Raw genomic sequence first — 45,177 nt, 5'->3', positions numbered from 1 at the left:
CCGGGGCTCGGCGACCCGCCCTCCATGCGCAAGATCCTGCGCCGCGGCGAGGGCGTACCGGATCGGATGACCGACGCCCGCACACGGGTGCTGGAGGTGCTGGACGACTACGGCAACCTGGCCTTCACCCCGCGCGAGCTGGCCGATATGGCGGATGTGACGCCCTCGGTGGTGAAGGGGTTGGTGAAACAGGGGGCCTTGCGCGAAGAAGAGGCGCCCCGCGATCTGCCGTATCCGCGGCTGGACCCGGAGCGGCCCGGCAAGGCCTTGACCGAAGATCAGGCCGCCGCCGCCGCCGCGCTGGCCGAAGGCGTGCAAAGCGGCCGCTATGGCACAACGCTGCTGAAGGGGGTCACCGGTTCCGGCAAGACAGAGGTTTATCTGGAGGCCGTCGCTGCCACCTTACGCGCCGGTCGGCAGGCGCTGGTGCTGCTGCCGGAGATCGCCCTGACGGCGGAATTCCTGACCCGGGTCGAGGCCCGGTTCGGTGCCAAACCGGCCGAGTGGCATTCGGGCGCCACCATGACCGAACGCCGCCGGGTGTGGAAAATGGTCGGGCAGGGGGCGGCGCAGCTGGTGATTGGCGCGCGCTCGGCGCTGTTCCTGCCATACCGCGATCTGGGCCTCATCATCGTGGATGAGGAACACGACACCTCCTATAAGCAGGAAGATGGCGTGCTGTACAACGCCCGCGACATGGCGGTGCTGCGCGCGGCCATGTGTTCGGCGCAGGTTGTGCTGGCCTCTGCCACGCCCAGCCTGGAAAGCTGGGCCAATGCCGAGGCAGGCAAGTACAAACGTCTGGACCTCACCTCACGCTTTGGCGCCTCGGTGCTGCCGGACATGCGCGCGGTGGACATGCGCGCGGAAGACCTGCTGCCGGCCACCTGGATTTCGCCGACCCTGAAACAGGCGATGAAGCTGCGGCTGGAGCGCGGCGAGCAGTCGCTTTTGTTCCTGAACCGCCGTGGCTTTGCCCCCGTCACCATCTGCCGGGCTTGCGGCGCGCAGGTGGCTTGTGATCATTGCGACGCGCGCATGGTCGAGCACCGTTTCATGAAGCGGCTGATGTGCCACCAGTGCGGCGAGACCAAGCCGGTGCCCGAGGTCTGCCCCTCCTGCGAAGTGGAGGGCAAGATGGCCCCCGTCGGCCCCGGCATCGAACGGCTGGCCGAGGAAGCCACCGCCCTGTTCCCGGAAGCGCGGATTGCGGTTCTCAGCTCTGACCTCTTCGGTTCCGCCCGTGCGCTGAAGCAACGGATCGAAGACATCGCCAAGGGCGAGGCCGACATAATCCTTGGCACCCAGCTGGTCGCCAAGGGGCACAACTTTCCAATGCTGACGCTGGTGGGGGTGATTGACGCCGATCTTGGACTGCAAGGGTCGGACCTGCGCGCGGCTGAGCGCACCTTTCAGCTGATGCGCCAGGTGGCGGGTCGGGCGGGGCGCGCCGAGCGACCGGGCGAGGCCTTGATGCAGACATTCCAGCCCGAACACCCGGTGATCCGGGCGATTCTGTCGGGGGATGAGGAGAACTTCTGGAAAGCCGAAGCCGCTGAGCGTCAGGCGGCGGGCGTGCCGCCTTATGGCCGCATGGCGGGGATCATCCTGTCGGGACCGGATCTGGCGGCGGTGTTTGATCTGGGCAACGCCATGGCGCGCAACGACGGGCCGCTACGCCAGATCGGGGCCCAGTTGTTCGGCCCCGCCCCGGCGCCGATCGCCCGCGTCCGGGGGCGCCACCGGGTGCGGCTGCTGGTCAAGGCCGCCAAGGGCGCACCGCTGCAAGACGCCATTGCCCGCTGGACCGCGCCGTTGCGCCTGAAAGGGGATCTGCGGCTGAGCATCGACATTGATCCACAAAGCTTTTTCTGACGCCGCCAGCGCTGCCGGGGGCTTTGCCCCCGCCGCCCTGACGGCCGGCTCCCCCAGGGTATTGCAAACCAGAAAGAGCCGGTTTTTCTTTTGTTCGACATACCCCGGCGCGCGAGGCAGAGACACGCATCTTCCGCCACCGCTGCACGCGCGCGGCTCTGCGCGCTGATGCGGAGCAGGATGTGCAGGTGTGCTTTCCCTCTCGCCAGACGGAGCGAAGCGGCGTAAACCCGAGCGCATGTTCAGACCCATGCCTCTTTCCGACGCCCAAGGCCTGCCGTTCTGGCGCCGTCCGGTGACGCTGTTGTTCCTGATGGCGCTGGCGATGCCCATTGCCTTCAACGCCTGGAGCGCGCTGCTCAACAACTTCGTGATCGAGGCCGCGCAGTTCGATGGGTCGGACATTGGCCTGCTGCACACGGTGCGCGAGATTCCCGGCTTTCTGGCGGTGGGGGTGATCGCTGTCATCCTGTTTGTGCGCGAGCAGGTTCTGGGGCTGATCTCCTTGGTGCTTCTGGGCGTGGCCACGGGGGTCACCGCGTGGTTTCCTTCGCTGGGCGGTATCCTGATGGTGACGCTGCTCAGCTCGATCGGGTTTCATTATTATGAAACGGTGAACCAGTCGCTGCAGCTACAGTGGCTTCCCAAGGACCGTGCACCGCAGACGCTGGGCTGGCTGGTGGCGGCGGGCTCGGCGGCGACGCTGGTGGTCTACGGCCTCATCGTGCTGACCTGGGATCGGTTTGATCTGGGCTACAACACCGTGTTCCTGGCCGCGGGCGGCGCTACCGCGCTGATCGCCTTGGTGGCCCTGTTTGCCTATCCGCAGTTTGATGCGCCACACCCGCAGATCAAGAAGCTGATCCTGCGCAAACGCTACTGGCTGTACTATGCGCTGCAATTCATGGCCGGCGCGCGGCGGCAGATCTTCGTGGTTTTTGCCGGGTTCATGATGGTCGAGAAGTTCGGGTTTGAAGTGCACGAACTCACCGGCCTCTACCTCATCAACCTTGTCATCAACATGACCGTGGCGCCGATGCTGGGCAAGGCCGTGGCCCTGTTCGGCGAGCGCCGTACGCTGATCGTTGAGTATGCAGGGTTGGCCATCGTCTTTGCCGCCTATGGCGGGATCTACTGGTTCGGCTGGGGCGTGGTGATTGCGGCCGTGCTCTATGTCATTGACCATGTGCTTTTTGCGCTGGCGCTGGCGCTGAAGACCTATTTCCAGAAAATCGCAGACCCCGGTGACATTGCGCCCACGGCGGCGGTGGCCTTTACCATCAACCACATCGCGGCGGTGTTCCTTCCGGTGCTGCTGGGATTGCTTTGGGTCTACTCTCCGGGGCTGGTGTTTGTGCTGGCGGCGGGCATGGCTCTGATCTCGCTGGGGCTGTCGCTGCTGATCCCGCGTCATCCGGAGCCGGGCAATGAGACCATCTTCAGCAAATACGCCCAGCCTGCTCCGGCGGAGTGAACCTGCGCGTCCCCCGCGGCCGCGGGGGCTAACGCTTGACGTGGGCGGCGTTGCGGCCTAGGCGCTGCACAACAGTTTCAGGAGCGCCGCCATGACCACCTTCACCGCCCTCACCACCCTGACCGCAAAAGCCCAGGCCGAGGCGCTGGGCGAGGCGATGGAGCGACTGAACCCGGAACCCACCGGCATTGGCGTGTTCGAGATGGAAGACGGCTCCGGCCTGTGGGAGGTTGGCGGCTATTTCACCGAAGCACCGGATGAGGCGGGCCTCGCGCTTCTGGCGGCCATGCATGAGGCCAAGCCCTTTGTGGTGTCCGAAATTCCCGAAACCGATTGGGTTGCCCACGTGCGGCGCGAACTGGCGCCGGTCGAGGCGGGACGTTTCTTTGTCTATGGCAGCCATGACGCCGACAAGCTGCCAGAAGGGCGCATCCCGCTGCTGATCGAGGCGGCGATGGCGTTCGGCACCGGCCACCACGGCACCACGCTGGGCTGTCTGCTGGCGCTGGATCACCTGCTGGATCAGGGGTTTGAGGGCGCCAAGGTTGCCGACATCGGCTGCGGCACCGCGGTGCTGGCCATGGCGGCGGCACGGGTCTGGGACGGAGCCATCCTCGCCAGCGACATTGATGAGGTAGCGGTAGAGGTCGCTGAGGCAAACCTCAAGGCCAATGGCATGGCTGGTCAGGTCACCTGCCTGGAGGCCGCGGGCTTTGACAATCCCGCCCTTCAGGCGCAGGCGCCTTTCGATCTGATCTTCGCCAATATTCTCAAAGGACCGCTGGTGGCGCTGTCGCCGGATCTGGCTGCCAATCTGCGCCCTGGGGGCTATGCGATTCTGTCGGGTATCCTCAATGAGCAGGCGGATGATGTCATTGCAGTTTATGCACAGAATGGCATCAATCTGACCCGCCGCGAAGAGATTGGTGAATGGACGACGCTGCTGTTGAAGAAGGCAGGCTAGGTCTTAGGGCTTTTAAGCGAATTTTAGGTATTCGCCGCATTTTTGCCTCATTTCGATCCAATGATCGGCCATCCGAAGGTGGTGGCCGTTTTGGAGGTTGGAAATGGGCGAACATCGCAATCAGTTTCAATCGCGTCTGAAGCAGATCAGTCGCAAGCACGCGGCCCTGTCTGCGGGCTACTCGGCGCGGATGCAGCCGGACGGCCTGCTGGTGGCCAGGCCACTGCGGACCCCGTCGCACAGTATCCGGCGCAAGGTCGTTTATATCCTGGCCGCATTTGTGATCTGCAAGGCGGCTCTGATCGCAGCGCTTGGGACCGGCAGCTATGACGCGCGTGTGCTGAAACTGTCGCAGGGCGATCAAGTTGAGCAGATCGGGGCGCTGGTGATGCAGCGCGATCCGCTCAGCATGTTTCTGGCTCAGACGGTTGCGCCGCTCTGGGGCTGACGTCCCGGTTTTAATGCGAAAACGCCGCGGGCTGTGAGGCGCCGCGGCGTTACGTTTTTATCCTGAGGGATCTCAGAGACGGGCTGTGATCGCAGGTCTCAGAAGATCGGCCTGCCGTCGGCGACGTCGTCGATGTCGCCGCGGCACAGGCCGATATCGGACAGCTCGCGGTCGGACAGCGCCGACAGTGCATTGCGTGTTGCGCGCGCGTCGTTCCAGGCGACAAGGGCGCCGGTCGCGGTGGCAATCAGGCCGCCGATACGGCCAAAAAGGCCGGTGGACCCATAAACGGTGCGGGTGGTGTCAAATGCGGCCATGTCCTTGTCCTCTGGTCTGCTGTTGTCAACTGTCGCCGAATTGCGATGGCCGGCATTTAGAGTGGAACTTGGCCTCCGGCAAGAGGTGGATTTGCATGCGTCCCATGCAAATTTCGCATGGCTTTGCGCTATAAAAACAAGGGCTATACGCCCGGTTGCCGAAACCGGAAAAAATGTCGTTTTGCCTATCTGAATGGGTCGGTTTCAGACCATTCCCGACGCCATCATACAACCTGAGGTTATGGCAAAGAAATTGGACATGTTCGCGTTTTGTGCTATTCAGGGGGAAAATATCTTACAACAAGCGGGCAGGCAGCGGGCACAACATGCGGATTTTGGGAATCGATCCGGGGCTGCGCACCCTTGGATGGGGGGTCATCGAATCGAATGGCTCCCGGCTTTCACATGTCGCCAACGGGCTGTGCCAGTCCGACGGCGATGACCTCGGAGAGCGGCTGTTGTCGCTGCATAACCAGGTGAGCGAGGTCATCGCGGCCTATGCGCCGGATCAGGCGGCGATTGAACAGACCTTCGTGAACAAGGATGGCGCCGGCACGCTGAAGCTCGGCCAGGCGCGCGGCGTGGCTTTGCTGACCCTGGCCAAGGCAGGCTTGCCCGTGGGGGAATACGCGCCCAACCGGGTCAAGAAGACCGTGGTCGGCGTCGGCCATGCGGCGAAGGAGCAGGTCATCCACATGGTCAAGCTGCAACTGCCCGGCTGCACGCCCAAGGGCGCGGACGCGGCGGATGCGCTGGCGATTGCCATCTGCCACGCGTATTACGGTGCCACAGGTCAGCGCCAGCTGAAGGAGAAACGCGCATGAACGGCAGGCACGCATGATAGGAAAACTGACAGGACGGCTGGACTATCGGACGCAGGACCACGTGCTGATCGACGTCCGCGGCGTGGGCTACATCGTCTATTGCTCCGACCGTACCCTGGCGGCATTGCCTGCGCCGGGCGATCCGGTGGCGCTTTATACCGACATGGTGGTGCGCGAGGATCTGATGCAGCTCTACGGCTTCACCTCGCTGGTCGAAAAGGAGTGGCACCGGCTGCTGACATCCGTTCAGGGGGTTGGCGCCAAAGTCTCTTTGGCAATCCTCGGTGCGCTGGGTCCGGATGGGGTCAGCCGGGCTATCGCCTTGGGGGATTGGGCTGCGGTCAAGGCGGCCAAGGGCGTCGGCCCCAAGACCGCACAGCGGATCGTGCTGGATCTCAAGGACAAGGCGCCCGGCGTGATGGCGATGGGCGGCACCGTGATGGATGCAATGGACGGGCCGGGCCCGGAGGTGTTCGAGGACGCCGAGGCGGCTGCAACTGCGAAACCGGTCCGCAAATCCGCCCCGAAGAAACCCAGCGGCGCGGCGGCGGCCTCCGCCGGGGCGCTGTCGGCGCTGGGGAATCTGGGATATGGTCCCTCGGATGCCGCCGCCGCGGTGGCGGAAGCCGCAGCAGCCAGCCCGGAAGCGGATGAGCCAGAATTGATCCGCGCCGCCTTGCGCCTGCTCGCACCAAAGGGATGAGAGAATTGGGCACACGCCGCCAGACCCCCGTCAGGCCGATAGGCCGGGCAGCACCCGATCGCCCCAAGAGCGGGCACTTCGTGCCGACCCACGGTCGGCCGCTGCCCGGCGCAAACCTATGCACGAACGCCATAGCAGGGTCTTACAATGATTGACGCCGACCCCGCCCTGCGCCCGGATCCGCTGCCCGAAGACAGCGCGGCGGAGAACGACCGCGCTCTGCGCCCGCAGGGGCTGGGCGAATTCATCGGCCAGGCCGAAGCCCGCGCCAACCTGCGCGTCTTTATCGAAAGTGCGCGCCGCCGGGGCGAGGCGATGGACCACACGCTGTTCCACGGCCCGCCCGGCCTCGGCAAGACCACGCTGGCCCAGATTGTGGCGCGCGAGCTGGGGGTCAACTTCCGCATGACCTCTGGCCCGGTGCTGGCCAAGGCCGGGGATCTGGCGGCGATCCTGACCAATCTCGAATCCCGCGACGTTCTGTTCATCGACGAGATCCACAGGCTGAATCCGGCGGTTGAGGAAGTGCTCTATCCGGCGATGGAGGATTTCGAGCTGGATCTGGTGATCGGCGAAGGCCCGGCGGCGCGCACGGTGCGGATCGAGTTGCAGCCGTTCACGCTGGTGGGGGCCACCACCCGCATGGGGCTGCTGACAACGCCGCTGCGCGACCGCTTTGGCATTCCGACCCGACTGCAGTTTTATACAACTGAGGAATTGTTCGAAATCGTCAGCCGCAACGCCCGCAAGCTGGGCGCGCCCGCGGAGGATGACGGCGCCCTTGAGATCGCCCGGCGCGCCCGTGGCACTCCCAGGATTGCAGGGCGGCTGTTGCGCCGCGTGGTGGACTTCGCCGTGGTCGAGGGCGATGGACGTATCACCCGCGCGCTGGCCGACGGTGCCTTGACCCGTCTGGGCGTGGACAAACTGGGGCTTGATGGCGCGGATCGGCGGTATCTCAAGCTGATTGCGGAGAACTACGGTGGTGGCCCGGTGGGGATCGAGACCCTCTCAGCCGCCCTGTCAGAGAGCCGGGACGCGCTGGAAGAGGTGATCGAACCCTACCTTTTGCAGCAGGGGTTGATCCAGCGCACGCCGCGCGGGCGGATGCTGGCACAGAAGGCCTGGACCCACATGGGGCTGACCCCGCCGCGCAACCAGACCGATTTGTTCGGCTGAAGGGCGGGCCTTATACTATAAGTTGTGTCAGCCCTGCTGCCCAATTGTTTCGCGTGCGAAACAATGCGTCAGTCTTGCTGTCCTATTGGCCGGGTAGCCCGTTTCAACGGCTGCACCTGTCGCCAAGTCGCGCTCCCGCCCGGCGCGGGCGCATCCTGGATGCGCATGCGCCCGTTGGGCCGGGCGCCACGCTAGCGCGTGGCGCGGCCTCCCGCGGGAGGCTTACGCGCACCCTTGCCCGACAACAGCGCAGGCGGCATAGACGGGACAAGAGTAAGGAGACGCCCATGACCGCCCAGCTGCCAAACCTGACGCCCGACCAGATCGAAGCCCTGTTCACCCGCCACGACGGCACCTATGCCTTCGCCCGCTGGGGGCGGCCGGTGGCGCCGATCGTGTTTGGGGTTGAGGACGAGACGCTGAAGATCATCAAGGGCGCCGTAGAGGCCGTGATGACGCTGGCGGGGCACCAGATGGCCGAAACAGACCCCGAACTGGGTTCGAACCTGATGTTCTTTTTCTTCCGCGATTGGGACGAATTGCTTGCGGTGCCGGATCTCGACCGAATGATCCCGGATCTGGCACCGCTGGTCGCGCGGCTGAAGCACGGTGATGCCAGCCAGTACCGTGCGTTCCGCTTTGACGACCAGGGCGGCATCCGGGCGGCCTTTGTCTTTCTGCGGATGGCAGGGGCGATGGCTCAGCTGCCGGCCGAGACGCTGGCGCTTACCCAGGCGGTGCAGGTGGCGCTGCTGTGGGGCGACCAGGCCTTTGCCGAGACGTCGCCGCTGGCGGTCCTGCCGGAAACCGGCGCCACCATTCTGCGGCCCGAGATCGCGGGTGTCATTGCCGCCGGCTATGATCGCATGATGCCGGTGGCCGCACAGGACAAATCCCACGCGCTGCGGTTGTTTGCGCGGCTACAGGCGCCGACGGAACCGCAGCAAAGCTGATGCGGGCTTTTGTCGGCCTGCCACTGCCCGATGCAGCCCTTGACGTCTTGGAGCGCGTTCAGGAGGGGCTGACGGTGGGGCGGCATGTGGCAGCTGACAACATGCATCTGACGCTGGCGTTTCTGGACGATCAGCCGGAGCAGCACCTGCAAGCGCTGCATCAGGAGCTGGCGGAAATCACCGCGCCGCCAATACAGCTGACCTTTCGCGGGCTGGAGTTGTTTGGCGGCAAGCTGCCGCGGGTGCTGGCAGCCGAGGTTGAGAAAACGCCGCAGCTCAACCACCTGTGCAAGCGGGTGCGCAGCGCCTGCCATCTGGCGGAGATCGCGCTGCCCCGCGCCCGCTTCCGTCCGCATGTGACCCTGGCGCGGTTTCGCCGCCAGATGCAGCCGGGACAGGTGGAGAAGATCGCGCGGTTCCTGACTGACGCTTCTGGCTTTGCGCTGACGGCGCAGATCGAGAGCTTTGCATTGTATCAGTCAACGCTGGCCCCGGATGGCGCGCGCTACGACGTTCTGGCGCAGTATCCGCTGACCGGCTGAGGCGCTTGTGGGCCACGGGCGCTGGTCCTAATGTGCGCCGCATCAGCCAGGAGAGCAGAGCATGCGCCATGAATTTCCCGTTCGGGTCTATTACGAGGACACCGATATGGGCGGGATCGTCTATCACGCCAATTATCTGCGCTTCATCGAACGCGCCCGCAGCGACTGGGTGCGCGGCATCGGTGTCGATCAGAACGCCATGCGCGAGGCCGGGCTGATCTATGTGGTGCGCCGGATTGAGGCGGACTATCTGGCGCCGGCGAAATTCGACGAGGAGCTGTTGGTCACCACCTCCCTGCATGCGGTGACACCTGCGCGCATGGCCCTGATCCAGGAGGTCACTCGCGATGGTCAGCCCCTGTTCCGCGCCGAGGTCACCATCGTCTGCATCACCACCGGTGGCAGGCCCGCACGGCTGCCGGCAGAGATTCGCGCATTGCGGTAACAATCGGCGCTGTCACGCCTGTTTCATTGGCCTTTCGGTTTGTTCTGAGCTAGCGTTGCTGCCAATAAAGGCCGGATAAACGGCCGTGACATCATAGAGCAGGCGAAATGGAAGCAGAAACTCTGGCGCTGGCGCAGGAGATTGATTTCTCCATGTGGGGTCTATTCGCGCGGGCCACCGTAACCGTGAAACTGGTGATGCTGATGCTGGTTGCAGCCTCTGTCTGGTCCTGGGGCATCATCATTCAGAAGATGATAAATTACCGTCAGGCGCGGCGCGAGGCAGAGGCGTTCGATCAGGCCTTCTGGTCCGGCAATCCGCTGGATGGGCTGTTTGACCAGGTCGGGGCCGAGCCGCCTGGGTCGGCGGCGCGGATCTTTGCCGCAGGTATGACCGAGTGGCGGCGCAGCCATCGCAGTGATGGTGCGTTGATCCCGGGTGCGCAGGCGCGCATCGACCGGTCGATGGATGTGGCCATCGCAAAGGAAACCGAAAGCCTGCAAAGTGGTCTGCCGGTGCTGGCGACCGTCGGTTCCACCGCGCCCTTTGTCGGCCTGTTCGGCACCGTCTGGGGCATCATGACCGCCTTCATCGAGATCGCGGAGCAGCAGAACACCAACCTGGCTGTGGTGGCGCCGGGCATCGCCGAAGCCTTGATGGCCACGGGGCTGGGGCTGCTTGCAGCAATCCCGGCGGTGATCTTCTATAACAAGCTGAGCGCGGACAGCGACCGGATCATCGGCGGCTACGAAGCCTTTGCCGATGAGTTCGCAACCATCCTCAGCCGCCAGCTGGATTCCTGAGCCATGGGTGCCGCAGTCCAGCAACCCCAAGGTGGCGGCAACCGCCGTCGTGGGCGGGGCCGTCGCCGGGGGCGGCCGATGTCGGAAATCAACGTCACGCCCTTTGTGGACGTGATGCTGGTGCTGCTGATCATCTTCATGGTGGCCGCGCCCCTGATGACCGTCGGCGTGCCGGTGGAGCTGCCCAAGACCGCCGCCGGCGCCTTGCCCGGCGACGAGGAAGAGCCGCTGACTGTGACCATGACTGCCGAAGGCGGGGTGGAAATCCAGACCACGCCGGTGGCACGGGATCAGCTGGTGCCGAAACTGCGGGCGATTGCAGCGGAACGCGCCTCGGACCGGGTGTTCCTGCGGGCCGATGGGCGCATCGCCTATGCAGATGTGATGCAGGTGATGGGCGCGCTTAATGCGGGCGGGTTCTCGAACGTGGGGCTGGTGACGGACACCGGCGGCCCGCCACTGGATGGCCAGCCGTCCGGGGGCGACGGGCAATAGGCGGGGACGCACAGGGTGCAGACCGGGACCAAAATCTCACTTGCGGGGCATGGGCTCTTGATGGGCTGGGTCGTCTTTGGCGCCTGGTTCCCGTCTGAACCCTTGCCGTTCGAGGTGCAGCAGGTGGCGCTGATCTCGTCCGAACAGTTCGAGAAGCTGAGCCAACGGCGCCAGGCGCCTGAGCTGTCGCCGGAGCTGGCGCCACTGACGGAGCCGGCGGCGGTGCAACCCGCGCCGGAGCCGACACCGCAGCCTGATCGCGAACCGGAGATCACCCAGCCAGAGCCGGTGGTGCCGCCGACGCCCGATCCCGAGGTGGAAAGCCGCCCCGAGCCACGGCCCGAGCCGGAGCTGGCGCAGCAGATCGCACCGCCGGAGTCGGAGCCGGAAATCACCGAGATCCAGCCGCAGCCGCGCCCCGAGGCAGAGCTGCGCCCGGTGGACCGGGTTGCGCCAGTTCCGGTGGCGCCGCCGGAGCCGGACGTGGCGGTGGATGAGGTCGAACAGCCCGAGGTCGCGCCCGAGGAGGGCGCAGAGGCACCGCAGGAGGTGCAGGAGGCCACCGCGCCCGAAGCCGCCAGTGACCGCATCGTGACCGAGGAAAACGAAGGCGACGAGATCGCCGCCTCTGCCGCACCGACGACCTCGGTGCGGCCGCGCGCGCGACCCGACCGCCCCGACCCGGCGCCCGCACCGGCGGTCACCGAAACCGCCCAATCTGCGGAGCCGGAGCGGCCGGAACAGCCAGAGGAACGTGCACAGGCTGATACGTCATCGGCGGTTGAGGATGCGCTGGCCGAAGCCCTGGCCGGTGGCGCCGAGGTGGAAGCACCCGAGCCGTCCGGCCCGCCGCTGACGCTCGGCGAAAAAGATGCGTTGCGGGTGGCTGTGTCACAGTGCTGGAATGTCGGCTCTTTGTCGACGGAGGCACTGAACACAACCGTGGTGGTTGGCGTTACCCTGCAAGAGTCCGGCAAGCCGGATACGGGCTCCATCCGGATGCTCTCCAGCAGCGGGGGATCGGCTGCGGCGGCCAAACAGGCCTATGAGGCGGCGCGCCGGGCAATTATTCGCTGTGGCAGCAGGGGGTTTAATCTACCTGCTGAAAAATACGACCATTGGCGCGACATCGAGATGACATTCAATCCTGAAAGGATGCGGATCAAATGAGGAATTTCCTGGCAGCACTTCTGATCGGAGCCTCGGCACTGACCGGGGCGGATGCGGCCTTGGCGCAGAACGGGCCGCTCCGCATTGAAATCGACCAGGGTGTGATCGAGCCCTTGCCCTATGCGGTGCCGGATTTCGTGCCGGAAACGCCGGCCGCGGCGGAATATGCCAGCCAGATCGCCCGGGTGATTGCCGCGGATCTCAGCGGCACGGGCCTGTTCCGCGAAGTGCCCGCCAGCGCGCATATCTCGACCGTGACCGGCTTTGACGACCCGGTGAATTACGCCGACTGGAAAGCGGTGAACGCGCAGGCGCTGATTACTGGAGCGGTTGGCATCAACGGCAATCGGCTGACGGTGCGCTTTCGCGGCTATGACGTGTTCGCCGAGAGCGAGCTGGGCAGCGGCTTGCAGTTCACCGGCACCACCGACGGCTGGCGGCGGATGGCGCACAAGGTGGCTGACGCGATCTACAGCCGGATCACCGGCGAGAGCGGTTATTTCGACAGTCGGGTGGTCTATGTCTCCGAAAGCGGCCCCAAGAACGACCGCCGCAAGCGGCTTGCCATCATGGATTATGACGGCGCCAATGTGCAGTTCCTGACCAACAGCGCGTCATTGGTGCTGGCACCGCGTTTCTCACCCACCGGCGACCGGGTGCTGTATACCAGCTACGAGAGCGGTTTCCCGCAAATCCACGTGCTGGATGTGGGGCAGGTGCAGCGCAAGGTTCTGTCCAGCGGTGATGGCACGATGAGCTTTGCGCCGCGGTTTGCGCCGGACGGGCGTACCGTGGTCTATTCTCAGACCCAGGGCGGCAATACGGATCTGTACACCATGGACATCAGCACCGGGGCCAAGACCCGGCTGACCTCCGCGCCCTCAATCGAGACGGCGCCCTCCTTCTCGCCCGACGGCAGCCAGATCGTGTTCGAGAGCGACCGCTCCGGCAGCCAGCAGCTGTATGTGATGCCAGCAGGCGGCGGCGAGGCGCGGCGGATCAGCTTCGGCAAGGGGCGCTATGGCACCCCGGTGTGGTCGCCGCGCGGGGACATGATTGCCTTTACCAAGCAGAACAAGGGCCGGTTCCACATTGGCGTGATGCGCACCGACGGCAGCGAGGAGCGCCTGCTGACGGCCTCTTTCCTAGATGAGGGGCCGACCTGGGCCCCCAATGGGCGCGTCATCATGTTCACCCGCGAAAGTCAGGGCAGCACCGGGCGGGCCCTGTTGTATTCGGTGGACATTACCGGCCGCAACCTGAAGCCGGTGAAGACGCCCGACGGGGCCTCTGACCCGGCCTGGTCACCACTGCAACACTAACGGCAAGAGGCGGCGACAGCCGCATGGAACCCGGATCGCGGTTGTGTTAGCGTCGGGTCAAGAAACGCAAAGGGATAGGCGGACATCATGAGCGGTTTCAAATTGGCAATTGCGGCAGTGGCCGTACTGGGGCTGACAGCCTGTGGAAACACCCCCTGGAGCGATGACGTGAACGGCAGCGTTGGCGCTGGTGACGGCGGTGCGGGCCTTGGCGCCGCGGCGTTGGACCCGGCCAGCCCGGCCTACTTCCGGCAGACCGTTGGCGACCGGGTGCTGTTTGCCAACGACCAGTCCAGCCTGTCGCCCGCGGCGCAGGCTACCCTGCAGGGGCAGGCGCGCTGGCTGGCCCAGAACCCCGATTACGTGGTCACCATCGAGGGGCACGCGGACGAGAAGGGTACCCGTGAATACAACCTTGGCCTCGGCGCCAAGCGCGCCAATGCGGCGCGCGAGTACCTGATTTCGCAGGGAATAGCCGGCAGCCGCATCAAAGTCGTCAGCTTTGGCAAGGAACGCCCGCTTGAAATCTGCTCGGAAGAAAGCTGCTATGCCAAGAACCGGCGCGCCGTCACCGTGCTGGCCGGCGGTCTGGTGGGGTAACGCGATGAAACGCCTTCGCACCGTGCTATTGGCCACCGTGATGGCGCTGCCGTTGCCGTTGGCGGCGCAGGACCAGCAGACGCTGGCGGACATCCGCCAAGAGCTGACGGTGTTGCATGTGGAAGTCCAGCGGCTGAAGCGGGAGTTGTCGACAACCGGCTCGCCTTTGGCCGACGCCTCTGGCAGCACCGTTCTGGACCGGGTCGGCGCGATCGAGAGCGAATTGCAGCGGCTGACATTGCAGACCGAGACCCTGGAGAACCGGATCAACCGCATCGTCACGGATGGCACCAACCGGATCGGTGACCTGGAATTCCGTCTGGTCGAGCTGGAGGGCGGCGACGTCGGCGCCCTGGGTGAGACCTCTACCCTCGGCGGTGGGGAGCTGCCGGGGGCACCGGGCCTGGACACTCCGGTTGCAGGTCCAGAGACGGGCAACGCTGGCGGCGAATTGGCGGTGGGCGAGCAGGCGGATTTTGACGCTGCCGAGGCGCTTCTGGCCGAGGGGCAGTATCAGGACGCCGCCGAGAAATTCGCGGCATTCAACCAGGCCTATCCCGGCAGCCCGCTGGCGCCCGCAGCGGAATTCAGCCGCGGCAAGGCGCTGGACGGCCTGGGCGATACCCGCGAGGCGGCGCGCGCCTATCTGGCGGCATTCAGCGCCAATTCCGCCGGGCCGGTGGCGCCAGAGGCGCTGTTTGAACTGGGCGCGGCGCTGGGGCGGCTGGGCCAGACCGATCAGGCCTGCGTGACGCTGGCAGAGGTCGGCGTCCGCTTTCCGGGCGCGGCGCCGGTGGCCCAAGCGCAGGCCGAGATGGACACGCTGGGCTGTTCTTGACGGGGGTGCGGCGGGATATCCTGGGCCTCTTGCGCAGTCAGTTTCCGCCCGAGCCTCCCGCCAGATTGGGCATTGCCGTCTCGGGCGGGAGTGATTCGATGGCGCTGCTGCATCTGATGCAGGCTTGTTTCGCAGATGACCCGGTTACGCTGTTCGCCGCCACCATCGACCACCGTCTGCGACCTGAGGCTGCCGAAGAGGCGGCCTTTGTCGGCCGCACCGCGGAAAAATTAGGCATCCAGCACGAAACCATCGAATGGCGCGAGGGGCCGGGCGCAGGCAATCTGCAAAGCCAGGCTCGCGAGGCGCGATACGCGCTGCTGACCAACTGGGCCAGACGCAAGGACATCCCTGTCCTGTGTGTGGCACACACGGCCGATGACCAGGCCGAGACCTTGCTGATGCGGATGGCGCGCGCGGCAGGGGTGTCGGGGCTGTCGGGCATGCCGCCGAGCCGGGTTCACAACGGGGTCACCCTGATGCGACCGTTGCTGGAAATCACCCGCAGCGAGCTGCGCCAGTATCTGGCCGAAGGCGGTCACGACTGGTGCGAGGATCCCAGCAACAGCGACCTGCGCTACGAACGGGTGCGCGCCCGGCGCGCGCTGGCAGAGCTGGCGCCTTTGGGCCTGACGCCAACGGTGCTGTCCAAGGTGGCGCAGCATATGGCCAAGGCCCGCGAGGCGCTGGACTGGTATGTTTTCCTGGCCGCGCGTGACATGGCGCATGTGCAGGCGGGCGCTGTGGTGCTGTGCCAGCGCAAGTTTCGCACCCTGCCCAGCGAGACCGGATACCGGTTGCTGGTCAAGGCCATCCAGTGGGTGTCCGCCAGCCCCTATCCGCCGCGGCGGGTGCCGATGGACATCGCCGTCTTGGCGGCGCGCAACGGGGGGGCGGCGACGGTGTCGGGCTGCCATTTGCTGACCACCTCCAAGCAAATCTGGATCTGCCGGGAGCATAATGCGCTGCGCGACGAGGTCGCACTGCCGGGCCAGTTGTGGGACAGGCGCTGGACGGTTTTTGGCGGGGATGCCAAGGATTGCGAGGTGCGCGCGCTTGGTCGCAAGGGGCTGGCGGGCAGCGCGACCTGGCGTCCCGCCGGGGTGCCGCTGCCGGTGTTGGAAGCGACCCCCGCGTTGTGGCGCGGCGCTGCGCTGATCGCCGCGCCCGCGGCCGGATTTGGCAATGGTTGGGTCGCGGAACACGTCGGAAACGAAGAAGAGTTCTTCGCATCCCTTTTATCGCATTGAACCTGCCCGAATGATCCTTATTTTAAGGGCAACGCAGGCGGCCGGTCAGGCGCGCCTAAATGATAGGGAGAACTTTCCTTGGGCAACGCTCGCAATATCGCCTTTTGGGTTGTTCTGTTTCTGCTGATCCTGGCGCTGTTCAATTTGTTCAGCGGTTCCGGCAGCACGATGCAGAGCCGTGAACGCACTTTCTCTGACTTTGTCAGCTCGGTCGAGACCGGCAAGGTCAGCACCGTCACCCTCGACGGAGAACAGGTGCGCTACACCACCACCGACGGGCAGAACTATGTCACCATCAAACCGGGCGACGCCGAAGTCACCGCGCTGCTGATCGAGAACGATATCCCCGTGCGCGCTGAAAAGCAGCAGCAGTCGGGCTTTCAGTCGTTCCTGATCACGCTGCTGCCGTTTGTGCTGCTGATCGGTGTCTGGATCTATTTCATGAACCGGATGCAGGGCGGCGGCAAAGGCGGCGCCATGGGGTTTGGCAAATCGAAGGCCAAGATGCTGACGGAAAAACACGGCCGCGTCACTTTTGACGATGTTGCCGGTATCGACGAGGCCAAGGAAGAGCTGGAAGAGATCGTCGAATTCTTGCGCAACCCGCAGAAGTTCTCGCGCCTGGGGGGCAAGATCCCCAAGGGCGCGCTGCTGGTCGGCCCTCCGGGCACCGGTAAGACGCTGCTGGCGCGTGCCATCGCAGGCGAGGCCGGGGTGCCGTTCTTCACCATCTCCGGTTCGGATTTTGTGGAAATGTTCGTCGGCGTTGGGGCCTCCCGTGTGCGCGACATGTTTGAACAGGCCAAGAAGAACGCGCCGTGCATCGTGTTCATCGATGAAATCGACGCGGTGGGGCGTCACCGTGGCGCCGGTTACGGCGGCGGCAATGATGAGCGCGAGCAGACCCTGAACCAGCTGCTGGTGGAAATGGACGGTTTTGAGGCCAACGAGGGTGTCATCATCCTGGCCGCCACCAACCGCAAGGACGTGCTGGACCCGGCGCTGCTGCGTCCCGGCCGCTTTGACCGCAATGTCACCGTCGGCAACCCCGACATCAAGGGCCGCGAGAAGATCCTGGGCGTGCATGCGCGCAAGACGCCGCTGGGTCCGGATGTCGACCTGCGCATCATCGCGCGCGGTACGCCGGGGTTCTCTGGTGCGGATCTGGCCAACCTGGTCAACGAGGCCGCGCTGATGGCAGCTCGCGTTGGCCGCCGCTTTGTCACCATGGAAGATTTCGAATCGGCCAAGGACAAGGTGATGATGGGGGCCGAACGGCGGTCCATGGTGCTGACCCAGGACCAGAAGGAAAAGACCGCTTATCATGAAGCAGGCCATGCGGTTGTCGGCCTGATGCTGCCGGAATGCGACCCGGTCTACAAGGCGACGATCATCCCACGGGGTGGGGCGCTGGGGATGGTGGTGTCCCTGCCTGAGATGGACCGGCTGAACTGGCACCGCGATGAATGTCAGCAAAAACTGGCGATGACCATGGCCGGCAAGGCGGCGGAAATCATCAAATACGGCGAGGATCACGTCTCTAATGGTCCGGCCGGGGATATTCAGCAGGCCAGCCAGCTGGCGCGTGCCATGGTGCTGCGCTGGGGCATGTCGGACAAGGTCGGCAATATCGACTATGCCGAAGCGCATGAGGGCTATTCCGGCAATACCGCGGGTTTCTCGGTCTCGGCAAACACCAAGGAGCTGATCGAGGAAGAAGTGAAGCGCTTCATCCAGGACGGGTATGAGCGCGCCTTTCAGATCCTGTCTGACCACAAGGAAGAGTGGGAGCGTCTGGCGCAGGGACTGCTGGAGTATGAGACCCTGACCGGCGATGAGATCAAACGGGTGATGAAGGGCGAACCGCCGCAGGCGGGCGACGACGGGGATGGCGGCGAGGATGAAGGCACTGCCTCTGTCACCGCGATCCCGAAGGCGAAGCCCAAGAAATCGCCGCCCGAAGGCGATCTGGAGCCGGAGCCCACGGCCTGATCACCGCCTGAGACCTTGATGCTGCGCCCCGCAATCCGTTCTGGTTTGCGGGGCGTTTGCGTTGCGCACTTTGTTGGCAGGTGGGGTGGCGGGGCCGCGGCGGGCAGCCATGCTGCCCGCCGCGGCCCCGCCCGGATCGGATCGCGTAGCGATCCGATCCGCCCTGCGTTGCAGGGCGGCCATTGGCGCTGGTACGTTCCTCAAAAATCTGTAGCTTGACCCGGTAACAGGCGGTTTTGGCAGGGAGAAAAAGATGCCGGTCTTTCGTGACAGCGGATTCAAGGGCGAAATCACCTGGATGGGCATGGTGCCGACGGAACGCGGGCTGCGCTCTGGCGCGCGGGACCAGCTGGAGCTGGGGTTTGACGGGGTACCCGGAGAGCGGCACGGTGGCGTAAACCGTCCGGCCTGCGTGCGGGTGCGTAATCTGCACCCCAAGGACACCGAAATCCGCAATACCCGCCAGCTGTCGATCGTGTCGGAAGAAGAACTGGCGCTGATCGCTGCGGACATGGGGCTGGCCCATCTCGATCCCGAACATCTGGGTGCCACGCTGGTGCTGCGGGGGATCCCGGATCTGACCCATTTGCCACCTGCTTCGCGCTTGCAAGGCCCGGATGGGGTGACGCTGACCACCGATATTGAGAACCGCCCCTGCGTGCTGCCGGGCCGGGAAATCGAGAAAGACCACAAGGGATTTGGTGCCAAGTTCAAACCGGCCGCGGAGCACCGGCGGGGAATCACCGCCTGGGTGGAGCGGCCGGGCAGCCTGAAAATTGGACAGAAGCTGACGCTTTTTGTGCCGGATCAGCGCGCCTGGGCCCCTGAGGGCTGATATTTCGGGCCAGGGGCGCGGATGCGCGCCGGGGCCGGTTTTGCTGGCGGAATGCGCCCGCGCCGCTTCGAGGCTGGATAATGTCGGAAATCATGCGCGCGATTTGCCGCATATTGGCTAAGTCTACGAGGAAACCGGCGTTCGCGTGCCGGCGACTGAATGCAAACTCAGCAGGAACCTTGCCATGAGCTACAAGAGTGACATCGAGATCGCCCGTGAGGCGAACAAGAAACCGATCCAGGAGATCGGTGCCAAGATCGGCATTTCCAACGACGATCTGCTGCCCTATGGCCACGACAAGGCAAAGGTCAGCCAGTCCTTCATCAACTCGGTGCAGGATCGCGAGGACGGCAAGCTGATCCTGGTGACCGCGATCAACCCGACCCCGGCAGGCGAGGGCAAGACCACCACCACCGTGGGTCTGGGCGACGGTCTGAACCGCATCGGCAAGAAGGCGATGATCTGCATTCGCGAGGCCTCCCTCGGGCCGAACTTTGGCATGAAGGGCGGCGCGGCAGGCGGCGGCTATGCCCAGATCGTGCCGATGGAGGAAATGAACCTCCACTTTACCGGTGACTTCCACGCGATCACCTCGGCGCATTCGCTGCTGTCGGCGATGATCGACAATCACATCTACTGGGGCAACGAGGCCGAGATCGACATCCGCCGCGTTGCCTGGCGCCGCGTGGTCGACATGAACGACCGCGCGCTGCGCCAGATCACCGCGTCCCTGGGTGGTGTCTCCAACGGCTTCCCGCGCGAGACTGGCTTTGACATCACCGTGGCCTCTGAGGTCATGGCGATCCTGTGCCTGGCGACTGACCTGAAGGATCTGGAAAAGCGCCTTGGCGACATTATCGTGGCCTACCGCCGCGACAAGACCCCGGTCTATTGCCGCGACATCAAGGCCGAAGGCGCGATGACCGTGCTGCTGAAGGATGCGATGCAGCCGAACCTGGTGCAGACCCTGGAAAACAACCCCGCCTTTGTGCATGGCGGTCCGTTTGCCAATATCGCGCATGGCTGCAACTCGGTGATCGCCACCAAAACCGCGCTGAAAGTCGCCGACTACGTCGTGACCGAGGCGGGCTTTGGTGCCGATCTGGGGGCCGAGAAGTTCATGAACATCAAGTGCCGCAAGGCAGGCATCGCGCCGTCGGCGGTGGTGCTGGTGGCCACCGTGCGCGCGATGAAGATGAACGGCGGCGTGGACAAGGCCGAACTGGGTGCTGAAAATGTCGATGCGGTGAAGAACGGTTGCGCCAACCTTGGCCGCCACATCGAGAACGTCAAATCCTTTGGCGTGCCGGTGGTGGTTGCGATCAACCACTTTGTCACCGACACCGATGCCGAGGTGCATGCGGTCAAGGAGTACTGCGGCGAGCACGGCGTCGAGGCGGTGCTTTCGCGCCACTGGGAACTGGGCTCCGAAGGCTCCGCCGATCTGGCGCAGAAGGTTGTGGAACTGGCCGATGCCGGCACCGCCAACTTCTCGCCGATCTACCCCGATGACATGCCGCTGTTCGAGAAGGTCGAGACCATCGCCAAGCGCATCTACCGCGCCGACGAGGTGCTGGCGGACAACAAGATCCGCAACCAGCTGCGCGAATGGGAAGACGCGGGCTATGGCCACCTGCCTGTCTGCATGGCCAAGACCCAGTATTCCTTCTCGACCGACCCGTCCTTGCGGGGTGCGCCGGTGGGGCATTCGGTTCCGGTGCGTGAAGTGCGCCTGTCCGCAGGGGCCGGCTTCATCGTGGTGGTCTGCGGCGAGATCATGACGATGCCGGGCCTGCCGCGCAAACCGGCGGCGGAGAGCATCTGTCTGAACAGCGACGGCCTGATCGAAGGCTTGTTCTAAGACGCGATATGCGACATTCAGCGGCTCGGGGTAATCCGGGCCGCTGGAGTTTTGAGAGATGACCGAACCGACACCACCCGAAGACTGCGCCTCGATGCAGCAGCTGCGGGCGCAGATTGACCTTCTGGACGCGGAATTGGTGGCGCTGCTGGCCCGACGGGCCGCCTATATTGACCGGGCGATTGCGCTGAAACAGGCAAACGGCTGGCCTGCGCGGATCCCCGCCCGGGTTGAGGATGTGGTGGCCAAGGCGCGCGCTGCGGCAGACGGGCAAGGGCTGGATGCGGATCTGATCGAGGATCTGTGGCGGCAGTTGGTGGAGTGGTCGATCGCCCGCGAGGCGCGGGTGATCCGGGAGGAGTAGGCAGGTTGGCGCCTGCGGCTGAAAGGAAGAGATCGAATGACTGCAACGTTGATTGACGGCAAGGCCTTTGCGGCCAAGGTGCGCGGCCAGGTGGCCGAACATGTGTCGCGGTTGAAAGAAGAGCATGGCATCACCCCCGGTCTGGCGGTGGTTCTGGTGGGCGAGGATCCGGCCAGCCAGGTTTATGTGCGTTCCAAGGGCAAGCAGACCGTAGAGGTCGGCATGAACTCCTTTGAGCACAAGCTGGCGCCCGACACGTCGGAGGGCGACCTTCTGGCCCTGATCGATCAGCTGAACAATGATCCCGCGGTGCATGGCATTCTGGTGCAGCTGCCGCTGCCCAAGCATCTGGACGAGGATCTGGTGATCAATTCCATCGCACCGGAGAAGGATGTGGACGGGTTCCATATTTCCAACGTCGGTCTGTTGGGCACCGGTCAGAAATCCATGGTGCCCTGCACACCGCTGGGCTGCCTGATGATGTTGCGTGACCACCACGGTTCGCTGTCGGGCATGGATGCTGTCGTGATCGGCCGCTCCAACATTGTCGGCAAGCCGATGGCGCAGCTGCTGCTGGGCGACAGCTGCACCGTGACCATCGCGCACAGCCGCACCAAGGACCTGCCCGACGTGGTGCGCCGCGCCGACATCGTGGTGGCCGCGGTTGGCCGCCCTGAAATGGTGCCGGGCGACTGGATCAAGGAAGGCGCGACGGTGATTGACGTGGGCATCAACCGCATCGACGCGCCGGAGAAGGGCGAGGGCAAGACCCGACTGGTGGGCGATGTGGATTTCGACACCGCGGCAGCCCGCGCTGGCGCGATCACGCCGGTGCCGGGCGGCGTCGGGCCGATGACCATCGCTTGCCTGCTGGCCAACACCGTGACCGCCTGCTGCCGCGCCAACAACCTGGCCGAGCCGGAAGGGCTGACCGCCTGAGGCGGAGTCACGTAGTCTCTATTGCGTGTGTTGCTCCCGTCGGACCGCCTCCGGCGGGAGTATTTTTTTGAAAGATGGATGAGGCTGCGGTCAGGAAGAGACCGGCACCATCGTGCCTTGCAGGAGGGCGACCAGTTTTTCGTCTTCGCCGGTTATGGCGTGGACCTCAGCCGTGACGATCACCAGGCGACGGCCGGGCTTGATGACCTTGCCGGTGGCGCGCAGTTGGTCGCCAGCACCAGGGGCCAGCAGGTTGATCTTCATTTCCGCGGTCATCACTTCGCTGTTTTCGGGCATTGTCGTCAACGCGGCGTAGCCCGCCGCGGTGTCGCCAATGGCAAAGCTGAGCGCGGCATGGGCGACGTCGTGCTGCTGGCGGCTGCCGGGCAGGATCGGGGCGGTGATGACCACCTCGCCCGAAGTGACGCTTGCAATTTCTGCGCCCAGGGTCTGCATCATGCTTTGCCTGGAAAAACTGCTGCGGATGCGGTCCTCCATTGCGGACTCCTTCTGATTGTTGTGCCCGCAGCATAGAGCAGCCCTGTCGGCTTGCGCAGATGACGCTGCGCAGTTTAGCGTGGCATCGGCACGGGAACCGGCTTCTGGCCGGTCAAAATCGCCAAGGCATCGGCGTCCATCAGCGCAGTAAGCGCCGGGTTGCTGGTGCGCAATCCGCCCGTGTAGGTCCCAAAGGCCGGCAGAATCAGGCGGTTGCGGTCGACGAGGAAACAGGCGCGAGACGCGCTGCGCAGCCGCGCCTTGGGGTGGTAATGGCCGGAGACCTCGGCACGGGCAGCGGGATCGGCGATGTGGCGAAAGGTGAGCGGCGCAAGATGCAGCTCGGCCCTCTGTTCACCGCCCAAACACGTCGGCGCCGGATCATGGTTGCCGGCAATCCAAATCCAGCGGCGGGTCTGGATCATCGCCGCAAGCTGCGCGCGTTCCGGCGCGGCCAGAGCGCGGGAGGCTGCGTCATCGTCGAAACTGTCGCCCAGGCAAATCAGTGTCCTGGCATCGGTCAGCGTCAGCAGGGTCTGTAGCCGGTCGAGCGTGTCGAGGGTCTCATACGGGGGCAGGGCGCTGCCGCCGCGCCGGGCGTGGCGTTCAGATTTCCCAAGGTGCAGGTCGGACACGCACAGCAGGCGATGCTGCTCCCACCAGAGCGCGCCGCCGGCAAGGGCGGTGAGGCGGGCACCCGCAAGCGTAAAGTCAAAACCGGTCATGGCCCGGTCATATCGCGCCCGGCGCCACAGGCAAGGGTCATTGCGGCAGGCTGTCCAGCCCGGAGTGCTGCATCAACGCCGCAGCCTCCTGTTGCAGCAGCTTCTCCGCAGCGGCGCCTTTGACCGGCACCTTACCCATTTCCAGCAGCAGGGGCGCGGCCAGTGGCGAGATCCGGCTAAGCCGACGCAGGGTGATGCGGCCCTGTATGCGGGCGATCATCTCTTCGATACGGCCAAAGTCCACCAGCCCGCGCAGGGCTTCCTCGCGGGTGATGTCCAGGAGCAGATGATCGGGGTCGTATTTGCGCAGCGTGTCATAGAGAATGTCCGAGGAAAACGTCGCCTGACGCCCGTTCTTGCGCGCGCCCGGCGCGTTGCGTTCGATCAGCCCGGCGATCGTGGCCGCGCCGCGAAAGGCGCGTTTCATCACCGCATTGCCAGCCAGCCAGCCCTCCAGCCCGTCGCGCAAAGCGGCCGGGTCGAACAGAGGCTCAGGGTCGGTGACCTGCTCCAGCCCCCAGATCAGGGTGGCGTAATCGGTCGAGACAAACCCCAAGGGGTCGAGGCCCAGTTCCTCCATCCGTTTCGTGAGCAACAGGCCAAGGGTCTGCTGTGCATTGCGGCCGGCAAACCCGTAGATGCAGAGATGCTCGCGCCCTTGATGGGGGAAGCTCTCGATCAGCAGCGATCCGGCGCGCGGGAGTTCGGAGACCTCGCGTTGCAGGGCCAGCCAGTCGGCAGTGTGCGCTGGCAGGTCGGGCCAGCTGTGCTGTTGCAGCATTTCCAGAATGCGGGCGCTAAGCTGGGTGGAGGTGGCAAATTTGGTGCCGGAGAACACCGCGATTTTCGGCTTCTTGCCGGCGGTGCGGGTGACCTCGACGGTCATCTCGCGCAGGTTCTCGTAGCGCACCGTCTGGCCGCCGATCAGGAAGGTGTCGCCGGGGGTGAGCGTGGCGGCAAAGGCCTCCTCGATTTCGCCCAGCGGCTTGCCGCCGCGGCTGCGCTTCAGGCGAACGTTGATCAGATCCGCGTCCTGAATGGTGCCGAGGTTCATGCGGATGCGGGCAGCGGCGCGTGGATCGCGCAGCTGCCAGCGTCCGTCGGTTCGCTGCTGCAGGCGCTGCCAGCGGTCATAGGCGCGCAGCGCGTAGCCGCCGGTGGCACAGAAGTCCAGGCAGGCGTCGAACTCGGCGCGGGTCAGCGCGGCATAGGCCCCCGTGCTGGTGACCTCCGCATAAAGTTCGGATGCCGCGAACGGGCCCGCACAGGCGGCGATGAGAATATGCTGGCAGAGCACGTCGCGTGGGCCGGGGCCGCGAGGCGTGCCGTCCAGATCGTTTTCGCGCACCGCCTCCAGTGCGGCGCGGCATTCGACCACTTCAAATCGGTTGGCGGGCACCAACAGCGCCTTGGAGGGGGCGTTGTAGCGGTGGTTGGCGCGGCCGATACGCTGCACCAGGCGTTTCACGTTCTTAGGTGCGCCGACCTGGATCACCAGATCCACGTCGCCCCAGTCGATGCCAAGGTCGAGCGAGCCGGTGCAGACCACTGCCCGCAGCTCGCCCCGGACCATCGCCGCTTCGATGCGTTCGCGCTGCGTGCGGTCAAGTGAGCCGTGGTGAATGCCTATCGGCAGCGCGTCGTCATTGGCAAGCCAGAGGTTGCGGAAGAAAATCTCGGCCTGGGCGCGGGTGTTATGGAAGATCAGCGTGGTGCGATGCGCCTTGATCTGCTGCAAGACTGCCGGAATGGCATGGGCCGCACCACCGCCCGCCCAGGGCGGGGCTTCGTCGGTGTCGAGCATACGGATGTTCGGGGCGGGGCCGGGGTCGGCCAGCAGGATCTCGCAGGGGTCCGGATGGCGGGCGAGGTAGCTGGCGATGGCCTGTGGGTCGTCCACCGTGGCCGAGAGGCCGACACGGCGCAGGTGCGGGCAAAGCGTTTGCAGCCGGGCCAGCGCCAGCATCAGCTGATCGCCGCGTTTGCTTTCGGCCAGCGCGTGAATTTCATCCACCACCACCCGTTGCAACCCGCGAAAAGTGCGTTCCGCATCCGGGTAGGAGGTGAGCAGCGCCAGACTTTCGGGTGTGGTCAGCAGGATATGCGGCGGGTCAGCCCGCTGGCGGCGTTTTCGGCTGGAGGGGGTGTCGCCAGTGCGGTCATCTATGCGGATCGGCAGGCCGATGTCCTCAACCGGGGTGCGCAGGTTGCGTTTGATGTCGGCTGCAAGCGCCTTGAGCGGCGAGATGTAGAGCGTGTGCAGCCCCTCATGGTGGCCGTCGGACAGTTCCGCCAGGGTGGGCAGGAAACCGGCCATGGTCTTGCCGCCGCCGGTGGGGGCGATCAACAGGGTACAGGGGCGGTCCGCGCGGTCCAGCATGGCTTGCTGATGCGGGTGAAGTGACCAGTCTTTGGCGGCGAACCAGGCGCGCAGGGCAGGAGGCAAATCTTGCATCTGTCAGATGTAAGCGCTGCCGCAAAACTTTGCTAAAAAGTTTTGCCCAAAGGTTCTAAAAACTTTGGGCTGTCGTCATTTCACGATGGTTTCGTCCTTGACGAACATGTTGGCCCAGGCGCGGTCGATCAGGTCGGGCGTCATCTGATAGGGGATGCCCTCGAAGTCGCAGATCGCGATCATCTGATCGATCAGGAACACCGGCTGGTAGTTGGAATAGATGTTGTTGATCTCGGGGTATTTCTGCTTCAGCAGATGCACCAGCGCGGTTTCGTCCAGGGGCATGCCCTTCTTGCGGGCGACCATGGCAAAGATCTTGAGGTAGTTTTCCTGGTTCGGCCCGTCGATCTTGATCTTGAAGAAGATCCGCCGAAGCGCCGCCTGATCGAAGATCTCATTCGGGTGGAAGTTGGTGGAGAAGATCACCAGCGTGTCGAAGGGGACCTCGAATTTTTCGCCCGATTGCAGGGCCAGGATGTCCTTGCTCTCCTCCAGCGGTACGATCCAGCGGTTGACCAGGGCCTGCGGCGGTTCGGCCTGGCGGCCAAGGTCGTCGACGATGAAGATGCCGCCAGTGGATTTCAGCTGCAACGGCGCCTGATAGGTGCGGGCGGTGGGGTTGTAGACCAGATCCAGCATGTCCAGCGACAGCTCGCCGCCGGTGATGACGGTGGGGCGCTGGCACATCACGTAGCGTTCGTCAAAACGGCGGCGGCGGCGTAGGGAATTGGGGTCGTCGGGTTCCTGATCGACCTCGGTGTGCACGATCGGGTCGTAGACGGTGATAACCTGGCCTGCGTATTCGATGGCGCGCGGCACATAGATGTTGTCGCCAAGCGCATCGCGAATGCCGTTGGAAATCGAGGACTTCCCGTTGCCGGGCGGCCCATACATCAGGATCGAGCGGCCGGCGCTGACTGCGGGGCCGAGGTGGTCCAGCAGGCTGTCGGGTAGCACGAGGTGCCCCATGGCGCCGGTCAGCTGGGTGCGGGTGACCTGGATGTTTCGGATCGACTGGCGCTTGACCTGTTCGCGGTAGACCGCCAGTGGCACCGGCATAGCACCAAAATACTCGGATTGGCTGAGCGCATCCAGCGCCCGCGCCTTCCCTGCGTCCGTCAGCTGATAGCCCATTTCGTTGCCGCTGTTGGCGTTCAGCGTGCCGGTGGCCTGCAACAGCTTTTGGTCCCGGGCCATATCCACCAGCTCTTGGGTGACCGAGGCGGGCAGGCAGATGGCCGCGGCGATTTCGGTGACGGTCTCGACGTTCTTGCGAAAAATGGTCTTCAGCAAGATGTCACGCATCATCACCAGCGGCAGCTGCATCTGTTCCAGCCCCTTGGGCGGCGGCGGGGCGGTGACGGTGACGTTTTGCATGTTCATGGGTGTTGCCTTGTCGCTGCTACCGGTTCTCCCCCGCAAAAGGGGTTTGCAACAGGTTATTCAGGACTGTGGCAACAGCGGGGCAGAGGTGAAGCTTTTCCGCGAAAGCGGATGGTTCACAGGCGAAACCGGTTCACTGGCCAAACAGCGCGGCGAGGATGAGGTACAGCGCCAGCGTCCCGCCGAGGCACAGGCCCATGGGGAAACTTTTGCCGGTGTCCCAGCTTTGCCAATGCGGCGCCAGCTGACGCAGGCGCGTGTGCTTGGCGATCCGATGCGCCGCAAAGCCCGCCAGCAGCACGGCCGCAAAGATCACCATCAACAGACGCAGATCTCCGAGAGCGATGAAGGGGGCGGCTGCGCCCGCGAATTTTGCGTCGCCAGCGCCCACCGCACCGGCGGTGTAAAAAAGAAATCCCAGCGCAATGCCCACGGGCAGGTGCAGCAGCTGCCAGCCATAGTCGGCCCAGCTGGGCATCAACAGCGCACCGCCGAGCACAAAGATCACCCCGAGGCTGTCAACCGCCCAGTTGGGAATGCGCATGCCGCGCAGGTCGGTCAGCGCCACCGCGTAGCACAGGGGCAGCACAAACGGCAGGAACCACAACGCGGCATGGGCCGGGAAGTGCATGGATCAACCGTTTTCCAATGCGGCCAGCGAACGGGCGGCCTGCTCGAAATGCTGTGGGTGGGTGTCGATGGCTTCGCGCAGGAGATTTTCCCCGGTTGAGACATCGCCCTGTTTCACGGCCGACAGGGCCAGCGTGTGCAGCAACAGCGCCCGTTCGGTCTGATCCATCGGGATCACCGGCAGGGTGTAGTTACGCTGCGCACCGCGCGACAGCACCAGGTTGTTCTTGGCGGTGAACAGGCTCTGGTCCTGCCGGATCGCCTCGCCGAACAGCCGTTCGGCATCGGCAAAATCGCCACGGGTCAGCTTGGAGTAGCCCCAGTTGTTCATAACCTTGGCTGGCGTGGTGGTCAGCCCGGCGGCAATCTCATAGAAGCTGTCGGCGCGTTTCCAGTCGCGGGCGGCATCGGCCACCACGGCCTCGAGCCGGTAGCGTTCGTAAGTTTCATGGGTGGGGGGCACGGTATCCAGTTGCGCCCTGGCGCCATCCCAGTCGCCGCTGCGCACCAGCGCGCCTGCCAGCTGCACGCGGTCCTCGCTGGTGGCGCCCGTCATCGCCACGACCTTTTTCCAGGCTGCGGCGCCTTCGGTGGTGCGTTTGGCGCGGATCAGCGAATGCGCCAGCCCACGGTGCAGGTCGATGCGGTCCGGATTGTCCTTCAGCGCGCGCTGGAAATAGGTGACCGCCTCATTCGGGTCGGCCACGGTCAGCATCACATCATTGAGGTTGCTTTCGTCGATGACATTGACGTCCTGAAAGGCGCGTTCGACGGTTTCGTCCGCCTTGTCCGCGCAGGCCGACAAGACCAGCGCCCCGGCCAGGGTCGCGGAGAGAATAAACTGCTGGCGCATTTGTGCGTCCTTTTACTGCTCTGCCTCGGTCATGGTGTCTGGCGAATCAGGTAGCTTCCGCCCCCCTGCCGCACCAATCTGTAATCTTGATTTTGAGGAGCAGTATGCGTCGGATTTTCCATCTTTGCGAGGGCCAGGCGCAAATTATCGCGGATTGCGTCACTTTCGCCATTGTCCTGCGCATAGGCGCGCTGGAAGACGCCGACCGCCTCTGCGGTCTTGCCGCGTTCCATCAGCACCACGCCGAGGTTGTTCATCGGCTCCGGCCAGGTGGGGTCCGCCTTGACCGCCTGGCGTAGCAGATCCTCGGCCTGGCCCAACTGGCGCAGCCCCAGTTTCGCGGTGCCCATGCCCGACAGGATTTCCGCCGTCAGCCCATGATCGAGCGCGGCGCGGGTGTAAGCCTCCAGCGCCAGCTCGTATTGGTCTGCGGCCATCAGCCGGTTGCCGACCAGCAGCCCGTCTTCTGCCTCGGCGCGCAGGTTGGTGCCAGGCGCCCAGGGGCTGCCGCGGTCCTGTTTCAGGCCGACCGGTGCACAGGCCGCCACCAGCGCAATCACGCCGGCCGCGGCCATGGCACGGGTTCGGCGGACAGGAAAGGCCCGTCCCGTTCTTTGCATTTGTTCAGTTGCCTGCGTTGCCCATGTTCATGATGCCCTGCACCGACGGGCCGACCAGAATGATCAGCAGCGGCGGCACGGTCAGCCCCATTGTGGCAAGGGTCATCTTGACGGGCAACTTGTTTGCGGCCTCTTCGGCGCGCATGACGCGTTTGTCGCGCATCTCGCCCGCATAGACCCGCAGCGCATCGGCGATCGAGGTGCCGAAACTGGCGGATTGGATCATCACCGTCACGAAAGAGGAGACATCCTGCACCCCGCAGCGGGTGCCCATGTCGCGCAGCACCTTGTCCTTCTCCTTGCCGGCCTTCATCTCCTGGGCGACCACCTGAAATTCCTCGGCCAGATCTGGGTAGGAGGCGTGCAGCTCCGAGGCGACGCGGACGATGGCCTGATCCAGCGACTGCCCCGCCTCGACGCAGACCAGCATCATGTCGAGCGCGTCGGGAAAGCCCTCTGTGATCTTCTGCTTGCGCTCCTCGATGCGGCGGGTGATCCAGTATTTCGGCAGCATGTACCCCACGGCACCGGGGCCGATGATGCGGATCGCCATCTGCTGGCTGTCGTAATCGATGTCGGCCTTCAGCACGTAGACAAAGAACAACCCCGCGGCCAGGCCCAGAAGGCCAAGCGCGAATTGGGCAAAGTGGAACAGTCGCACCGAATCCTTGGAGTGATAGCCCGCTTGGCGCAGCTTCAGCTCCATCGCCGACAGCTCATCCGCGTTCTGGGGTTCCAAGAAGTTGGCGAATTTTTGCAGCTGCTCGTTGCGGTCGGCCTGTCGCAGCCGTTCCTTCTGCGGTTTGGCGCGGGTTTCCGGCGCGATGTTCTTTTGCAGCTTCTTCAGCGGATCCTCGGGCTGGTTCAGCAGCAGCGGCACCGCCAGCAAGATCATGAACAGCCCGGCGATGCCGAGGGCCAGCAGCGGGCCGAGTTCACCGAACTGCGATGTCAGATAGTCATTGACGCCGGACAGGAATTCCATCGTCGCCTCCCTCAGACCTTGATGTTGGTCAGCATGCGCATGACGAACAGATTGGCGGTCAGCATCAGCCCAACCGCAAAACAGGCGGGAATGAACCAGGGATGATCCAGCACGCCGTCATAATAACCGGGATCCTTGACCAGGATTGCGATCAGGCAGAACAGCGGAAAACCCGACAGGAACTTGCCCGACCATTGCGCCTCTGCGGTGATCGCCTTGACCCGGCGAAACAGGCGAAAGCGGGATCGGATCACCTTGGCCAACCCGGCCAGAACCTCGGCCAGGTTGCCGCCGGATTGCTGCTGGATGCTCACCGCCACTGCGAGGAAGCGCATGTCCTGCATGTCCAGCCGTTCCGCCATCTCCTTCAGCGCCTCGCCCACATCGCGACCATAGGCGCACTCGTCAGCGATGATGCCAAATTCGGTGGCCAGCGGGTCCTCGACCTCGTTGGCGACGATCTGCACGGCAGAGGAAAACGGATGGCCGACGCGCAGGGAGCGCACCATCAGTTCCACCGCGTCGGGCAGCTGTTCTTCGATCAGCGCCATGCGCTTCGCGGCCTTTTTATTGACCCAGAAGAACACCGCGCCGACCCCGATGATGATGGAGCCCAGCACCCGCACGGGCAGGGGGGCCGAGGTGCCGATGGTCAGCCCGGCAAACGCCACAACGCCGAGCCCGACCATAATCAGGATCAACTGTTTCGGGGAAAAGGCAATGGCGGCCTTTTGCGCGCGTTCCGACAGCAGCGAGTACAGCGGGATCGATTGCGACTTGGCGTGTTGGCCCAGCTCCTTGCGCAGCTGCTCCAGCACCTGTTCGCGGTTGCCGCCTTTTTCCATCATCTCCAGCCGACGGGTGACCTTGCTGTTGAGGCTGATGGATTTGCCGAAGGTGAACAGATACAGGCCCTCGACCAGGGCCAGCACGCCAAAGAAGATGAGGCCGTAAATCAGTGGTTCCGCACTCAGCTGCATCAGCGCTTCTCCATCACCGTGGGTTCATAGATCGAGGCAGGCAGATCATAGCCCCAAAGGCGGAAGCGTTCGGAATAGTGGCTTCGCACGCCGGTGGCGGTGAAATGGCCGATGATTTTGTTGTCGGGGGTCAGACCAACGCGCTGGAACCGGAAGATTTCCTGCATCGAGATCACGTCGCCCTCCATGCCCGTAATTTCGGTGATAGAGGTCATCCGGCGCGAGCCGTCCTGCAGGCGGCTGGCCTGCACGATCAGGTTCACCGCTGAGGCGATCTGACTGCGCACGGCCTTGATCGGCATTTCGATGCCTGCCATCGCAATCATGTTTTCCAGACGGGAGATCCCGTCGCGGGCAGAGTTTGCGTGGATCGTGGTCATCGAGCCGTCGTGGCCGGTGTTCATCGCCTGCAACATGTCGATGACTTCCTCGCCGCGGGTCTCGCCCACGATGATGCGGTCGGGGCGCATCCGAAGGGCGTTCTTCAGACAGTCGCGCGGGCTGACCTCGCCTTTGCCTTCGACGTTGGGCGGGCGGCTTTCCATCCTGCCCACATGGGTCTGTTGCAATTGCAGTTCGGCTGTGTCCTCGATGGTCAGGATGCGTTCGGCATTGTCGATGAAGCTCGACAGCGCGTTTAGCGTGGTGGTTTTACCCGAACCGGTGCCGCCAGACACAATCACGTTCAGCCGGGTGGAGACCGCGGCTTGCAGATAGGCGGCCATTTCCTCGGTGAAGGCACCAAAATTCACTAGGTCATCAATGCCCAGCTTGTCTTTTTTGAACTTCCGGATCGACACCAGTGAACCGTCCACCGCGATGGGCGGCACCATGGCATTGAAGCGCGACCCATCGGCCAGGCGGGCGTCCACGTAAGGGTTGCTTTCATCGACACGGCGCCCGACGGCAGAGACGATCTTGTCGATGATCCGCATCAGGTGCTTTTCATCCTTGAACGTGATGTCGCTGATTTCGAGCTTGCCGCTGCGTTCAACAAAGATCTGCTGTGGGCCGTTCACCAGAATGTCGCTGACAGAGTCGTCTTGCAGCAGCGCCTCCAGCGGGCCGAGGCCGGTGACCTCGTCATACAGCTCCTTGTAGAGCTGCTGGCGGTCCTCCCGGTTGAGGACGATGCTTTTTTCTGCCAGGATTTCGGTGGCGATGGTTGCAATTTCCGAACGCAATTCGGCCTCGCCAGCGCGTTCTAGCGCCGCAAGGTTGAGGTTTTCCAACAATTCCCGGTGCAGCTGGATCTTGATCTCGCTCAGCCGCTCCTTGCGCTTGCGGTCCTTGTCCTGCGGCTGCGCTTCGGCGGGATTGCGCTGGGCCGGGCGGCGCAGGCTGACCGCGGGCTTGTCGGATGCCGCAGCCGGGGTGGCGGGTTCCACGGCCACCGGTGCCGGTTTTGCTGGCTGCTTCTTGTACTTCGAAAACATTCACTCGCCCCCAATCCGTACCGTTCAGGCCGCTTCGGCCTCACTCTGTCCCAGCTCATGCAGCGAGGCCGCGAGCTTGGCGATTTCCTTGCGCAGCGGGTTCTTGGCCGCCGACAGCGCCAGCGGCAGCCCGTGGTCGCAGCTTTGCAGCACCGGCTTGCCGCCATCCGGCAGCTGCAGGTCAATGGAGATGCCGAGCGATTCCGCCATCCGCTTTACACGGCTCTTGCCGGTCAGGTCGGTGAATTTCGGCGCCTTGTTCAAAGCAAAACGCAGCTTTTCAAATGGCAGATCCTCGGATTGCAGCGCTCGCTTCATGCGCAGCGCGTTCTGCGCTGACCGCATGTCCAGTTCGATCATGGCAAAATAGACATGCGCCATGCTGAGAACGGTCTCGGACCACTGCACCAGCGTGTGCGGCATATCGATCACCACAAAGTCAAAGTGGCTGCGGGCCATTTCGATCACGCTGGTGATGTCCTCGGGCGTTAGCAGGTCCAGCGGCACCAGTTCCGCCGGGGCGGTCAGCACCTGAAGCTTCTCGCGGAACGACAGCAGCGCCTGGCCGAACAGGTCTTCGTCCATGCTTTCGGTTTCGCTGAGCATTTCCATCACCGCTTCGCGCCGGGGCAGGTCCAGATAGGTGGAGACCGATCCATGCTGGAGATCGAAGTCCAGCAGGCAGACAGAGGGGTCGTCTCGTTGGCTGAGCGCCGCCAGCTCCCATGCGAGGTTCACCGCCATCGTGGTGGAGCCGGTGCCGCCGGCCAGCCCGTGACAGACGATCACCGCGCCCTCACGCTGGCTGCCGGAATGCAGCTGATGCGGGTTGGGGGCGACCTCGGGCTCTGGCGCCTTAAGCCGGTCGATGGCGGCCTGAAGTTCCTGCTCGGGCAGCGGGTAGGGAACGAATTCGTCCGCGCCCTGGCGCAACAACGTGTGCAGGGCCGCCGGGGTCACGTCTTCGGCGATCAGGATCACCTTGATGCCACGGGTTTTGGCCTGGGTGATGATCTCGCCCATCATCGGCAGATCACTCTCGTCGGCGCTGTCGATGGCCAGGGCGACGAATTGCAGCGCCTCGGCCTCGGGCTGGTTGAAGAAGGTCAGTGCTTCGGAAAATCCCAGATCCCCCCAGGCCTCTCCCAGAGCGGCCTCCATGTCCTCGATCAACAAATCAAAGGTCTGCACATCGCGGCTGATGGTGCAGGCGACAATTGCCGGGGTCTCTGTTTGGGGCGTTCCACTCATTGCCGTATTCCTTGTTCACATGGGCAGAGCGCGCCATGGGCACACTCTGCCTCTTGCAAACAATGTCGATGGCAATCTGGGCGAATTTGGGGCCAAAAAGCCCCAAATCTGGGGAATGTTAACAACTCGTCGACGACCGATAGGCCGCAGGCGGGGTTACTCCAGCGCGCGTTCGAGCGATTTCTGCTCTGTCAGCGTGGTGCCGGGAATCGCGCTTTCGAGGTATTCGCGATAGACGATCTGGGCATATTTGCCGTCCAGCACCGAAGGATGGCGCTTGAGGAAGCCGCTAACTTCGGTCACGGTGCGGCGGTTGCGGCGTTCGCGCTGCGGAGTGGGGATCAGCGGCTGGGTTTCACCATAGGACACCACGGCCTCCAGCCGACTGCGGCTGATGCCGCGCGACACCAGATAGTTCACCGCCGCGCGTGCCCGCCGCAGACCCAGCGATTTGTTGTAGGCGTTGCTGCCAACGGCGTCGGTGTGCCCGAACACGCGGAAACGCACCTCGGGGAACTGTCTGATCCAACGGGCCTGCTGGTCAAGAACCGTGCGGGCCGTCGCATCCAGACGGGCGCTGTCGAAATCAAACGTGATGGTTGTCGGCACTTCCTTGGCGAAACGGCCAGCCAGCTGGATGGCATAGTCGCGCTGGCCACGCATCACCGCCGAATTGTTCAGGGTAGCTTCGCCAAAGGTGCCCTTGCGGTTCAACTCGCGCCCGGCTTCGCGTTCGCAGGCAGCGGCGGTCAGCAGCAGCCCCAGAATTGCAGCGGTTCTGATCATCTGTGCCACTCCCTATCAGTCCAGCACGTAGCCGTAAGAGCCGTTGAAATCCTGCTTGGCGACTTCGGCCGCCGGGCCGCTCTTGGTGCGCGAGGTGCGTCCGAAGAGGAACAGGTCTTTTTCGCTGGGCGGTGCCACCCGATCGGTTGGCAGGGTCAGCGCCTCGCCGCGGGTCGGGGTGACCAGATGGGCGCTGACAATGATGACCAGTTCGGTCTGTTCGCGCTGGTAGTCGGCGCTGCGGAACAATGCGCCCAGTACGGGTACATCGCCCAGCCAGGGCAGCTGCGAGGAATTGTCGAGGAACTCGTCCCGGATCAGACCGGCAATGGCAAAGCTCTCGCCGTCGCGCATTTCAACGGTGGTGGAGGTCTCGCGCCGCGAGAAGGCATCAATCGTCAGCCCGCTGAGCTCCAGCGAGTTGGAAGGGTCGATGGCCGACACGGCTGCATTCAGTTCCAGATTGATGAGGTCGCCGTCGATCACCCGCGGGATGAAGTTCAGCTCAATCCCGAACGGTTTGAATTCGATGGTGATGACGCCATCTTCCTGGGCCACGGGCACCGGGTATTCGCCGCCGGCCAGGAATTTGGCCTCTTGGCCCGACAGGGCCGACAGGTTGGGTTCGGCCAGCGTGCGCACGACGCCCTTTTGCTCCAGCGCTTCCAGCAGCAGGCTGACCTGCACCGCGCCAGCATTGAAACCGAACAGGAAGGCGCCGGCGTTTTCATTGGCCGCCGGAATGTTGCCAGCCAGAGAATTGGCCAGCGATCCTGCGTTGTTCAGCGTGTTGGTGCCGCCCACACGGCCCGTGCTGGTGCCGCCGCTGAAGCCCAGCGAAGCACTGAGCGACTTGGAAACCGAGCGTTGCATCTCGGCGAAGCGCACCTTGAGCATGACCTGCTGCACGCCGCCCACCGACATCAGATTGCTGACCCGCTCCGGCGCGTAGCGTTCGGCAAGGTCGAGCGCGCGTTGCAGCCGTGCCGCGCTGGACACGGTGCCGGACAGCACGATGCCGTCATTGGCGGTACGGACCTCGATTTTCTCGTTTGGCAGGATCTGGCGCAGGCGTTGCTTGAATTCGGTGACATCGGCGGCCACGCGAACATCCACGTTGGTGATCAGTCGGCCAGAGCCGTCCAGCAATGTCAGCGTGGTCAGACCCGGCGATTTGCCCAAAACATAGATGGTGCGATCCGACAGGGAGGAAATGTCGGCAATGCCCGGATTGGCGATGCTGAGTTCCGCAAAGGGGGTTTCGCTTTCGACGACGACGGCACGGTTCATCGGCACGTCCAGCGTCGACGCCGTGCCGCGTTTCACCACCCGCAGGGACTGGGCCTCGGCCCCATCGACCGACGGAATGCCAGCAAGCGAAAGCCCCACTAGGGCTGCCGCCACGAACCTCTTAAATCTCATGTGACCTGCCTTTCCGATCACGCCTCAAAATCCGGGTCTTTTTGCCCGCTGTTTTGGGCACTGTGGTGCAGATGGTGAATTTTTGCAAGAATCAATGGTTTCGCAGGGGTTCTCGTCGTCGCTGCATTGTGTGGACCGGGCAACACGCCAAGCGGCCACCACCCCACGAAGGGATGGTGGCCGCGCGCGTTATTCGGCTGAGGGCGCGACGTTTCCGCGTAGCGCCCTAGTTGGTGCAGGGGATCGGGATCTCCACCACTTCGGCACCACGGCGGGTGCGGATGGTGCAGACTTTCTCCTGCTCCACTTCCTGCGGCGCTTCCAGGGCGCCCAGACCCAGCAGCGTCCGCTGGTCGACCTCGACCACCGAGGCGATGGTGTCGTCCCCGGCGCCGACCAGGGCCAGCGACAACCGGCCGGTGGTTTGCGCCTGGGCCAGCGCAGCCACCTGACGCGGATGGGCGGCCACGGTGACCGTGCGGGCAATGATTGCCTCGTTGATGTCGCCGCCCGCACTCTGGTCCACGGCGACCAGTTCGACGTTTGTCTCAATGAGGCGGGTGACCTCGCCATGGGCGCCGCCGCTGCCGGGCATCATGCCGGTCCAGTACACATCGACCTTATCGCCGGGGCGCAGAAAGCCCGACACGCCGGAGGACACATCCACCTTGATCGCAAAGGCGCGCATGCCGCGTTGCAGCCGCGAGGTGATGCCTGCGTCCTTGCCGGGGTCGGTGACCTTGACGGCCAGGATCGCCTCATCCTTTTCCATCGCGCGCAGAACCACGCGCAGATCGTCGCCCTCGTGCGGCGGGAACAGCGCGTCCAGTTCGGTAAAGGCGCCCTCGGGGATGGCATTTTGCGGCCAACGCACCGCGCGCACCGCGTCCTTGGACAGGCGTTCGCCGTATTTCAGCGGCTTGGTGGCGACAAAGACGTCCACGGTCGGCACCGTTTCGGCGCGGGCCGCCCGCTCGCGCGCAAGCTCGTTCTGATAGGCGGCGATGTAATTCTTTGCCATCATCACGGCACCGCCCGCCAGGGCCACGCCGACAATCAGGACCAGTCCGAAAACTGCACGCATTGTGTTACCTTTCCTCAACGTGCCGAACCCGCGAACAAGCGCCTGCCGACAGCCCGGACCAGGCCAGGGCGTCGGCATGCCATCGCGGGTGCGGCGATGTCATGGGGTGGTGGAGTGGGCACGGGCAGCGCAACGCTGCCTTAGCCGAAGTTCCAGTTGCTCATGAAGGTTGCCAGCCCCTGGGCCAGGCCAAACGCACCGTCCTGGGTGGCACCGGCAATCAGCACGGCGAGCCCGATGGCGGCAGCACAGAGGATAACCCAGTCGACGGTGATGGCACCGTCGTCCTCTGCGATGTAAGACCAAAGTTTGTTCATGTTCCGAACCTCGCTGCCTTGGGAACGATCAGGGCAGGGGCGGCGCCGGTTACGTGTGGCGCCGCCGATGCGTGTCGCGCGGCGATCAGGTCGGCGTCTTGGTGGCCAGGAAGGAGCCGGTGTCGCTGGCCAGGTCGGATGCACCGTCCTGCACGGCGGTGTAGACGACGCCGCCCAGAGCAGCTACGGCTGCGGTCAGCACAACCCAGTCAACGGTCACGGCGCCGGAGTCGTCTTTGCGGAAATTCTTGAAAAACTTGATCATGGTTGGTCCCTCCAAAGGAAACGAATGTGGTGTCATGTGCCCCGCCAGGCTATGCCGATCAGCTCTCTCCTTCTGATCGTCCCGTCTGGGGATGGGTCCATTAAGCTATGTGAATGGGGCGTTAATGGGGCGCAATCCTGTGGGTTATGCCCAAAAGTAAAAAACTCCTTACCAATTTTAAGGATCTGTTTTCCGCAATCTGGGGCGACGGGGTGCGGTTGCGGTTCCACCGAAGAAGGCCGCCCCCAGGGGGACGGCCTTGCAAAGCGGATAGGCGCGCAACGTGCGGCGATCAGGTCGGCGTCTTGGTGGCCAGGAAGGAGCCGGTGTCGCTGGCCAGGTCGGATGCACCGTCCTGCACGGCGGTGTAGACGACGCCACCCAGAGCGGCCACGGCTGCGGTCAGCACGACCCAGTCAACAGTCACGGCGCCGGAGTCGTCTTTGCGGAAATTCTTGAAAAACTTGATCATGGTTGGTCCCTCCAAAGGATCACTGAATTGGTCCATCCCGCCATCTCGCCAGGGTCCGCTCTCTCACCTGCTTGACCACTGTCCGGCTTGGATGAACCCATATAGCCAGCCCAGAATGGCAGGATTTGGGCTGAAATCCGAAAATGGCGGCCCTATTTTAACTTTTTGGCAAGCGATCGGGTAACGCACGGATTCTGGGGCATTAAATTTTCGTTAAGCGCTGCGCCCCCGTGGTATTTCGGTGTCATCGGGCCGCAAATGTGGCGATTGCGCCAGATTTCGGGGCACAAGGACTGGTGTTGCGGTGCCAAGTTGCCGACTCTGCCGTCAAACCCCGTGCAATCAGGCCCTGCCATGTCGTCTCCCGTTCTTGTGCTGACCCTTGCTGCCTGTCTTGCGCCGCTGGTGGCTGCGGCGCAGGCGGTGCAGCCGCAACCCTTTCCCACTTTCGAGGCCAAGCGGATCAAACCGCCCAAGGCGGGCGGCGGCAAACGTATCACCGTGCAGATCGACCCGGCAGCACAGGCCGCCGCCAAGGCTGCTGAACAGGCCGCGGCGCAGGCAGAGAAACCGGCGGCGGTGGCAGCGGCAAGGCCGGGGCGGTACGGCTGGTTTTGGGATAAGGTGGAGGCCGCTGATGCCGGGCGGGGCCGGTTGGAGCAGGCGCTGATGGCGCTGAATGCGGGCCAGGGATTGGCCGCACCGCGCTTGCAACTGATGCAGGAGATCGCCCAGGCCCATGCGGTGCCAATCCTGACCTACAGCGCGGGTACGAAAGTGTCCCCGGCATTGGTGCTGGCGGTGATCGCGGTGGAATCGGCGGGCCGCACGGATGCCGTCAGCTCGGCCGGGGCGCAGGGGCTGATGCAGCTGATGCCAGATACCGCAGCGCGCTTTGGTGTCGGCGATGCCCTGGAGGCGCAGCAGAACATCGCGGGCGGCATCAAGTACCTGGACTGGCTGATGGGCCGGTTCGAGGGCGACCCGATTCTGGTGCTGGCCGGCTACAACGCGGGCGAGGGGGCGGTGCGCGACCATGAGGGTGTGCCCCCCTATGCAGAGACGCTGGACTATGTGCCCAAGGTTCTGGCGGCCTATCAGGTGGCAAGGGGACTGTGCATGACCCCGCCCGAGCTGCTGTCGGACGGCTGTGTCTTCCGGCTGGGGCCATAGCTCGCGGTCAGACCTCGGGAAGCTGCGTCTGCAGCAGCAGCCGCGCTGTGGCCAGTGCGTCCGATGCGGGATCCGGGCACACGGACATGGCGGCAAGGACAATGGCCCCTTCCTTCAACGTCAGGAGCTGTCGCGCCAGCGCCGCGGCATCTGCCGCCCCGGCCTGTTCGGCCAGCCCCGCAAGATGGCGCAGGATAAGCTGTTTGTGTTCCGTAGATTGCCGGTACACGGGGTGGCTGTGATCCTGGAACTCGGCGCTGGCCTTGACGAACATGCAGCCTGCGAATTCGGGCTTGTCGAACCATTCCGCCAGGGCAGTGAACATTGCCAGCAGCTGCCCACGGGGCGTGTCGGCCAGTTCCGCCATGCGGCGGTAGAGCCAAGTGCGGAAATCCTCGTCCCGCAAGCGCAGCACCGCCACGATCAGATCGTCTTTGGTGCGGAAATGCTTGTACATGGAGGTTTTGGAGACGCCGGTCTCCTTGACCAGCGTGTCCATGCCGGTGGCGTGAAAGCCGCGGGCATAGAACACGTCCAACGCTCTGCGGACCAGTTCGTCGCGTTTGTTCGGGCGCATGATTCGTCCTTTTGTGTACTGATCTGTACATACTCCCGATCTGGCCGAACGAAAACCCGCTAGAAAATATTGCGCCTTTGCAATTGCGTAGCCTTGGATAGCGGACCGGGTCGTCCAAGGGCGATAAATTTGCCTTGCTTTAGTGTACAGATCGGTACACATATACGGCATCATTTACAGGTCGGTACATATTGACGAGTGAGGAAACTGGCATGAAACGACTGTTCCATCCGATGGCGTGGCCCCTTGGGCCAATTGTCCTGGCATCCTGCATCGCTGCGGCGTTGAGCGTCCCTGCTGACGGCACGTCGCCCAACGGCATCTGCCGCGCGCCTGGGGTTCTTGGCGGCCGAGCCTGAGCGATCCCCGGGTCCCGACGGATCAGAGCTAAGCCGGAAAGGTATATAATGAAGCGCGATATTCTGATGGCCGCCTGTGCGGCGTTATTGGCAGGTGCGGTGTTGCTGCCTGTGACCTTGCCGCGTGCGCAGGGCGGCGCCATGGCCCCCGCGATGGGCGTGTCGCTCCTGCGCTAGCCTGGGGCTGGGTCGACTGCGTGCCGCCCCCGGCCTTAAATTTGCGAGAGTTTGACGCGAGCGGCGGCCGGTCGTCAAAGTTTCGCCGCACTGAACTGATTTTCAGCCGTTATTTCCGACTTTTCAGATTTTGGAGATACGTTTTGGACTTTGGATTCGACCCCTCGGCGGTGGCGGCTGGGTCACAGCAGGTGACGGGCAATTTTGTCCTGATCGGGGTGATTGCATTTGTGGGCTTTTTCGGACGGCTGGTGTTCGTGGCCTTTGCGCCGGGCCTGGCCAAGGCTTCACCATTCAGAAACCTGTCCGGCCCGGGGTTTATCCTGCTGGCGGTGGGGCTGTTTGCGGGCGGGCTGTATCTGTCCGGCAAGATGGTGAAGGCGCAGGTGCTGGTCAGCCGCCACCTGGTGGACCCGGTCATCGTCAGCGTGATGGGGCGGGACAGCTGTGATCCCGCCGATGGAAGTTATTGCGTGGTGGCGTTCGAAAATGGCGAGGAACGGGTGGTGAACTGGCACGACAAACGGGTGTTCATGTACGAAATCATCAACCCGCCGCAGGGCGCCGTGTGGCACACGCTGCGGCCACAGGAACGCCCGGCATCAGCCACAGGCGTATAAAACACGAGAAAGGCCCGCCAGGGAACTGGCGGGCCTTGGACGGTGATGTGGATGCAGATCAGTCGACGATCGTTGCTTCGGTCGCAGCACGCAGCTCGTCTTCGCTGACGCCTTCCGCGCATTCAACGATTTTCAGGCCGCCTTCAACCACGTCCAGCACGCCTAGGTTGGTGATGATGCGGTCCACCACGCCCTTGCCGGTCAGCGGCAGGGTGCACTCCTTCAGAATCTTGGACTGGCCATGCTTGTTGGCGTGATCCATCACCACAACCACGCGGCGGACGCCTGCCACAAGGTCCATGGCACCGCCCATGCCCTTGACCAGCTTGCCGGGGATCATCCAGTTGGCGAGGTCGCCGTTCTCGGCCACTTCCATCGCGCCCAGGATCGCCATGGCGATCTTGCCGCCGCGGATCATCGCAAACGACTGCGCGGAATCGAAATAGGCGGTCTGCGGCAGCTCAGTGATGGTCTGCTTGCCCGCGTTGATCAGATCCGGGTCTTCGTCGCCTTCAAGCGGGAAGGGGCCCATGCCCAACATGCCGTTTTCCGATTGCAGTGTTACCTCGACACCCTCGGGGATGTAGTTGGACACCAGCGTCGGGATGCCGATGCCGAGGTTTACATACCAGCCGTCCTGCAGTTCCTGGGCGGCGCGTGCCGCCATCTGATTGCGATCCCAAGCCATTATGCTTCCTCCCGCTTGCGCACGGTGCGCTGTTCGATGCGTTTCTCATGCGTGCCCTGAATGATCCGGTGCACATAGATGCCGGGCAGGTGGATCGAGTCGGGATCCAGAGACCCGGTCGGCACGATTTCCTCCACCTCGACGACACAGACTTTGCCGCAGGTGGCGGCGGGCGCGTTGAAGTTGCGGGCGGTCTTGCGGAACACCAGGTTGCCAGTCTCATCCGCCTTCCAGGCCTTGACGATGGCCAGATCGGCAAAGATGCCCTCTTCCATGATGTAGTCTTCCATGGCGCCGTCTTCGCCGGTGGGGAATTGCTTCTCCAGCTTGCCCTCGGCAATCACGGTGCCCACGCCTGTCTTGGTGAAGAAGCCGGGAATGCCCGCGCCGCCTGCGCGCATACGCTCGGCCAAGGTGCCTTGCGGGTTGAATTCCAGCTCCAGCTCGCCGCTGAGGTACTGGCGCATGAATTCGGCGTTTTCCCCCACGTAGGAGGAGATCATTTTCTTGACCTGCTTGGTTTGCAACAGGATACCGATGCCAAAATCATCAACGCCAGCATTGTTGGAGGCAAAGGTCAGATCCTTGGTGCCCGCGTCCTTGATGGCCTCCAGCAGAAGCTCCGGAATGCCGCAGAGGCCAAAGCCCCCTGCCGCGATGAACATGCCGTCATGAAGCAACCCGTCGAGCGCTTCGGCGGCGTTGGCGTAAACCTTTTTCATGGAGTTCTCCCAACAACTACCGTTTGGATGCTGTTCTGACGCCGGGACAGCGGCAAGTCAACGATACGGAGAGAAACAGGTATTTCTACGGAGAGCCAGGCCCCCGCAGCGGAGCATGACCGGGGGCGCCGCCCCCGGCCTGTGCTGGTTTAGTCCGCGTCCTTCTTGGCCGCGGTCTTTTTCTTTGGGGCAGCTTTCTTCTTGGGGGCAGCTTTCTTCTTGGGCGCGGCCTTTTTCTTGCCGCCCTTGCCGGATTTTTCGGCAATCAGCTGCACGGCCATGTCGAGGGTCACATCCTTGGGCTCGACGTCCTTGGGCAGTGTGGCGTTCACCTTTTCCCATTTGACATAAGGTCCGTAGCGTCCGTCCATGATGCTGATGGCGCCGCCGCCCTCAGGGTGCTCGCCCAGTTCCTTCAGCGGTTTGGCGGCCGCACGGCGGCCACGTCCGGGGTTGGCGCGTTTTTCGGCCAGCATTTCAACCGCGCGGTTCATGCCGATCTCGAAAACGTCCAGTGTTTCCTTGAGGTTCGCATAGACCGGCTTTTCCTCGTCGGGGCGCTGGTGTGCGATATAGGGGCCAAAGCGGCCCAGATTGGACTGGATCACGCCACCATCCGGGTGTTGGCCGATTTCGCGCGGCAGTGTCAGCAGAGTGACCGCTTGCTCCAGCGTGATCTCGTTCGGACCCCAACCGGGCAGGTAGTCCTTGCCCTGTTTGGGCAGCGAGGAGCGCGGCGGCTTCTTGTTCTCGGGCGTCGGCTCCCCCCGTTGCACATAGGGGCCAAAGCGGCCGGATTTCAGGTGGATCTCGTCGCCGTCATCTTCGCCCAACACCCGTTCATAGCCTTCCGCACCCTCGCCGGAGATTGGGCGGGTGTAGTTGCATTCCGGGTAGTTGCCGCAGCCGACAAAGCCGCCGGTGCGCGAGGTTTTCAGATGCAGCTGGCCGGCGCCGCATTTCGGGCAAACGCGCGGATCGGTGCCGTCTTCACGGGGCGGATACAATTGCGGCGCCAAGGCGTCGTCCAAGACATCCAACACCTCGGTGATGCGCAGCTCTGAGGTCTCAGAGATCGCAGCGGAGAAATCGCGCCAGAATTTGCTCAGCAAATCCTTGTAGTCGCGCTGGCCCGCGCTGACGTCATCCAGCTCTTCTTCGAGGTTGGCGGTGAATTCGTAGCCGACGTATTTACGGAAGAAGTTCAACAGGAAGATGGTGACGATCCGGCCCTTGTCCTCGGGGAACAGGCGGTTCTTGTCCTTGCGGACATATTCGCGGTCCTGGATCGTGGTGATCACGCTCGCATAGGTCGACGGGCGGCCGATGCCCAGCTCTTCCATGCGTTTGACCAGCGTTGCCTCGGTGTAACGCGGCGGCGGCTGGGTGTGGTGCTGCAAGGCCAGAACCGCGGTGTTGTCCGACAGCACGGAGGCGTCCTTGCCCGCTTTTTCGGCCTGCGCCGCCAGCGAGGAGGCAAACTTCAGCGCCTCGCCTTCCATGACCTGCGGCAGGCGTTTGTCGTCCTCGTCAGCGACATCGTCGCGGCCTTCCTCATAGACCCGCATGAAGCCGTCAAACAGCATCACCTGACCGGTGGCGCGCAGCACCACCTGGCGGTCGTCCGACCCGATGTCGACGGTGGTACGCTCCAGTCGCGCGCCTTCCATCTGACAGGACAGGGTCCGTTTCCAGATCAGGTCATACAGCTTGCGCTGGTCGTCCTCGGAGACCTTCAGGCTGGCGGCATCGCGGCTCATATCCGTCGGGCGGATACATTCGTGCGCTTCCTGGGCGTTCTTGGCTTTATTCTTGTAGATCCGCGGCTTGGCAGGCACGTATTCGGCGCCATAGCGTTTTTCGATCTCGGCGCGGGCGGCTTCGACAGCCTCAGGGGCCATGTCAATACCATCGGTCCGCATATAGGTGATCAACCCGGCCTCATAGAGACGCTGGGCGGTGTTCATGGTCTGGCGCGCGCCCATGCCGAATTTGCGGCTGGCCTCCTGTTGCAGGGTGGAGGTCATGAAGGGGGCGGACGGGTTGCGGGCGGCGGGCTTGGCCTCGACCGACAGAACCGACAGCTGGCGCGAGGCAACGGCCTGCACGGCCAGTTCGGCAGCGGTGGAATTTTTCAAGCTGTACTTGTCCAGCTTGTCGCCGCCCAGAACGGTCAGCCGTGCCTCCAGCTCTTGGCCGCGCGGAGTCGCCAGCTGGGCGCGTACCGACCAGTATTCCTGGGGGTTGAAGGCCTCGATCTCCATCTCGCGCTCAACGATCAGGCGCAGGCAAACGGATTGCACGCGGCCAGCGGAACGCGCACCGGGCAGTTTGCGCCACAGCACCGGGGACAGGTTGAAGCCTACCAGATAGTCCAGCGCGCGCCGCGCCAGATAGGCCTCGACCAGCGGCATGTCGACCTGACGTGGGTTCTGCATCGCCTCGGTCACGGCTTCCTTGGTGATGGCGTTGAAGGTCACCCGGCTGACGGGTGTGTCCTTCTTGA

Annotated in this window: 47 protein-coding genes (1 of these 47 cut by a window edge); 25 read left to right on the top strand and 22 right to left on the bottom strand. The window is 63.9% G+C overall.

Features of this window, described 5'->3' with window-relative positions; all coding sequences use genetic code 11:
• The 4 genes from AC0IPL_RS17680 to AC0IPL_RS17665 all read left to right on the top strand — a co-directional run.
• Positions 1-1,875: primosomal protein N' (locus AC0IPL_RS17680; protein ID WP_474276253.1), on the top strand; the 1,875-nt coding region annotated here is incomplete at its 5' end.
• Positions 1,876-2,113: 238 nt separating this feature from the next.
• Positions 2,114-3,349, top strand: coding sequence for an MFS transporter (locus AC0IPL_RS17675; RefSeq protein WP_474275549.1), 1,236 nt, complete (start codon positions 2,114-2,116; stop codon positions 3,347-3,349).
• Between the two features lie 91 nt (positions 3,350-3,440).
• Positions 3,441-4,313 (top strand): 50S ribosomal protein L11 methyltransferase, encoded by an 873-nt coding sequence (locus AC0IPL_RS17670; protein ID WP_474275548.1) that lies wholly within the window; start codon positions 3,441-3,443, stop codon positions 4,311-4,313.
• 103 nt (positions 4,314-4,416) lie between these two features.
• Positions 4,417-4,761: a hypothetical protein gene (locus AC0IPL_RS17665; protein WP_474275547.1), complete on the top strand. Its 345-nt coding sequence runs from the start codon at positions 4,417-4,419 to the stop codon at positions 4,759-4,761.
• Between the two features lie 98 nt (positions 4,762-4,859).
• Here AC0IPL_RS17665 and AC0IPL_RS17660 read toward each other — a convergent pair whose 3' ends face one another.
• Positions 4,860-5,078: a DUF1127 domain-containing protein gene (locus AC0IPL_RS17660; RefSeq protein WP_474275546.1), complete on the bottom strand. Its 219-nt coding sequence runs from the start codon at positions 5,076-5,078 to the stop codon at positions 4,860-4,862.
• Positions 5,079-5,404: 326 nt separating this feature from the next.
• Between AC0IPL_RS17660 and ruvC the strand changes: the two genes are divergently transcribed.
• The 18 genes from ruvC (at position 5,405) to folD (ending at position 22,193) form a co-directional block, all read left to right on the top strand.
• Entirely contained in the window at positions 5,405-5,902 is a 498-nt protein-coding gene (ruvC, locus tag AC0IPL_RS17655; RefSeq protein ID WP_474275544.1) for a crossover junction endodeoxyribonuclease RuvC, read from the top strand.
• Positions 5,903-5,915: 13 nt separating this feature from the next.
• Positions 5,916-6,605: a Holliday junction branch migration protein RuvA gene (ruvA, locus tag AC0IPL_RS17650; RefSeq protein ID WP_474275542.1), complete on the top strand. Its 690-nt coding sequence runs from the start codon at positions 5,916-5,918 to the stop codon at positions 6,603-6,605.
• 147 nt (positions 6,606-6,752) lie between these two features.
• A complete protein-coding gene (gene ruvB, locus AC0IPL_RS17645) occupies positions 6,753-7,784 on the top strand; it encodes a Holliday junction branch migration DNA helicase RuvB (RefSeq protein ID WP_474275539.1) in 1,032 nt (343 codons plus the stop codon).
• Positions 7,785-8,071: 287 nt separating this feature from the next.
• On the top strand, positions 8,072-8,737 hold the full coding sequence (locus AC0IPL_RS17640) for a hypothetical protein (protein ID WP_474275537.1): 666 nt from the start codon (positions 8,072-8,074) through the stop codon (positions 8,735-8,737).
• Entirely contained in the window at positions 8,737-9,279 is a 543-nt protein-coding gene (gene thpR / locus AC0IPL_RS17635; protein ID WP_474275535.1) for an RNA 2',3'-cyclic phosphodiesterase, read from the top strand. Before AC0IPL_RS17640 ends, thpR begins: the two co-directional genes overlap by 1 nt.
• A 61-nt stretch (positions 9,280-9,340) precedes the next feature.
• Positions 9,341-9,724: a tol-pal system-associated acyl-CoA thioesterase gene (ybgC, locus tag AC0IPL_RS17630; RefSeq protein ID WP_474275533.1), complete on the top strand. Its 384-nt coding sequence runs from the start codon at positions 9,341-9,343 to the stop codon at positions 9,722-9,724.
• A gap of 107 nt (positions 9,725-9,831) precedes the next feature.
• Positions 9,832-10,527 (top strand): protein TolQ, encoded by a 696-nt coding sequence (gene tolQ / locus AC0IPL_RS17625; protein ID WP_474275532.1) that lies wholly within the window; start codon positions 9,832-9,834, stop codon positions 10,525-10,527.
• A 3-nt stretch (positions 10,528-10,530) separates the two neighbouring features.
• Positions 10,531-11,022 (top strand): protein TolR, encoded by a 492-nt coding sequence (gene tolR / locus AC0IPL_RS17620; RefSeq protein ID WP_474275530.1) that lies wholly within the window; start codon positions 10,531-10,533, stop codon positions 11,020-11,022.
• A gap of 15 nt (positions 11,023-11,037) precedes the next feature.
• Positions 11,038-12,192 carry an energy transducer TonB gene (locus AC0IPL_RS17615; protein WP_474275528.1) on the top strand — a complete coding sequence of 385 codons (1,155 nt, stop codon included), beginning with the start codon at positions 11,038-11,040 and terminating at the stop codon, positions 12,190-12,192.
• Positions 12,189-13,514, top strand: a complete 1,326-nt coding sequence (gene tolB, locus AC0IPL_RS17610) for a Tol-Pal system beta propeller repeat protein TolB (protein ID WP_474275526.1) — start codon at positions 12,189-12,191, stop codon at positions 13,512-13,514. The genes AC0IPL_RS17615 and tolB overlap by 4 nt, the downstream gene beginning before the upstream one ends.
• 87 nt (positions 13,515-13,601) lie before the next feature.
• On the top strand, positions 13,602-14,114 hold the full coding sequence (gene pal, locus AC0IPL_RS17605) for a peptidoglycan-associated lipoprotein Pal (protein WP_474275524.1): 513 nt from the start codon (positions 13,602-13,604) through the stop codon (positions 14,112-14,114).
• Between the two features lie 4 nt (positions 14,115-14,118).
• Positions 14,119-14,952 carry a tol-pal system protein YbgF gene (gene ybgF / locus AC0IPL_RS17600; protein WP_474275522.1) on the top strand — a complete coding sequence of 278 codons (834 nt, stop codon included), beginning with the start codon at positions 14,119-14,121 and terminating at the stop codon, positions 14,950-14,952.
• Positions 14,953-14,957: 5 nt separating this feature from the next.
• Complete coding sequence (gene tilS, locus AC0IPL_RS17595; protein ID WP_474275519.1) at positions 14,958-16,202, top strand: tRNA lysidine(34) synthetase TilS; 1,245 nt, start codon at positions 14,958-14,960, stop codon at positions 16,200-16,202.
• Positions 16,203-16,280: 78 nt separating this feature from the next.
• Positions 16,281-18,194 (top strand): ATP-dependent zinc metalloprotease FtsH, encoded by a 1,914-nt coding sequence (gene ftsH, locus AC0IPL_RS17590; RefSeq protein ID WP_474275517.1) that lies wholly within the window; start codon positions 16,281-16,283, stop codon positions 18,192-18,194.
• A 253-nt stretch (positions 18,195-18,447) separates the two neighbouring features.
• Positions 18,448-19,029, top strand: coding sequence for an MOSC domain-containing protein (locus AC0IPL_RS17585; protein WP_474276251.1), 582 nt, complete (start codon positions 18,448-18,450; stop codon positions 19,027-19,029).
• Between the two features lie 184 nt (positions 19,030-19,213).
• Entirely contained in the window at positions 19,214-20,890 is a 1,677-nt protein-coding gene (locus AC0IPL_RS17580; protein WP_474276249.1) for a formate--tetrahydrofolate ligase, read from the top strand.
• 58 nt (positions 20,891-20,948) lie between these two features.
• The gene (locus tag AC0IPL_RS17575) at positions 20,949-21,254 is read left to right on the top strand and encodes a chorismate mutase (RefSeq protein WP_474276246.1); all 306 of its coding nucleotides are present in this window, start codon (positions 20,949-20,951) and stop codon (positions 21,252-21,254) included.
• 36 nt (positions 21,255-21,290) lie between these two features.
• Positions 21,291-22,193 carry a bifunctional methylenetetrahydrofolate dehydrogenase/methenyltetrahydrofolate cyclohydrolase FolD gene (gene folD / locus AC0IPL_RS17570; protein WP_474276244.1) on the top strand — a complete coding sequence of 301 codons (903 nt, stop codon included), beginning with the start codon at positions 21,291-21,293 and terminating at the stop codon, positions 22,191-22,193.
• 90 nt (positions 22,194-22,283) lie between these two features.
• On the opposite strand, the gene AC0IPL_RS17565 is transcribed toward folD, so the two are convergent.
• The 17 genes from AC0IPL_RS17565 to AC0IPL_RS17485 all read right to left on the bottom strand — a co-directional run bounded on the left by AC0IPL_RS17565 (position 22,284) and on the right by AC0IPL_RS17485 (position 38,355).
• Positions 22,284-22,691, bottom strand: coding sequence for a PaaI family thioesterase (locus tag AC0IPL_RS17565; RefSeq protein WP_474276242.1), 408 nt, complete (start codon positions 22,689-22,691; stop codon positions 22,284-22,286).
• Between the two features lie 74 nt (positions 22,692-22,765).
• Positions 22,766-23,416 carry a ligase-associated DNA damage response endonuclease PdeM gene (gene pdeM, locus AC0IPL_RS17560; protein WP_474276239.1) on the bottom strand — a complete coding sequence of 217 codons (651 nt, stop codon included), beginning with the start codon at positions 23,414-23,416 and terminating at the stop codon, positions 22,766-22,768.
• Between the two features lie 37 nt (positions 23,417-23,453).
• Positions 23,454-25,871, bottom strand: a complete 2,418-nt coding sequence (locus AC0IPL_RS17555) for a ligase-associated DNA damage response DEXH box helicase (protein WP_474276237.1) — start codon at positions 25,869-25,871, stop codon at positions 23,454-23,456.
• Between the two features lie 75 nt (positions 25,872-25,946).
• Positions 25,947-27,254, bottom strand: coding sequence for an ATPase (locus AC0IPL_RS17550; protein WP_474276235.1), 1,308 nt, complete (start codon positions 27,252-27,254; stop codon positions 25,947-25,949).
• Between the two features lie 133 nt (positions 27,255-27,387).
• Positions 27,388-27,885: a prepilin peptidase gene (locus tag AC0IPL_RS17545; RefSeq protein WP_474276233.1), complete on the bottom strand. Its 498-nt coding sequence runs from the start codon at positions 27,883-27,885 to the stop codon at positions 27,388-27,390.
• A gap of 3 nt (positions 27,886-27,888) precedes the next feature.
• On the bottom strand, positions 27,889-28,737 hold the full coding sequence (locus tag AC0IPL_RS17540; RefSeq protein ID WP_474276231.1) for a tetratricopeptide repeat protein: 849 nt from the start codon (positions 28,735-28,737) through the stop codon (positions 27,889-27,891).
• Positions 28,738-28,766: 29 nt separating this feature from the next.
• On the bottom strand, positions 28,767-29,357 hold the full coding sequence (locus tag AC0IPL_RS17535; protein ID WP_474276228.1) for a tetratricopeptide repeat protein: 591 nt from the start codon (positions 29,355-29,357) through the stop codon (positions 28,767-28,769).
• A 4-nt stretch (positions 29,358-29,361) separates the two neighbouring features.
• Positions 29,362-30,342: a type II secretion system F family protein gene (locus AC0IPL_RS17530; protein ID WP_474276225.1), complete on the bottom strand. Its 981-nt coding sequence runs from the start codon at positions 30,340-30,342 to the stop codon at positions 29,362-29,364.
• Between the two features lie 11 nt (positions 30,343-30,353).
• Entirely contained in the window at positions 30,354-31,322 is a 969-nt protein-coding gene (locus AC0IPL_RS17525) for a type II secretion system F family protein (RefSeq protein WP_474276223.1), read from the bottom strand.
• Positions 31,322-32,758, bottom strand: a complete 1,437-nt coding sequence (locus AC0IPL_RS17520; RefSeq protein ID WP_474276220.1) for a CpaF family protein — start codon at positions 32,756-32,758, stop codon at positions 31,322-31,324. The genes AC0IPL_RS17525 and AC0IPL_RS17520 overlap by 1 nt, the downstream gene beginning before the upstream one ends.
• 24 nt (positions 32,759-32,782) lie before the next feature.
• Positions 32,783-34,009, bottom strand: a complete 1,227-nt coding sequence (locus AC0IPL_RS17515) for a CpaE/TadZ family protein (RefSeq protein WP_474276219.1) — start codon at positions 34,007-34,009, stop codon at positions 32,783-32,785.
• A 156-nt stretch (positions 34,010-34,165) separates the two neighbouring features.
• On the bottom strand, positions 34,166-34,795 hold the full coding sequence (locus tag AC0IPL_RS17510) for an OmpA family protein (RefSeq protein WP_474276217.1): 630 nt from the start codon (positions 34,793-34,795) through the stop codon (positions 34,166-34,168).
• A 15-nt stretch (positions 34,796-34,810) separates the two neighbouring features.
• The gene (locus AC0IPL_RS17505) at positions 34,811-36,217 is read right to left on the bottom strand and encodes a type II and III secretion system protein family protein (protein ID WP_474276215.1); all 1,407 of its coding nucleotides are present in this window, start codon (positions 36,215-36,217) and stop codon (positions 34,811-34,813) included.
• A 226-nt stretch (positions 36,218-36,443) separates the two neighbouring features.
• Complete coding sequence (gene cpaB, locus AC0IPL_RS17500; protein ID WP_474276213.1) at positions 36,444-37,301, bottom strand: Flp pilus assembly protein CpaB; 858 nt, start codon at positions 37,299-37,301, stop codon at positions 36,444-36,446.
• Between the two features lie 140 nt (positions 37,302-37,441).
• Entirely contained in the window at positions 37,442-37,618 is a 177-nt protein-coding gene (locus tag AC0IPL_RS17495) for a hypothetical protein (protein WP_474276210.1), read from the bottom strand.
• An 85-nt stretch (positions 37,619-37,703) separates the two neighbouring features.
• Positions 37,704-37,883, bottom strand: a complete 180-nt coding sequence (locus tag AC0IPL_RS17490) for a hypothetical protein (protein WP_474276208.1) — start codon at positions 37,881-37,883, stop codon at positions 37,704-37,706.
• A gap of 292 nt (positions 37,884-38,175) precedes the next feature.
• Positions 38,176-38,355 (bottom strand): hypothetical protein, encoded by a 180-nt coding sequence (locus tag AC0IPL_RS17485; protein WP_474276208.1) that lies wholly within the window; start codon positions 38,353-38,355, stop codon positions 38,176-38,178.
• 354 nt (positions 38,356-38,709) lie between these two features.
• Here AC0IPL_RS17485 and AC0IPL_RS17480 point away from each other — a divergent pair, with 354 nt between their 5' ends.
• Positions 38,710-39,528 carry a lytic transglycosylase domain-containing protein gene (locus tag AC0IPL_RS17480; protein WP_474276207.1) on the top strand — a complete coding sequence of 273 codons (819 nt, stop codon included), beginning with the start codon at positions 38,710-38,712 and terminating at the stop codon, positions 39,526-39,528.
• 7 nt (positions 39,529-39,535) lie between these two features.
• Here the strand turns inward: AC0IPL_RS17480 and AC0IPL_RS17475 are convergent, their stop codons facing one another.
• Positions 39,536-40,105 carry a TetR/AcrR family transcriptional regulator gene (locus tag AC0IPL_RS17475; protein WP_474276205.1) on the bottom strand — a complete coding sequence of 190 codons (570 nt, stop codon included), beginning with the start codon at positions 40,103-40,105 and terminating at the stop codon, positions 39,536-39,538.
• Between the two features lie 407 nt (positions 40,106-40,512).
• Here AC0IPL_RS17475 and AC0IPL_RS17470 point away from each other — a divergent pair, with 407 nt between their 5' ends.
• Both AC0IPL_RS17470 and AC0IPL_RS17465 read left to right on the top strand, forming a co-directional pair.
• Positions 40,513-40,641, top strand: coding sequence for a hypothetical protein (locus AC0IPL_RS17470; protein ID WP_474276203.1), 129 nt, complete (start codon positions 40,513-40,515; stop codon positions 40,639-40,641).
• A 143-nt stretch (positions 40,642-40,784) separates the two neighbouring features.
• Positions 40,785-41,261 (top strand): hypothetical protein, encoded by a 477-nt coding sequence (locus tag AC0IPL_RS17465; RefSeq protein WP_474276200.1) that lies wholly within the window; start codon positions 40,785-40,787, stop codon positions 41,259-41,261.
• A gap of 58 nt (positions 41,262-41,319) precedes the next feature.
• Here AC0IPL_RS17465 and AC0IPL_RS17460 read toward each other — a convergent pair whose 3' ends face one another.
• From AC0IPL_RS17460 to topA, 3 genes are all read right to left on the bottom strand, one after another.
• Positions 41,320-41,949 (bottom strand): CoA transferase subunit B, encoded by a 630-nt coding sequence (locus AC0IPL_RS17460; protein ID WP_474276198.1) that lies wholly within the window; start codon positions 41,947-41,949, stop codon positions 41,320-41,322.
• Positions 41,949-42,671 carry a CoA transferase subunit A gene (locus tag AC0IPL_RS17455; RefSeq protein ID WP_474276196.1) on the bottom strand — a complete coding sequence of 241 codons (723 nt, stop codon included), beginning with the start codon at positions 42,669-42,671 and terminating at the stop codon, positions 41,949-41,951. The genes AC0IPL_RS17460 and AC0IPL_RS17455 overlap by 1 nt, the downstream gene beginning before the upstream one ends.
• Before the next feature lie 149 nt (positions 42,672-42,820).
• A protein-coding gene (gene topA, locus AC0IPL_RS17450) for a type I DNA topoisomerase (protein WP_474276194.1) crosses the window boundary here: on the bottom strand, positions 42,821-45,177 show its 3' portion. 304 nt of this gene lie beyond the right edge of the window; only the last 2,357 of its 2,661 coding nucleotides appear in the window; its start codon lies off the right edge, out of view; its stop codon occupies positions 42,821-42,823.

The organism is Leisingera sp. SA32, from assembly GCF_056033425.1.
The sequence above is the reverse complement of the archived record's forward strand: the minus strand, read 5'-3'. Positions and strand labels throughout refer to the sequence as shown.

What these genes read in the sequence shown, in the direction of transcription:
- AC0IPL_RS17490 (WP_474276208.1), bottom strand. Translation starts at nt 37,883, where the DNA reads ATGATCAAGTTTTTCAAGAATTTCCGCAAAGACGACTCCGGCGCCGTG.
- AC0IPL_RS17640 (WP_474275537.1), top strand. Translation starts at nt 8,072, where the DNA reads ATGACCGCCCAGCTGCCAAACCTGACGCCCGACCAGATCGAAGCCCTG.
- AC0IPL_RS17675 (WP_474275549.1), top strand. Translation starts at nt 2,114, where the DNA reads ATGTTCAGACCCATGCCTCTTTCCGACGCCCAAGGCCTGCCGTTCTGG.
- AC0IPL_RS17460 (WP_474276198.1), bottom strand. Translation starts at nt 41,949, where the DNA reads ATGGCTTGGGATCGCAATCAGATGGCGGCACGCGCCGCCCAGGAACTG.
- AC0IPL_RS17540 (WP_474276231.1), bottom strand. Translation starts at nt 28,737, where the DNA reads ATGCGCCAGCAGTTTATTCTCTCCGCGACCCTGGCCGGGGCGCTGGTC.
- tolQ (WP_474275532.1), top strand. Translation starts at nt 9,832, where the DNA reads ATGGAAGCAGAAACTCTGGCGCTGGCGCAGGAGATTGATTTCTCCATG.
- ybgC (WP_474275533.1), top strand. Translation starts at nt 9,341, where the DNA reads ATGCGCCATGAATTTCCCGTTCGGGTCTATTACGAGGACACCGATATG.
- AC0IPL_RS17455 (WP_474276196.1), bottom strand. Translation starts at nt 42,671, where the DNA reads ATGAAAAAGGTTTACGCCAACGCCGCCGAAGCGCTCGACGGGTTGCTT.
- pdeM (WP_474276239.1), bottom strand. Translation starts at nt 23,416, where the DNA reads ATGACCGGTTTTGACTTTACGCTTGCGGGTGCCCGCCTCACCGCCCTT.
- AC0IPL_RS17580 (WP_474276249.1), top strand. Translation starts at nt 19,214, where the DNA reads ATGAGCTACAAGAGTGACATCGAGATCGCCCGTGAGGCGAACAAGAAA.
- AC0IPL_RS17550 (WP_474276235.1), bottom strand. Translation starts at nt 27,254, where the DNA reads ATGAACATGCAAAACGTCACCGTCACCGCCCCGCCGCCGCCCAAGGGG.
- AC0IPL_RS17520 (WP_474276220.1), bottom strand. Translation starts at nt 32,758, where the DNA reads ATGTTTTCGAAGTACAAGAAGCAGCCAGCAAAACCGGCACCGGTGGCC.
- ybgF (WP_474275522.1), top strand. Translation starts at nt 14,119, where the DNA reads ATGAAACGCCTTCGCACCGTGCTATTGGCCACCGTGATGGCGCTGCCG.
- AC0IPL_RS17555 (WP_474276237.1), bottom strand. Translation starts at nt 25,871, where the DNA reads ATGCAAGATTTGCCTCCTGCCCTGCGCGCCTGGTTCGCCGCCAAAGAC.
- AC0IPL_RS17660 (WP_474275546.1), bottom strand. Translation starts at nt 5,078, where the DNA reads ATGGCCGCATTTGACACCACCCGCACCGTTTATGGGTCCACCGGCCTT.
- ruvB (WP_474275539.1), top strand. Translation starts at nt 6,753, where the DNA reads ATGATTGACGCCGACCCCGCCCTGCGCCCGGATCCGCTGCCCGAAGAC.
- AC0IPL_RS17670 (WP_474275548.1), top strand. Translation starts at nt 3,441, where the DNA reads ATGACCACCTTCACCGCCCTCACCACCCTGACCGCAAAAGCCCAGGCC.
- AC0IPL_RS17565 (WP_474276242.1), bottom strand. Translation starts at nt 22,691, where the DNA reads ATGGAGGACCGCATCCGCAGCAGTTTTTCCAGGCAAAGCATGATGCAG.
- folD (WP_474276244.1), top strand. Translation starts at nt 21,291, where the DNA reads ATGACTGCAACGTTGATTGACGGCAAGGCCTTTGCGGCCAAGGTGCGC.
- pal (WP_474275524.1), top strand. Translation starts at nt 13,602, where the DNA reads ATGAGCGGTTTCAAATTGGCAATTGCGGCAGTGGCCGTACTGGGGCTG.
- AC0IPL_RS17485 (WP_474276208.1), bottom strand. Translation starts at nt 38,355, where the DNA reads ATGATCAAGTTTTTCAAGAATTTCCGCAAAGACGACTCCGGCGCCGTG.
- ruvA (WP_474275542.1), top strand. Translation starts at nt 5,916, where the DNA reads ATGATAGGAAAACTGACAGGACGGCTGGACTATCGGACGCAGGACCAC.
- AC0IPL_RS17480 (WP_474276207.1), top strand. Translation starts at nt 38,710, where the DNA reads ATGTCGTCTCCCGTTCTTGTGCTGACCCTTGCTGCCTGTCTTGCGCCG.
- AC0IPL_RS17470 (WP_474276203.1), top strand. Translation starts at nt 40,513, where the DNA reads ATGAAGCGCGATATTCTGATGGCCGCCTGTGCGGCGTTATTGGCAGGT.
- tolR (WP_474275530.1), top strand. Translation starts at nt 10,531, where the DNA reads ATGGGTGCCGCAGTCCAGCAACCCCAAGGTGGCGGCAACCGCCGTCGT.
- thpR (WP_474275535.1), top strand. Translation starts at nt 8,737, where the DNA reads ATGCGGGCTTTTGTCGGCCTGCCACTGCCCGATGCAGCCCTTGACGTC.
- AC0IPL_RS17495 (WP_474276210.1), bottom strand. Translation starts at nt 37,618, where the DNA reads ATGAACAAACTTTGGTCTTACATCGCAGAGGACGACGGTGCCATCACC.
- tolB (WP_474275526.1), top strand. Translation starts at nt 12,189, where the DNA reads ATGAGGAATTTCCTGGCAGCACTTCTGATCGGAGCCTCGGCACTGACC.
- cpaB (WP_474276213.1), bottom strand. Translation starts at nt 37,301, where the DNA reads ATGCGTGCAGTTTTCGGACTGGTCCTGATTGTCGGCGTGGCCCTGGCG.
- AC0IPL_RS17505 (WP_474276215.1), bottom strand. Translation starts at nt 36,217, where the DNA reads ATGAGATTTAAGAGGTTCGTGGCGGCAGCCCTAGTGGGGCTTTCGCTT.
- AC0IPL_RS17515 (WP_474276219.1), bottom strand. Translation starts at nt 34,009, where the DNA reads ATGAGTGGAACGCCCCAAACAGAGACCCCGGCAATTGTCGCCTGCACC.
- ruvC (WP_474275544.1), top strand. Translation starts at nt 5,405, where the DNA reads ATGCGGATTTTGGGAATCGATCCGGGGCTGCGCACCCTTGGATGGGGG.
- AC0IPL_RS17575 (WP_474276246.1), top strand. Translation starts at nt 20,949, where the DNA reads ATGACCGAACCGACACCACCCGAAGACTGCGCCTCGATGCAGCAGCTG.
- AC0IPL_RS17545 (WP_474276233.1), bottom strand. Translation starts at nt 27,885, where the DNA reads ATGCACTTCCCGGCCCATGCCGCGTTGTGGTTCCTGCCGTTTGTGCTG.
- AC0IPL_RS17525 (WP_474276223.1), bottom strand. Translation starts at nt 31,322, where the DNA reads ATGCAGCTGAGTGCGGAACCACTGATTTACGGCCTCATCTTCTTTGGC.
- AC0IPL_RS17585 (WP_474276251.1), top strand. Translation starts at nt 18,448, where the DNA reads ATGCCGGTCTTTCGTGACAGCGGATTCAAGGGCGAAATCACCTGGATG.
- AC0IPL_RS17665 (WP_474275547.1), top strand. Translation starts at nt 4,417, where the DNA reads ATGGGCGAACATCGCAATCAGTTTCAATCGCGTCTGAAGCAGATCAGT.
- AC0IPL_RS17510 (WP_474276217.1), bottom strand. Translation starts at nt 34,795, where the DNA reads ATGATCAGAACCGCTGCAATTCTGGGGCTGCTGCTGACCGCCGCTGCC.
- AC0IPL_RS17475 (WP_474276205.1), bottom strand. Translation starts at nt 40,105, where the DNA reads ATGCGCCCGAACAAACGCGACGAACTGGTCCGCAGAGCGTTGGACGTG.
- AC0IPL_RS17535 (WP_474276228.1), bottom strand. Translation starts at nt 29,357, where the DNA reads ATGCAAAGAACGGGACGGGCCTTTCCTGTCCGCCGAACCCGTGCCATG.
- AC0IPL_RS17530 (WP_474276225.1), bottom strand. Translation starts at nt 30,342, where the DNA reads ATGGAATTCCTGTCCGGCGTCAATGACTATCTGACATCGCAGTTCGGT.